Source organism: Flavobacterium sp. CF108, from assembly GCF_900129795.1.
GTDB lineage: Bacteria > Bacteroidota > Bacteroidia > Flavobacteriales > Flavobacteriaceae > Flavobacterium.
In genome coordinates, this window is the sequence record NZ_FQWW01000001.1 from 634,385 (window position 1) to 692,055 (window position 57,671).

A 57,671-nucleotide genomic window follows, 5' to 3' on the forward strand; every position below is an offset into this window, starting at 1 on the left:
ATTCTTTAGCAGCGGAATATTCTGAAATTCACTTTTATGAAAAACTTCATGATCTACTCTTGAAGCATGTGTTTCATTCATTCCGAATTTTGTATTGTCTTTTAAAATTGCTTCTAACTGATGTTCTTTTCCTTTGAAATGCGACGCAGGCAAATCAAAAATTGAAAGACTCATTCGGCATCCAATATCAACTCCAACTCCGTATGGAATCACAGCATTATCTGTTGCTAAAACTCCACCAATTGGCAATCCATATCCTGAATGTGCGTCCGGCATTAAAGCTCCGGCTACTGAAATTGGGAGTTTCAACGAATCATACAATTGAAATTTTGCCTGCTGGTCAATTTCATTTTCACCAAAAATTGTAAAAGGAGCTCTTGTTGCTTTAAGCTGATGCATTCTTACCTGAACCGGTTTTATCAAACCTTCGGCAACTTTTCCCCAAGTTCCGTGACCTTCAAATTTTTCAGGATTCAGCAGAACGTCTTTTGCCTCTGTTAGAATAGATTCCTTTTTTTCTCTTTTTCTATATCTGTTTATCTGCCCTAAGGCAATGTTTATTGAATTATTCTTTGGAAAGCCCAATTTAATCAGGTCTTTTCCAGTTAATTTATTTCCCATGATTTATATCATTTTCATCTAAATATTGCTGATACAATACATTTAGACTTTTATTTTTAATACGGTTTTCTTCTCTTGGATCTTTATAATCGTAATAACCCGAATAACGAGAGTAACCATCTACTAATTTGTTTATTTTATTTCTTAAATTAAGATTAGTAATGTAATTATCCAGAAGCTGAATTTCACTTTCCAAATCTGAATCGACCATTTTAGTATGCGTTATCATATAAGGACTGATACGAAGTACGTATCTCCAAGACTCATTAAACATATAATGAATTCTATGTCGCTTGAAATTGCTGCACCAACGTTCTCGTTTATAAAAATGCGCTTTTTCTTTTTCTGTCAATTCTAATTTTGAGCTTCTCCACTCCCATTCTGAAAATTCCTTTACAGTTTGAATCTTTTCAACATAAACATTTCTTCTTTTTCTCTTTTTCTTTCTTTTAAAAGATTTTTCAGAAGAAAACTGCCATGTGTTTATTTTTTCCAATAGCCCTCTGTAAAATGACGATTCATTTGATCTTGCAATATCTTCTCTCAGTACAAAACTGCGCTGCCACCCTTTTTGATAAGGGCTTTCAAGCGGAATCAATGGTAAATTATTTTGTTTTTGCCAAAGTTCTTTTTCTTGCTTTCTTAACTGGATTAAATGTTTTTCAAAATCCTTTTTTACTAATCTTTTTTTTCTTCTTTTACTTTTAAAACGAGTACACAAAGCATACTCATCTACCGTATAATTTTCCATTAAAAAATTATAGTGTATTAAATTAACAGCCAAATAGGCTTAAACATTTTATCCTTGACGGATAAATAAATAAAATCGATTTTCGGGAAAATTTTAAAGTGTCTAGAATAAAAAAAGCCCGAAACTAAATGTCTTCGGGCTTTTTTATATATCTAAAAATGTATTTCTAAGATTGAAATAAGCCACGAAGAAGTGCTGCACCAAATCCGTTTGGTGTGAAGCTTTGTGATGTCAATGTAAGTACAAACATTTTTCTTCGTTTTTAAAGGGTTATTATTTTTTTCGTCTGCAAATATTCAGAATTGTTTTTTGATTTTCCAAATTTATTTTTCAGAAAAGTCATGTGAAAATATTTTTAGCTTTAAATTCTTCAACAAACAAGAAGTTATTGTTTTGAAAATGAAAGAAATAAATCATGTAGGAATAAAATTAAAAATTCTAGTATTTTATGTCTTTTTTGTCATTTCAACTGAAAGGAGATTTGATCGATATCTAACAAACGAAGGAAATCAAACAATTATAATTCGATAAAGATTGGCGATTCTCTTTGCGTAGACGCACTGCTGTGCGTCTCTACGATATACGTTATCTATAAATCAATCACAATTTTAATATAGAGATGTACACTGCAGTACGTCTACACGATTTACATTATCTATAAATCAATGACAATTTTTAATATAAATCAATCATAATTTTTAATATAAATCAATCATAATTTTAATGTAGAGATGCACTGCAGTGCATCTAACCAAAGATTGGCGACATTTAATTTCCTTTGTAAACATAAAAAAAGCCCTGATTTCTCAGAGCTTTTATATTGTTTTTAGGTGAATTTGTTATTATTCAGAAACTTTGCTTTTTACAACTAATCTGAAACCTTCTCCGTGAATGTTAAGAATCTCAACATCTTCATCAGATTTAAGGTATTTTCTAAGTTTAGCGATGTAAACGTCCATACTTCTTGAAGTAAAGTAGTTGTCATCTCTCCAGATTTTAGTCAAAGCTAATTCTCTTGGCATTAAGTCATTTTCATGAAGAATTAACATTTTAAGCAATTCATTCTCTTTTGGAGATAATTTAATTGGCTCTTCATCCTGGAAAGTCAAGAATCTAAGTTTTGAGTTTAAGTGGAATTTACCAATATTAAATTCAAATTGTACTTGTTCTGCTTTTGTATCAGCTGATTTTCTTTGAATAATCGCTTTGATTTTCATCAATAAAACTTCTGAGTCAAAAGGCTTGTTTAAATAATCGTCAGCACCAGCTTTGTATCCTTTTAACACATCTTCTTTCATAGATTTTGCTGTTAAGAAGATAATTGGCACTTCGCTATTTTTTTCTCTAATTTCTTTTGCTAAAGTATAACCATCTTTATAAGGCATCATTACATCGAGAATGCATAAATCATAAACATCTTTCTTGAATTTCTCGAAACCTTCCATACCGTTTTTAGCTAAAGTAACTTCAAAGTCATTTAACATTAGATAATCTTTAAGAACCGCCCCAAAATTTAGGTCATCTTCTACTAAAAGTATTCTTTTGTTAGTATTTTCCATATTTTAATTTATTAATGGTATTTTTATTATAAAGGTGCTACCTTTTCCTTTTTCGCTTTCAACATATACTTGACCATTATGGTCCTCTACAATTCTTTTTACGTATGCAAGACCTAAGCCATGCCCTTTTACATTATGAAGGTCTCCAGTATGTTCTCTATAGAACTTCTCAAACACTCGTTTTTGAGCTATCTTACTCATTCCCAAACCATGATCTCTTACTTTTATCAAAATCATGTCTTTTACATTTTCTGTAAAAATTTCAATTTCAGGAATGTCAGGTGAATATTTTATGGCATTCTCTAAAATATTAACCAGAACGTTTGTAAAATGAACTTCATTGATCAAACAAGTTGTTCTTGCTGCATTATAATGTTTTACTACTGTACCTTTTCTATCTTCTAAAATAAGGTTTACATGCTCAATTGCATCGTCAATTACATCAGTCACCACTGTTGGTTCTTTAGTAATATCAAGTTCTCGTTTTTCTAATTTAGAAATACGTAAAACGTTCTCAACCTGCGCATGCATTCTTTTATTTTCATCCCTTATCATTTGAAGATACCTAAAGACTTTATCTTTATCTTCAATAATTTTAGGATTTCTAATCGCATCAAGTGCTAAATTTATTGTCGCAATTGGAGTTTTAAACTCGTGCGTCATATTATTTATAAAATCTGTTTTGATTTCAGAAATATGTTTCTGACGCAACAATTGGTTTAAGGCACTTGTGTATGCAACTATTATAATTAATGTAAAAACTATTGATAAAATAGTAATACTTAACAATTCTGATAGTAAAAATTTCTTCTTATGAGGAAATGTAACTGACAATTCATATCTGCTATTCCCTTCATTATCAGTATATATCGGAATATTATATGTTGCTTCTTTATCGTAGTGAAATCCATCCGATTTAATTTTGGTTGGAACACCGCTGCTATAAATTCCAAATTCAAATTTGGTTTTAACTCCGTACTCTTGTAATTCTTTCTTTAAAAGCTTAGAAAGTTTATCTTTAGTAATTCTTCCTTCAATTGGAGTTAAGGACGCAATATCTTTATACTGAATTTGCTGCTGAACTTTATTTAAAATATCTAAACTTCCTGATTTTTCAATTGTAAGGTCCGGTATTATACTTTGCCCTAAATTGTTATTATCAATTCCGTTATTGTTATTATAAACTTCGGTTACTCTTTTAGAGCTGAAATTCTTAAATCTCTCACTGCTGAATTTTTTATTAAAAAACGATCCGCTTATATCGTAATCTTCAGAAGTCAGCGTATTAGAATAAACAATTGTTTTATTTGTTTTTGCATTTCTCTGCACATAAAACACTTGAAGCAAATCCTCTTTTTTGGGAATTTTACCAGTACTGTCTTTTATGCGGTTGTATTTATCGTAAAAACTGTATTCTTCCTGCTGTTCAAGCTTGTCTGCTACATTTCCGATAACTTGGGTAACGTGGTATTTAAACTGCTCTTCGTTATTTTTAAATGAAGAGTTAAACCAAAATACCTGCACTAGAATTATCCCTATTAAGGACAAACTCATCAGTAAAACAAGTATTCTAAAAAATAATTTATTCATCGAAACAAAATTAATATTTTAACAATATACTAAATAATACATTAACCAAATATTAACATTTAAGACTGTTTTTGTTTTATTTTCAAAATTTTAAGAATTTCAACTACTTCTTCTTTAGCAATTTTAAGATTACTGTTATTAATAACAAAATTGCTTAAAGAAATTCGTTTTTTATCATTCCACTGCATTTTCATTCTGCTTAAAACGTGTTCGCGTGTTGTATTATCACGTTTCATCACTCTTTCAATTCTTAACTCTTCTGGCGCAGTAACTGTAACTATATAATCGAATTCTTTGTATTTTCCACTTTCAAATAAAATGGCAGCTTCGTAAACTACAAATGCTTCATTTTTATTTTGAGACAGCCAATGTTGAAAATCCTTTTTTACTGCCGGATGTACAATCGAATTTAAAACTGTTAATTTATCTGCATTATTAAAAACAATATCAGCTAATTTTGCCCGGTTTAAAACATTATTTTCAAAGAGCGATTTTCCAAAAGCATTTTTTATTGCAGCAATAATTTCTGCTGACTGCATTATCTTTTTAGCTTCGTCATCTGCGATGTAAACAGGAATTCCCATTTCCTTAAAAAAAGCAGTGATTGTTGTTTTACCGCTTCCTATTCCGCCGGTCAAGCCGATAATTTTTGTCATATTATATCTTAAAAAACATACGAGGAAAAGCTTCTTGTGGTTTCTTCTTTAGTAAAATAACTTTTACAAAAGATTCCAAAAATCCTGTTCCGTAACCGTAAAATTGTTTCCAAACAGCAATAACCGATAAATACCCAATTTTGATACTTTTATTTTGAATACTTGCTGTAAGAAAAATAATAACGAAATATACAAAATATAATTGTAATAAAATATCAATATTAAAAATTAATAGTAAAAAAGCTATCAATAAACCTATAATAAATGCGCTTGGAAAGAAAAAAGTAAGCTTATTATGTTCTGGATACCAACTGTTTAATATTGGTCTTGCGATGCCGAATTTTTTTACCTGAATGGAGAATTTTTCCCAGTCAATCCTACGTTTGTGGTACACAAAAGCCTCAGAAAACAGTCTGGTTTCAAATCCTAAGTTCCATAAACGGATCGATAAATCGGGATCTTCGCCAGGATGGATGTTACCAAAGCCTTTTGAAGCTTCAAAAGCTTTCTTAGAAATTCCCATATTAAAGCTTCTTGGCTGAAACTTATTAATTTTTTCAGAACCGCCGCGAATCCCGCCTGTAGTAAGAAAAGATGTCATTGCAAAATTAATTGCTTTTTGAATATTCGAAAAGCTTTTCAAGGCTTTATCCGGCCCGCCAAAACAATCGACATATTTTTCATCTAAAGCCTTACGAACTTCAGTTAAATAATTAGACGGAATAATACAGTCTGAATCAAAAATGATAAAATAATCCCCTCTCGCCTTCTGCATTCCAAAATTTCTGGAATCGCCGGGACCAGAATTTGGTTTAAAATAATATGAGATATTCAATTTCCCTTCATAGTTCATTACAACATCTTTACAAGGAATCGATGATCCATCTTCAACCAGAACAATTTCAAAAGGTTCGTTGTAATCAGATTTTGTAAGACTTTCTAAAAGTTCATCAACTTCGTCCGGGCGATTATACACGGGTATAATTAAAGAAAAAATCATAACGGGAATGCGGTTTTAAGTGGAATATTCTAAACTTTAAAAATTTGAGCAAAGATAGGTTATATTCATAAAAAAACCACCAACTTTTGGTTGATGGTTTTTACTGTAAGATTTATGTTTTTATTTGATACTGTCAATATTAACTACTTCATTAGCTTCTGCTTTGTAGTCAACTCCGTCAAATTCAAATCCAAATAAGTTTAAGAAATCATTTCTATAACCTGCTAAGTCTCCAATAGCCGGTAATGTTTCTGTTGTAGCTTCTTTCCAAAGTTCAGCCACTTTTGCCTGAACATCGTCACGCATTTCCCAGTCGTCAATTCTAATTCTTCCTTTTTCATCTACAGGAACTTCAGAACCGTTGTATAATCTATCCTGAAATAAACGCTGAATCTGCTCGATACATCCTTCGTGAATACCTTCTTCTTTCATGATTTTGTATAAAAGAGAAATATATAACGGAATAACCGGAATTGCAGAACTTGCTTGTGTAACTAATGCTTTATTTACAGAAACATAAGCTTTTCCGCCAATAGATTTTAAGTTATCTGTGATAGTGAATGCTGTAGCTTCTAAATGGTCTTTTGCACGACCAATTGTTCCTTTACGGTAAACTGCTTCTGTTAATGCCGGCCCAATATAAGAATAAGCTACTGTTGCAGCACCTTCTGCCAATAAATTTTCATTTTTTAAAGCATCGATCCACATTGCCCAGTCTTCACCTCCCATTACAGCAACTGTGTTTTCAATATCTTCCTCGTTTGCTGGAGCGATTGAAACCTCAGTTACATTTCCTGTATGAAAATCAACTGTTTTGTTTGTAAATGTCTGTCCAATTGGTTTTAAAACCGAACGGTGCAAAACTCCTGTATTAGGGTTTGTACGTACTGGAGAAGCTAAACTGTAAATTACAAGATCCACTTGTCCTAAATCAGCTTTTATTAAATCTAATGTTTCTCTTTTTATTTCGTTTGAAAAAGCATCTCCATTGATACTTTTTGCATATAGACCTGCTTTGTGAGCTTCTGCTTCAAAAGCTGCAGAATTGTACCATCCTGGTGAAGCTGTTTTTCCTTCAACCGGCGGTTTTTCGAAAAATACTCCAATTGTAGCAGCATCAGATCCAAAAGCACTTGTGATTCTTGAAGCTAATCCGAAACCTGTTGAAGCACCAATAACTAATACTTTTTTTGCTCCGGCAATTGCACCTTTTGATTTGATATATTCAATTTGATTTTTAACGTTTTGCTCAGCTCCCTTTGGGTGGGCAGTCAAACAAATAAATCCTCTCATTCTAGGTTCTATAATCATACTCTTTTTATTTACTCATAAATTAATCATTATCAAGATAAATGACAACTTATGCCTGTTTTGTTTAATTATTTTTCGATGACAAATATAAAGTATTTCTTTAGTTCAACAAGGCTTTAGCGTGATTTAAAGCCGAATCTGAAACGACTGCTCCTGATAACATTTGAGCAATTTCTATAACTCTTTCGTCCTGAGACAGTAACTTTAATTCTGACTGTGTATGATCGCCTACTGTTGCTTTCGAAACTTTAAAGTGCGAATCGCCTTTTGCTGCAATCTGCGGTAAATGTGTGATGGCAAAAATCTGCATTTTGGCACTCATTTCTTTCATAATCTCTCCCATTCTAATGGCAATTTCTCCTGAAACTCCAGTGTCAATTTCATCAAAAATTAAGGTTGGTAATTTTGAATACTGCGCTAAAATTGCTTTAACTGCCAGCATAATACGAGACATTTCCCCGCCTGAAGCTACTTTTTTCAATAAACCAAAATCAGTTCCTTTATTGGCTGAAAATAAGAACTGTAATTCGTCTTTTCCGTTTTGGAAATAGGTTTCAGATGGTAAAAGTTCCATATTAAAACGAACATTTGGCATTCCTAATGTTTCTAAAATCGATATTAACTGATTGGATAAAACCGGAATTGCATTTATTCTATTTTGATGAATTGTTGCCGCAAAAGCATCTAATTCTGTTGCTTTTTCTTCGATTGATTTAGATAAATTTTCGATTTCTTCCTCAATATTATCTAATTCTAAAAGTGTATTTCCTAAATCTGCCTGAATCTGCAGTAATTCGTCTACAGAATTAACATGGTGTTTCTTTTGCAGATTAAAAATTAACTGCAGTTTTTGACTTACTAATTCTAATTGCTCCGGATCATTTAATAATTTTTCAGAAGCGCTTTGTAATTCTTTTGAAACATCATCAAATTCAATTGAAATACTGGTGATTCGTTCAAAAAAGTTTTGATATTCTACTGAAAACGGTGCAATTTTTTGCAGTGCGTTTTTAATTTCATTAAGATTATGAAAAACACCAAACTGTTCTTCGTTTGCAATTACAAGCGATTTATCAATTGATTCTTTTATAATTTCGACGTTATTCAGCTTTTCAAAATCAGCTTCTAATTCTGCCTGTTCTCCAGATTTTAATTTAGCCGAAACCAATTCATTCAATAAAAAAGTATTGTACTCCTGCTCTTTTCCTGAATCGCTTTGCTTTTTTAATAAAGCATTTAATTTTGATTTCTCTGATTTATAAAGTTTTAATAGATTTTGATAGGTTAGAATTGTATCAAAATTATCAGCAATAGCGTCAATTATTTTGAATTGAACCGTTTCATCAGACAATTCCTGAGTTTGCTGCTGCGAATGTATATCTATTAAAAAGAGACTCAAATCCTGCAATTCCTGAAGATTTACGGGACTGTCGTTTATAAAAGCTCTTGATTTTCCCGAAGGTAAAATTTCACGTCTAATTATGGTTTCATCTTCATAATCTAGATCATTTTCTGCAAAAAAATCTTTTAAGTTGTATTTAGAAATTTCAAAATGTGCTTCAATAACACATTTTTCTTCTTTGTTTTTTAATGAAGTTAAATCTGCTCTTTTTCCTAAAACGAGTCCAACCGCTCCTAATATAATCGATTTTCCTGCTCCTGTTTCACCAGTAATTATAGAAAAACCTTTTGAAAAATCAATAGAAAGCTTTTCAATCAGAGCATAATTTTTAATCGATAGTGAAGTTATCATAAAGGGGAATTATAAAAATAAAGTGCTACGAAGAAAGGAAAAAAAATTAAGTTATTAAAACTTAATTTGTGACCATTTTGAATTATTTAAAGGCGAAACTCTATTCAAAATATCGGTTAAGTCCGTAACAGGAATACTTGGTCCTCCAGAAAAAATAGAAACTATTTCATCTGATTTTGCATCAAAAAATACGCGGGTTAAAAATGCATTTGGTCTAACTGAATTTACTTTTCCAATAAGCAATAAAGAAGATTTCACCTTTTCTTTTGCTCCTTTTAAATCATTGCTCATGGTGTCTAAACCTGTGTGATATAAAAAGGTTGTCTGACGCAAATCAGTATACATTGGAGAAAGCATATCTGTTATTAAATAATAACGATTTTGAAGTCCGTCTGACTGACTCCATCCTCTAAACCCGCCTTGCTGTGCAACGCTTGCAATGTTTTGAGCTGTTTCAAAATATTGATTTCCGGCACCGCTTTGAAAAGTATCAGCATCCATACCCAGAATTACATAGCTGTAAAAAGATACTACAGATACTAAATTTGATTCGAAAACAGATGGATTGAACAATAATGGCTCATATTCTGTGTATCTAAAATTAAAGTCTTTGTCGTTAAAATTTAGAACAGGTGAAGAATAAGTCGAATTGTAAACTAATCTTGAAGACTGCACCTGAATAGTTCCTGTAAACTGGTCAGAACTATAAGATGACAATGTAATATACATTGAACAGTTAATTCTTTCATGTTGTTTTAAGGAAGATCCAGATCCTGTCCAGTCTGTTTTATTTACAAATTCAGATAAAGAGGTCTGCAGTGTTTTAAAAACCTGTTGATTTGGTGTAGGAAGCCTTTCAGTATTGATAGTTACTGTACAATTTAGCTGCTGCGCCTGAGTAAAGCCAAAAATAAAAAATACGAAAAGTGTAACTATTTTGTTCATACAAATAAAATTTTATTAGCAGCAAAAATAGAACAACTATTCTTACTTTTTATAAAATATTTTAAATCTTTATGATTTTGAAAAATGCGAAATCACTTTGTTTAAAATATCGACTGCTACAAATTCTTTCGATTTCAATTCCATTGGCTCGATATTAAAGTTTTTATCAATAAATGTTACTTTATTGGTTTCTTTTTTAAAACCGGCACCTTCATCCTGCAAAGAATTTAGAACTATCAAATCTAAGTTTTTTTTCTGGATTTTCAGCTTCGCATTTTCAATTTCATTTTCTGTTTCAAGGGCAAAGCCTATTAAAAACTGATTTTTTTTAATAGCTCCTAAAGAGGATAAAATATCTTTTGTTTTCTCTAATTCAATCGAAAACTCACTTGCATTTTTCTTAATCTTTTGTAACGCAACCTCTTTGGGTTTGTAATCTGCAACGGCCGCTGCTGCTATTGCTGCATCAGAATCATCAAAATGTTTGTGACAGGCATCGTACATTTCCTGCGCCGACATTATATTTATAACTTCAATCGAAGGATTTTTAACTTTATAATGTGTTGGCCCTGAAACTAAAATAACCTGAGCTCCAAGATTTGCGGCTGCATTTGCAATATCAAATCCCATTTTTCCAGAAGAATGATTTCCTATAAAACGTACGGGATCTATTGCTTCGTATGTTGGACCTGCAGTTATTAGTATTTTTTTTCCTTTAAGGGGTAATTTGCTTTCTAAATCTGCTTCAAGAAAAGCTATAATGTTTTCTGGTTCAGCCATTCGGCCTTCTCCAGATAAACCACTTGCTAATTCTCCTTTTTCAGCGGGAATAATAATATTTCCGAATTGCTTTAAGGCATTGAAACTAGAAATTGTAGAGGGGTGTTTGTACATATCCAAGTCCATTGCGGGAGCAAAATAAACTGGACATTTAGCCGATAAGTATGTTGCAATTAAAAGATTATCGCAATTTCCTGTTGCCATTTTAGACATTGTATTTGCTGTTGCAGGAGCTATCAGCATCAAATCTGCCCAAAGACCTAATTCAACGTGATTATTCCATACAGCATCTTCATTGTCGTCATTAAAGAAACTGGAATGTACAGGATTTTTTGATAAGGTAGATAACGTAAGTGGCGTTACAAAATCCTTAGAAGCAGGTGTCATTATCACTTGGACATGTGCACCTGCTTTTATAAAAAGTCGTACTAATGAGGCTGTTTTATACGCTGCAATTCCACCGGAAACTCCCAGTAAAATCTTTTTTCCGTTTAAAACTGACATTATACTATATTATTTGTTTGAACCTCTGTGGTAAGTTTTTCCGTCTAACCATTCCTGAACAGCTAAAGCGTGTGGTTTTGGTAATTTTTCGTAAAATTTAGAAACTTCGATTTGTTCTTTATTTTCAAAAACTTCTTCAAGACTGTCATTGTAAGTAGCAAACTCTTCTAATTTCTCAGTTAACTCTTTTTTAATTTCAGAATTAATTTGGTTTGCTCTTTTAGCCATAATGGTAATTGCTTCATACACATTTCCTGTTGGCTCTTCAATAACTGTTTTATTGTAAGTTATTGTGTTAACAGGAGCATTCGTCTTTTTTAAATCCATGACTTATTTTTATTTAGTATATTTTTGTAAATCTGTTTCAACTCTGGCATTCATTTCGTCTGCCTCTTTTTTGTATTTTGTATCGCTTTTGTACTTGATTAAGTTTGCGTAAGCTGTTTTTGCGATATTTAAACGTTCTTCCATTTTTGAAGGAACACTGTTTATTGCTAACTTATATGCTGAATCATATTTGTAAAACAAAGCATCTTCTTTAAAAGGAGTTCCCGGAAAATCAGCTATAAAATTATCAAAAGCTACTAAAGCTGATTTATAATCTGAAATTGTGTTGTATCCTTTAGCATTTTCGTATGCTTTTTTCTCTAATTTTCCATTTAAAACCTGTACGGTTTTATTTGCCTCAGGTATGTATTCTGAATTTGGATAATTATCAATAAATGCTTGTAATTTCTCTAAAGCTTTTACCGTATCAGCCTGATCTAAACTATAAACCGGCGATAATTTTGAATAACTGTAAGCTCCTAAATAAGCACATTCCTGTACTTTTTCGCTTCGCGGATATCCTGAAACAAAACTTTCAAACTGATACCCAGCCAGATAATATTGTTTTGTTTTGTAATAAGACTGTGAAAACATATAAAAAAGTTTTTCAGCCTGAGGTTTACCTCTATATGTTGGCGCTAATTGTTCAAAAAGACGAATGGCTTTATTATACTTGCCAGCTTCGTACATTTTTGTCGCCACTTCGAACTTTGCTGCAACATCTTCATTTTTTAACGCCTTTTGGTAATCACTACAAGAACAAAAAAGGGCTACAACAATTAATAGAGATACTATTTTTTTCATTTATTTACTTTTATTATGATTTTCTTAGACATTATGCCAAAGTAAAAATCACACCGAAGCTTTCGGGTGCAAATTTAGTCATTAATTTAGCGACTGCAAAATAATTTTTTAGTATCTTATAATACTAACACTTTAACAATTATTTAATGCTATTTTTTACAAACTCATTTAATCTTGCTGCTAAAGCGTCATCTACAGAAACCAGAGGTAAACGTACCACATTTTCAGCAATACCAAGGGCTTGAAAGACTTGTTTTATTCCGGCAGGGTTTCCTTGTTCGAAAATCATATCAATACAATCTGCTAAAAAGTATTGTGTTTTAAACGCTTCAACGGCTTTTTTATTCAATCCTAAGCGAATCATTTCTGAAAATTCTTTTGGAAAACCTTGTCCAATTACTGAAATTACACCTGCACCGCCCGCTAAAACGATAGGTAAAGCAATCATATCATCTCCGGAAATTACCAGAAAATCTTTTGGTGTATCTTTTATAAGTTTTAATGCCTGAGCCATGTCTCCTGCCGCTTCTTTTATAGCTACGATATTTTTAAAATCATTTGCTAAACGAACAACTGTCGACGGAAGCATATTACTTGATGTTCTTGCCGGAACGTTATATAATATTACAGGAAGCGGAGATGCTTCTGCAATTGCTTTAAAGTGCTGATAAATTCCTTCCTGAGTTGGTTTATTATAATATGGTGAAACTGAAAGTATGGCTTCGAAAGCAGAAAAATCTCTTGTTTTTAATTCTTCAACAATCTGCATGGTGTTATTTCCTCCAACTCCAAGAACTAATGGCAGTCTTCCTTTATTAACATCAATTACGGTGCTGATAACTAACTCTTTTTCTTCTTGTGTTAAGGTAGCATTTTCTGCTGTAGTTCCCATAATGACAAGATATTCAACTCCTCCGTCAATCGAAAAGTTAACGACACGCTGCAACGCTTCGATATCTACTGAAAAGTCTTTTTTAAATGGGGTTACAAGCGCAACACCAGTTCCTATTAATGATTGCATATTTTGATTTATAATTTTATTTTATACTTTTTAAATACTTAAACAATTCTGTAATGAAAAGTTTATACTCTTTCATTGTAGTGCTAATCATCCAGCGATTTAATTTTTCATCGACCGAAGAAAACCCTACTTTAAATTTTGCTTTTGACTTGCTTGTGATCATCATTAAAATCGAAGTTTCCTCTTCATAATAACTAATCAAAAGATCAAATTCTGTATCTATAAATTCATTTAAAAAAACTTCTGTAACCTGCCCTTTCCAATCGATATGTTTTTTACCGAAAGTAGGTCTTGAATACGTTTTTTTCTTATCGAACTTACGTCTGTACGCTGCAATTTTTATGTTTTCGGGAGCAATTCCATTCGACACAAGTTCTTTTATTAACTCTTTTGAATGGCGAAATTCACTCTCATCAACCAGCAAACCAATGGTTTGTATATTGCTTGTAAAAACTTCGTTTTTGATAGTTTTTAAGTTATTTTTTAATGATTTTTTTACAAAAAATTCTCTTATATAATCTAAAAACATAGTACTTTTACGAATTACAAAATTAATTATTTAAGCCGCATTTAAAATGGTAAAACTAAAAAAGTATAACCGATTTTTAAAACTTTTTGTTATATTCTTAACACTATTTTCAATATTTTCCTGCAGTCCTAAGAATTATAATTTAACGAAGATAGAAGGAAAACAGATTCCAGTTGCAGAAAATAGTGCACAAACTCCAGAAATTGAGAATTTTATTAAACCTTATCGCGATAGAATTAATAAGGATTTAGACAGCGTTTTGGCGTATTGTCCTGAAACTCTTGATAAAAGTACAGGAAAATGGCAGACTTCTATTGGAAATTTATTGGCCGATGTCTGCTTAGAAAGAGGAAATAAAGTTTTTAAAATGCGTGAAAATAAAAGTATTGATATCTGCTTTTTAAATCATGGCGGTATTAGAGCGATTTTACCTAAAGGAAATGTTACGACGAGATCTGCTTTTGAAATTATGCCTTTTGAAAATAATATGGTTGTTCTGGCTTTAAAAGGTGAACAGATTTTAGAAATAACGTCTTATATAATAAGAGAGAAAAAACCGCATCCTTTGTCTGGAATGACTTTTACTATTGCAAAAGATAATACGGCAAAAAATATCCTGGTTCAGGGAAAACCGCTTGACGTAAATAAAACGTATTATGTTGCTACAAATGATTATTTGGCAAATGGCGGTGATAACATGAGTTTCTTTGCAAAAAATATTCAGAAATATGATTTGAATTACAAACTTCGAAATGTTTTAATTGATTATTTTAAGGAAGTTGATACAATTCCGGTTCCTAGAGATATTCGTATTACAGAAGAGTAAAAAAATATTTTGCCACGAATTGCACAAATTTTCACAAATTTAAATTGTCAAAAAATAATTCGTGTTAATTCGTGCAATTCGTGGCAAAAAAATCACCAAAATATAAAGTTCCCTGCAAAAAATATAGAAAATGAAAAGAAGAGAATTTATCGAAAAAACAGCTGCAAGTACTGCCTTATTAAGTTTAGGATTGTCGTTGAGCAGTTTTGGAAATAATGACATAAAACACTTAACTGTTCTGCATACAAACGATGTTCACAGTCATATAGATCCGTTTCCGGCTGATGATCCGCGTAACCCAAATAAAGGCGGCGTGTCTCGTCGTGCGGCGCTTATTGAAACGATTCGTAAGGAAAATCCAAATGTTCTTTTGTTAGATGCGGGTGATATTTTTCAGGGAACTCCGTATTTTAATTATTATGGTGGTGAATTGGAATTTAAGTTAATGAGTATGATGAAATATGACGCATCAACTATTGGAAATCATGATTTCGACAATGGTCTTGATGGTTTGTATGCTCAAATGCCTCATGCAACTTTTGAATTTATAAATTCTAATTACGATTTTAAAAATACCGTAATGAACGGTTTGGTGAAACCGTATAAAATTTTCAATAAAAACGGAATCAAGGTTGGTGTTTTTGGTGTAGGTATTGAACTTCAGGGTTTAGTTGACAAACAATTATACAAGGAAACTGTTTATAATGATCCTGTAGAAGCTGCTCAGGATATGACACGTTTATTAAAACAGGAAGAAAAATGCGATTTGGTAATTTGCCTTTCACATCTTGGTTATAAATATAAAGATGAACCTTCGAAAATTTCTGATTTAAAATTTGCGGAACTTACGCAGGATATTGATTTAATTATTGGCGGACATACGCACACTTTTCTTGACAAACCTACTATTGTAAAAAACAAAGCCGGAAAAGAGGTATTGGTTAATCAGGTTGGGTGTTACGGAATAAATTTAGGCCGTATCGATTTTTATTTTGATAAGGATAAAGCTCACAGCAATCAAGCTAGATCAATTATTGTATAAGGCTCTTTTATGCATTTTTATTTTTTCGAGGAAATATTCGACCATAAAGTAGTAGGCTAAAATTTGTGTTATATCACGAATCAGTACTAAAACTACGGAGTGCGAAAAGTATTCATTGAAGATGTAGAATATATCTGAAAATATATAACTTACTGCCATTAATGACATTAATAGAGTTATAAATGTACCTTTTGTAATGTAACTTACAAAAGAGAAATAACTTATATAACTGAGGATTATTCCGTAAATGATATAGATATAATCAAACTTTTTAGTGTTGTCAAATTTCATACTGAGTACTGAAATAAGCAGATAAACGATAAAAATTATTACTAAGGATATTGGCAAAATATCCTTTTTCTGTAATCTTATTTTTTCGTGTTCTACTATAAAAAGTTTCATGATTAAAGCGTATACAATAAGAAAACTTATTACGGCTCCCATTTCGGAAACCTCAACGTCCATAAGGTCAAAAACCTGACCTATAAAGCAGAATAGAAAAATAAAACTTTCGGTTTTCTTGATTTTGAATTCACTGCTTATTAAAAAATAAATAAAAATGGCAGGCAGCACTATCGCCTTTGCATAAATGGCAAGGAAATCTTGTTCTGTCCAATCAAAAATAATTGTAAACAGTAACGCCAGGAAGAATAAAATTAACGATGGTTTATTAGCCTTCATTCAGTTTAGTTATAAAATCATCTTCAGATAGTATAGGAATATTCAATTTATTTGCTTTTTCTAATTTAGCCGGTCCCATGTTATCTCCCGCCACGACAAAGTCGGTTTTTGCAGAAATCGAACTTCCTACTTTCCCACCGTTATCTTCAATCGTCTTTTTTAAATCGTCTCTCGAAAATTGGCTGAAAACTCCTGAAACTACAAAAGTTTTTCCAATAAATTTCTCGGTAGCATTTGGGTTTATTCTTTCTACGGTTTCAAATTGAACTCCATAACTTTTAAGACGTTCAATTATGATTTTATTTTCTTCGTTTTCAAAAAATTCTATTACGCTTTTGGCAATTCTTTCTCCAATTTCATCAACCAAAATTAAATCCATTAAAGAGGCCTGACTTAAAGCGTCGATATTTTTATAATGTTTAGCCAGTTTTTTGGCTACGGTTTCTCCAACAAAACGAATTCCGAGTGCAAACAGTACGCTTTCAAATGGAATTTCTTTTGATTTTTCTACTCCTTTTACCAAATTTTCAGCTGATTTTTGCGCCATTCTTTCCAGATGCAAAATATCCTCCACTTTTAATTCATATAAATCGGCATAATTGTGAACTAAATTATTTTTGAAGAGCAGCGCCACTGTTTCGCCGCCAAGTCCTTCGATATCCATTGCTTTTCTCGAAATATAATGCTGCACTCTTCCGATAATCTGCGGAGGACAGCCGTAAAAATTCGGGCAGTAATGGTTTGCTTCTCCGACATTTCGAACCAATTCGGTTTGACATTCCGGACAATGTGTAATGTAGTGCGTTATTTCTGAATTTTCTGGGCGTTTTTCTAAATCTACAGCGATAATTTTAGGGATAATCTCTCCTCCTTTTTCAACAAAAACGGTATCATTTATTCTGATATCTAATTTTTCAATTTGGTCTGCATTATGAAGAGAAGCTCTTTTTACAATGGTTCCGGCCAATTGAACTGGTTCCAAATTTGCCACGGGAGTAATCGCTCCTGTACGCCCAACTTGATAAGATATTGATTTTAATTTGGTTGAAACTTGCTCTGATTTGAATTTGTATGCGATTGCCCAGCGTGGTGATTTTGCTGTATATCCTAATTCTTCCTGAGAATGTATGCTGTTTACTTTGATTACAACACCGTCTGTTTCATAAGGTAATTGATGACGGTGTACATCCCAATAGTCAATAAAATCAAAAACTTCCTGCATGTTATTGACTAACTTGGCTTCGTTTGGAACTTTGAACCCCCATTTTCTGGCTGATTCTAATCCTTCATATTGGGTTTTAAACGGAAGGTTATTTCCTGTTACAAAATACAGTAAACATTCCAGCGGACGTTTTGCTACCTCAGCACTGTCTTGCAGTTTTAAACTTCCCGAAGCTGTGTTCCTTGGGTTTGAATAGGGAGTTTCGCCAATCTCAATCAATTCTTGGTTCATTTTTTCGAAACCTGCATGCGGCAGAATAATTTCTCCTCGAATGTCAAATTTTTCAGGGTAATCTCCTTTTAATTTTATTGGAATTGATTTGATTGTTTTAATGTTATTGGTCACCTCATCTCCCTGAAAACCATCACCGCGCGTTAACGCCTGAACTAATTTTCCGTTTTCATAAGAGATACTGATTGAAGCTCCGTCGTATTTTAATTCGCAGGTATATTGCAGATCTATATTTCCCAGAACGCGCTGAATTCTGTTTTCCCAATCGATTAAATCTTCTTTCGAATAGGAATTATCAAGAGAATACATTCTGTATTGGTGCGCAATGGTCTTGAAATTTTTAGTTACGGCTCCGCCTACTCTTTGGGTTGGAGAATCTTCATCAAAAAATTCCGGGTGTTTATTTTCTAAATCCTGAAGTTGTTTTAGTTTAATATCGAAATCATAATCAGAAATTGTGGCGTTATCCAACACGTAGTAATTGTAATTGTGTTGATTAAGTTCGTCTCTTAATGTTTGGATGGTTTCCTGAATATTCATAAACTGGTAAAATAATGCTGATTTTGACTTAAAAATAAATGAATATCAAAATTAGGATTATTTTTGTTTAAATAACATTAAACACAAAAGTTTTATAAAATCAAAAATCAGGCAGCAAAAACTTGCGGCCTGATTTTCTCCTTGTCCATTATTCTTAAAAAAGAATTTAAAAAAAACCAACTTCCAAATGGTTTCTATGTTCTACATCTTAAAATCTAATTATCAATAAATTAGATCGAAAATATAGTACTATTTTTGAATAATGATGAAATCGGAGCGTCTGTTTAATAAATGTTCTTCTTCAGTACATTTCACTCCATTTTTGCATTTATTGATTAATCGGCTTTCACCGTAACCAATGGCACTTTCGATTCTTGAAGCGTCAATTCCCTGCGAGATAATATAATCTCTTGTTGATTTTGCCCTGTTATCTGAAAGCTTTAAGTTATAAGCATCTTTTCCTCTTGAATCTGTATGTGATTCAATTTTGATTCTGATGTTTGGAAATTTTTGCATGATGAAAACTACTTTCGTCAATTCTTCGACTGCCAAAGGTGTAATGTCGTATTTGTCGTAGTCAAAATAAATTGGTTTAACATCTACTTTTTCAACACCTTTCTTTTTTACCACTAAATCGTCATAATTGCTAAGTTCAAAATTGATATTTGGAATTTCACCTTCATTTTCTTTTGTAGTTGTTACCGTTTTTTCGTCACTGCTGTAATTTGGTTTGGCAGCAATCATATTAACCACTTTATCACAAGGAACGACAATGGCGTATTTTCCTTCGTAGTTGGTTTTGGTTTCGCCTAAAACTTCTTTAAAAGAATTGTAAGCCATTACGGTTACATCTGATAATGGAAGTTTAGATTTTCTGTCAACGGCAATTCCCGAAATACTTTGGTTACAAACCGGTTTTCCTTTTACAAAAGAATAAATATCATCGTCTCCTTTTCCTCCTGCTCTGTTGGATGAAACGTAACCGTAACTATCTGACTTATCAACGATATAAGCAAAATCGTCTTTGTTACTGTTTATTGGAGCGCCAAGATTTCTTGGGGTTGTAAAAGTTCCGTCTGATAAAAATTTACTTTCGTAAACATCTAAATCTCCTAAACCATAATGCCCGTCTGAAGAAAAATAAAGCATTCCGTTTCTGTAATAAGGAAAAAGGTCATTACCAATTGTATTGATTTTTGGTCCAAGATTGAGCGGTGTACTCATTGTTCCGTCATCTGAAATTTTTACCACATACAAATCTGTTTCCCCAAATCCGCCCGGCATATCTGATGCGAAGAAAAGCCATTTTCCGTCATCGCTTAAAGAAGGATGCCCAACTGAATAATCATCGCTGCTAAAGAATACGTTTTGCGGATTTTCTAATTTATTATCTACAACATCACCTTTAACAATTTGAAAATTATTGACTTTATCACCATCAACAACTAATTTGTTTTTCTTTAAAATATTAGTTGTGTAATAAATCGTTTTTCCACTTGCATCAAATGTGGCTGTTGCTTCGTGATATTTGCTCATTACATTTGGAATAAACAAACTTTCATTAAATAAGCCTCCGTCTGCAGGGTTTCTTTCGGAAACATACAAATTCAGGAATGGCTGATTGTTCCAAGTGTATAGTTTTTCGCTAAACTTGGTTGTATCTCTTGCCGAAGTAAAGACAATTTTTTCCTGAAAAAAAGTGGTTCCAAAATCAGATTTACTGGTATTGATATCCAGGTTTTTAATTTGATACAATGGCTTTGCTTTCGCTAAACTATCTAATTGCTTTTTCTGAGCAACATAGCGGTTAATTTCCTTTTGATCTCCTTTTTTATCCAGATATTCCTTGGTTATTCTATCTGCTTCATCATAATCCATAACAGCTTTCATGCTTTGAATGTATCTCAGATAGTAAATATCAGTTAGATTATTGCCCTGCGCTTCGTATAATTTTTTATACCATTTAAGGGCATTTCGTGCATCAGAAATAAAATAATACGAGTCTGCGGCATTTTTTAATGTTTGTGTCGACGGACTGCTGATATTCTGTAAAATTTCTTCATAAGCCTTTGATGCATCTGTATACGAATAATTTCTAAACAAAGCATCGGCTTTCTTTAAATTAGTCTTTTGAGCAAAACTAAACGTAATGCTCAAGACTAAACTTAGGATATATAATTTTTTCATATGTTTTGTTTTTAGAAGAATCGTGGAGATTTAATTTTGCTTTGTCCTTTGTTGAATGAATAACGCAGGATAAATTCGTGCGTCCCATCGTTGTATTTATTCAATTGACTTGTGGTGTAATCAAAAGCATATCCTAAATAAAAACTAGGAGATACTTGAAAACCTGCCAGAATACTTACTGAATCATCTGTTCGATATGATCCTCCAATAACAAATTTTTCATAAAGCATAAAATTCGCCGATACATCAGCAGTTATCGGTGCTCCGCTTACTGCTTTTACTAAAAATGCTGGTTTGAACTTCAAATTTGGGTTCAAATCAAAAACATATCCTCCCATTAAATAATAATGCAAACGATCGTAATCTATCGATTCCTGCACATCATCATAATAGTTGTTTGAAATAAAACTTGGAATAGAGAATCCTAAATACCATTTTTCTGTGTAATAGTAAATTCCGGCTCCTACTGCTAGTTTCATTTGATTGTCTATATTTTGGTTTAGGAGAACATCATTATTATCATAATATCTTCCTTTTGACCAATCTATATTTAGCATTCTCATACCTGCTTTTATACCAAATGCTAATCTTTTTTCGTACCCAAGAGGTAATGAATAAGAAAAGTTTCCGTCAAGGTATAATTCATTTGAAGGACCAATTTTGTCATTAACTACACTCAATCCTAAACCGATTTTTTCATTTGAAAGCGGTGAGTGAATGGAAAACGATTGTGTTTCTGGTGCCCCTGAAATTCCTACCCATTGTGAACGGTGTAAAAGTGTGGCTTCGAGAGTGCCGGTAGATCCGGCATAAGCCGGATTTACCGCCATTGTATTATACATATACTGCGTATATTGAGGATCTTGTTGTGCACTGACACAAACTGTAATAAGAGAACATATTAAAATGAAATACGTTTCTAATGGTTTTATATATAGTTTCATAACGATACTTATTTAGTTTAATTAATTAGATGATTAATAGAATGTTATCTCATTATTGATAACCATCCTTTTTTAACCGTTCCATCTCCAATGGTAATCACATAAAAATAAGTACCTGTTGGCAGCATATCTCCTCTATTAACTACTCCGGATACATTTGCAGTTCCGTCCCAATCGTTCTCATAGTGTGCTTTGCTGTACACTAATGCACCATATCTATTAAAAACTTTTAACTCATTGTTAGGATGTGTTTCGATACAATCAATTCTAAACAAGTCATTAGCTCCGTCATTATTTGGTGTAAACTCATTGTAAACTGTTAAACAAATTGGCTCAACCGAAGCTGAAGCTGAATTGTTTGCTGCATCGACATCTAAAGGAGTTGAGTTTTCGATAGCAGCAACATTTAAGTAATTTCCGCTTGAAAGTACTTCTGCAACTATTGTTAACGTTACACTTTGTCCTGCAGGCAGTGCTGGGATTGTCCAAAGTCCTGTTGCCGGATTATAAGTTCCTGTTGATGTATTAGAGCTAACTAAATTATATCCTGTTGGTAATAAATCACTAACAAGTGTATTGATGAAACCTCCTTCGCCAACATTGTTTACCGTAATTGTAAATGTTACGTTATCACCAAAATTTGGCGTTGGATTATCAACCACATTCGTAATTGTTAAATCAGAACATGTTGCCACTGTTACGTTTAAGAATTTAGTTGTGGTTTCATCACAAGTATTTGTGTAAGTAACCTCAACTCTTCCCGGTCCAATATCTGACCAAGAGATTGTTGCAGATCCGTCTGCAGTTCCTCCGCCAGAAGTGATTGTTCCGTTTGTAACTGACCAAACATAATTTGATTTTCCATTTGCAATTGAATAGGTTACTCCTTGGAAAACACATGGTGTGTCGTCTGTAGTTGTAAGCTGTACTAAAGCATCATTTTCAAAGGCTATTGTAATACCCAGTCTTGCTGCGCTTTCGCATCCGTTTGTTGTGTTACTAAGTGCAGCGGCATAATACGTACCGGCTGTTAGTAATGTTCCTGCTGGCAGCGGTGTTCCGCCTGTTGCGGTGGCGTAGAATACAACGTTTGGTTCATTAACCAAGATGTTTGCTATTGTTGGCAGTTTAGATAAACAGAACGTTTGTGTTGCATTTGGCGTTGTAATGACACCCGGGGTATTTACATTTACTGCAACTGCTAATCTCACTGGATTTTCACAATTTATAGCACTTGACACAGCTCCATAATAAGTTCCTGTTGCTAAAGCTGTTGTGGCTGGAATTGCTGTTCCGCCTGTAGCAGAAGTATACCAAATCACATTTGCTTCATTTACCTGAATATTAGCAACTGTTGGTGCATTTATTGAACAGAAATCCTGTGTAGCATCTGCTGTCGTTGGCGTTGGACTCGGATCTGTTACTGTTACAGTAACTTGTAAACGAGTTGAGCTTTCACAACCTGTTGCCGGATCTACAATATTTCCATAGTAAATACCTGATGTTAATGCTGTAGCTGCCGGAATCGCTGTTCCGCCTGTGGCTGTGCTAAACCAAGTTACATTGCTTTCATTTACCTGAATACTTGCAATTGTTGGTGAAGCTGTTGAACAGAAGCTTTGCACAGCATTGTTTGTTGTTGGATTAATTGTGTTTCCAACTGTAACTGCAACTAATAACCTCACGCTGCTTTCGCATCCTGTTACCGGATCCTGAATTGCTCCATAATAATTACCTGTTGCCAAAGCTGTTGTAGCTGGAATTGCTGTTCCGCCTGTAGCAGCTGTATACCAAACTACATTTATTTCATTTACCTGAATGTTAGCAACCGTTGGTGCATTTCCAGAACAGAAAGTCTGTGTAGCATCTGTAGTTGTTGGTGTAACAGGATCTGTTACCGTAACTGCAATTGCTAATCTTACTGCACTTTGACAATTTGTTGCCGGATCTAAAATGGCTGCATAATAAGTTCCATTTGTCAAAGCAGTTGTAGCTGGAATTGCTGTTCCACCTGTTGCTGTACTGTACCAAACAACATTTGATTCATTTACCTGAATATTGGCAAAAGTTGGTGCATTAACTAAACAAAAGTCTTGTGTTGCATCTGTTGTAGTTGGTGTTCCCGGATCGGTTACGCTTACGGCAACTGCTAATCTAACATTGCTTTCGCAATTAGTTGTCGGATCTAGAATTGAAGCGTAATAGGTTCGTGTTGCTAAAGCTGTTGTAGTTGGAACTGCTGTTCCGCCTGTGGCAGCTGTGTACCAAACTATTGTTCCAACAGCTGGTGTATTTATCTGAATGTCGGCAACTGTTGGCGCATCAACTAAACAGAAATCTTGTGTTGCATCTGTAGTTGTTGGTGTTCCTGGATCGGTAACACTTACTGCAATTGCTAATCTAACATTGCTTTCGCAATTAGTTGTCGGATCTAGAATTGAAGCGTAATAGGTTCCTGTTGCTAAAGCTGTTGTTGCAGGAACTGCTGTTCCGCCTGTGGCAGCTGTGTACCAAACTATTGTTCCAACAGCTGGTGTGTTTACCTGAATATCAGCAACTGTCGGAGCATCAACTAAACAGAAATCTTGTGTTACATCTGTTGTAGTTGGAGTTCCAGGATCTGTTACGCTTACTGCAATCGCTAATCTAACATTGCTTTCGCAGTTTGTTGTTGGATCTAGAATTGAAGCGTAATATGTTCCAGTTGCTAATGCTGTTGTTGCTGGAACCGCTGTTCCGCCTGTAGCAGCTGTGTACCAAACTATTGTGCCTACCGCTGGTATGTTTACCTGAATGTCGGCAACGGTTGGCGCATCAACTAAACAGAAATCTTGTGTTGCATCTGTTGTAGTTGGTGTTCCAGGATCAGTTACGCTTACTGCAACTGCTAATCTAACATTGCTTTCGCAGTTGGTTGTTGGATTTAGAATTGAAGCGTAATATGTTCCAGTTGCTAATGCTGTTGTTGCTGGAACCGCTGTTCCGCCTGTAGCAGCTGTGTACCAAACTATTGTTCCTACCGCTGGTGTGTTTACCTGAATGTCGGCAACAGTTGGCGCATCAACTAAACAGAAATCTTGTGTTGCATCTGTAGTAGTTGGTGTCCCAGGATCTGTTACGCTTACTGCAATCGCTAATCTTACCGCACTTTCACAATTTGTTGTTCCGTTCAAAATTGATGCATAATAAGTACCTGTAGTCAAAGCTGTCGTAGAAGCGATTGGAGTTCCGCCTGTCACAGCAGTATACCAAACTATTGTTCCAACGGCTGGTGTGTTTACCTGAATATCGGCAACTGTCGGCGCATCAATTAAACAGAAATCTTGTGTCGTATCTGTAGTAGTTGGTGTTCCCGGATCGGTTACACTTACTGCAACTGCTAATCTAACATTGCTCTCGCAGTTTGTTGCTGGATTTAGAATTGAAGCATAATATGTTCCTGTTGCTAAAGCTGTTGTAGTAGGAACTGCTGTCCCGCCTGTAGCAGCTGTATACCAAACTATTGTGCCTACTGCTGGTGTATTTATCTGAATATCGGCAACGGTTGGCGCGTCAACTAAACAGAAATCTTGTGTCGTATCTGTAGTAGTTGGTGTTCCTGGATCGGTTACGCTTACTGCAATTGCTAATCTAACATTGCTCTCGCAGTTTGTTGTTCCATTTAAAATTGAAGCGTAGTAGTTTCCTGTTACTAAAGCTGTTGTGGTTGAAATCGCTGTTCCGCCTGTGGCAGCTGTGTACCAAACTATGGTACCTGCTGCTGGTGTGTTTACCTGAATATCGGCAACGGTTGGTGCATCAACTAAACAGAAATCTTGTGTTGCATCTGTAGTTGTTGGTGTTCCTGGATCGGTTACGCTTACTGCAATCGCTAATCTAACATTGCTCTCGCAGTTTGTTGTTCCATTTAAAATTGAAGCGTAGTAGTTTCCTGTTACTAAAGCTGTTGTGGTTGGAATCGCTGTTCCGCCTGTAGCAGCTGTGTACCAAACTATTGTGCCTACCGCTGGTGTGTTTACCTGAATGTCGGCAACGGTTGGCGCATCAACTAAACAGAAATCTTGTGTTGCATCTGTTGTAGTTGGTGTTCCAGGATCAGTTACGCTTACTGCAACTGCTAATCTAACATTGCTTTCGCAGTTTGTTGCTGGATTTAGAATTGAAGCGTAATATGTTCCAGTTGCTAATGCTGTTGTTGCTGGAACCACTGTTCCGCCTGTAGCAGCTGTGTACCAAACTATTGTTCCTACCGCTGGTGTGTTTACCTGAATGTCGGCAACAGTTGGCGCATCAACTAAACAGAAATCTTGTGTTGCATCTGTAGTAGTTGGTGTCCCAGGGTCTGTTACGCTTACTGCAACAGCTAATCTTACCGCACTTTCACAATTTGTTGTTCCGTTCAAAATTGATGCATAATAAGTACCTGTAGTCAAAGCTGTCGTAGAAGCGATTGGAGTTCCGCCTGTCACAGCAGTATACCAAACTATTGTTCCAACGGCTGGTGTGTTTACCTGAATATCGGCAACTGTCGGCGCATCAATTAAACAGAAATCTTGTGTCGTATCTGTAGTAGTTGGTGTTCCCGGATCGGTTACACTTACTGCAACTGCTAATCTAACATTGCTCTCGCAGTTTGTTGCTGGATTTAGAATTGAAGCATAATATGTTCCTGTTGCTAAAGCTGTTGTAGTAGGAACTGCTGTCCCGCCTGTAGCAGCTGTATACCAAACTATTGTGCCTACTGCTGGTGTATTTATCTGAATATCGGCAACGGTTGGCGCGTCAACTAAACAGAAATCTTGTGTCGTATCTGTAGTAGTTGGTGTTCCTGGATCGGTTACGCTTACTGCAATTGCTAATCTAACATTGCTCTCGCAGTTTGTTGTTCCATTTAAAATTGAAGCGTAGTAGTTTCCTGTTACTAAAGCTGTTGTGGTTGAAATCGCTGTTCCGCCTGTGGCAGCTGTGTACCAAACTATGGTACCTGCTGCTGGTGTGTTTACCTGAATATCGGCAACGGTTGGTGCATCAACTAAACAGAAATCTTGTGTTGCATCTGTAGTTGTTGGTGTTCCCGGATCAGTTACACTTACTGCAACTGCTAATCTTACGCTGCTTTCACAGCCTGTAATAGCGTCTGTTGCAGCTCCATAATAAGTTCCAGTTGTTAATGCTGTTGCAGATGGAATCGCTGTTCCGCCTGTTGAAACATTATACCAAACTACATTTGATTCATTTACCTGAATACTTGCAATTGTTGGGGCATCAACTAAACAGAAATCTTGTGTAGTATCTGTAGTTGTCGGCGTATTTGGATCACTTATGATAATTACAGCATCTTGTAATGTTCCTGCAAGATTTTCACAAGTATTATCGCTGGCAACAGCCACATGATAAGTAATTGGACTCATTGCTTTTGTCAATCCTACAGCTGTTAAAACACCTGCTGCATTGATTGTATAAGTAACTCCTGCTATAACTGAACCATTTGTTATTGGCTGCGTTCTGGCTGCATCTAAATACCAGGTAAATACCGGATTTGTTAATGTTGGTGCAGTTGGAGTCAATGATGCTGGCACGCTGTGACAAACTGTTAAATCATCAACTAAAATATCATTTACAGTTGAAGGAGGCAGAATTGTAAATGTAATTTGTTTTCTGTCTGCAACTGCAGTTTCACAAAATTGATCTCCGCTAACTCCTACATAATAGGTATAAGTTCCCGGAGCTAATCCATTTACGATTAACTGTGCCGTTGTTTCTCCAGGAATCAACTGCGCTGTAGTTCCGTTAAAGCTATACCAGTAATAAACAGGATTTGTTACAACTGGTGTTCCGCTCAAACTTGTCGCTAATGTTACAGTTCCTGAAGGAGAACAAATTGAAGTTGTTGTTCCTCCATTTAAAGTAATATCTGTTAAAGCATTTACCGGAGTCGAAGCTTTAATTTCAACGGTTACTTCTCCTCTAGCAAAAGTTTCACAACCATAACGTACTGGCTGAACATAATATTTATAGATTCCTGCTGTTAAACTTGCCGGCACTGTATAAGTAATTCCTGTAGCAAGTGCAGTTCCTCCTGTTGGTGCATCATACCATATATAAGTTGAACAGGCTTCCTCGGGTATTTGAAGCGTTATATCCGCTCCCGGGCAGACCGTTATTTTATTATCCGGATCAGCTCCTATTACGGTTGTGTTTGCAACTCTTTCTACTGTGTGAACTCTTAATAAATCTAATACCCCTAAAGTTCCTCCTAAACGAATTCTTACTCTATCGTATGATTCTGCTGTTGGTGAAGAAACCAAAACCATTGCCATTGTATTTCCCGGCAATAAGTTTGAGCTAAAAAATGGACTTGAATTGTCAATTGGCGCTCCAACGGCAACACTTCCCAAGTAACGCTGAATAGTAAATCCATTTAATAAATTAACACTTAAAATTGAACCTGGTCTTGAAACGACAATTCTTAGTGTATCACTTACAACTGATGGTGTTTTGAATTCAACTGTTAAATCGGCAGCAGCCAAAACTCCTAATCCGCTGTACATTGTAGCAAAAGTTGCAATATCATTGTCTGCAACATTCCATGCATCGCTCACTCCTATTGCACCTGTAACAGTTATAGCTCCTAAATCAGTTGCGCCATAAAAAATATCACGAATATCCCCAGACGTACAAACGGCACTTGAAACTGATCTGTTATAATGTGCGTCGAATACTTTTGTGTTTTGAACAACACTTAAAAGTGAAGCTGACTGAATACGTATTCCGTCATAATTCTGCGGACCCGAAGCATCTGAAGGGACAAACGTAAACTCAAAGGTATTGTCTCCAGGAATTAAATTCAATAATGGGCCAGATATGGACTGCATTGTTCCGATATCAACTCCTCCAATTGTGCCTATTACTGATAAATTTTGACCAACCGCTAATAAGCTGGATTCAGAACCCAATTTAATAGTTACCGGTGTTCCTTTTACAATAGGTGCCGGCCAGGTTAAATCTTGCCAGGTTGTACCCACTCCTAAAAGTCCTAAACCTGTTGTAATTGTAGAGAATGTCTGCGGATCACCGTCAACTGCATTTGCTCCGTCGGTAACTGTTCCTGTAACTATTGTTCCAGATGTTTGTGCTGTTGCATAAACTCTTTCTGTTAAAGATTGACAATTGCTAAGATCAATTACATTAATTACTTTGGTTGCAGTTGCAGAACAGATTCCGTCGCTGGCAACAACTGTATAAGTATAAACTCCCGGTGTGTTTAAAACTCCGGTAGTAAATGTTGGTCCGGTTAAAGCATTTCCTTGAGGATCAAACCATGAAATTGTTCCTGTTGATGTCGCTGTTAAGGTAACATTTGAACCTATATTTACGGATTCTGATGGATTTGTTACAACTAAACTTGGCAATGCATTTATTGTCACTGTAACAGATTGCTGTACCGAAGGACAAGTAACTCCATTACCCTGAGCTAAAATTGAATAAACACCACTTAATGTAATATTAGCCGCAGCATCTGCAGTTATTACATTATTTGATGGATCATAAAAAGTATAAGTTGTATTTCCTGTTGAATCAAAATTAGTTATTGCATCTCCTAAATTGGCACTTCCACAACCTGCTAATGCTGCATTTACAGTTAAAACAGTAGTTGAAGGGAAGTTAACGGTTACTTGTTTTAATGTTCCGTTTACATTTTCACAAGTTCCGCCATTTAAAATGGATACGAAATAATTATAAGGCGTTCCTGCAGCATTTAAACCTGCTATAGTAAGTTCTCCTGTTATGGCATCTTTCGTAAATGTTACTCCAGGCTGAGTTGCTACTGTAGTTCCTGTTATAATTTCCTGAGTTTTATTTTGATCTGTATAATATTTAAACTCAGCTCCTGTAATTGTTGATGATGTTGGAGTTAATACTGCACCTCCGGCACAAGTAGCCTCAACTGGAGTTGTAATTATAACATCAGCATCTGTAGGAATTGACAATACTGTAACGGTAACTGCCTGACGTAAACTATTAATACAAGTTCCTCCACGAGTTGCTTCTAAATAATATGTTGTAGTAGATGTTAAAGAAGCCGTTGGATTAACTGCAACAATGTTTCCTCCTGTTGGTGCATCATACCATGTAAAGGTTTCTGTTCCTGTAGAAGAAGCTGTTAAAGAAGCTGTCTGTCCTGAACAAATTGGTGCCGAAGCTCCTGTTATTACTGCATTTGGAAATCTGTAAGAAGCAGCATAAATGTACAAATTAGCTAATGCTGTTGCCAAACCTCCTAATCTTACCTCAACCTGATCAAATGGTGCAGTTGCAGTAAAACTTGCTTTAAATCTATTTCCTGACAATGGTTGAAGATTCAATAAATTATCTGTAATTACAACCCTGTCATTATTATACGTTACCCCATTAAAAGTTGCCAGACTAACCGCTCCTAATAATGTACCATTGGTTAATCCGCCAGGTAATTCTAATTCAACATCAATTATATCTCCTGTCTGACCTGGCGTTGCAAAAGTCAAAAGCTGCTGAATGTAACCTCCAACACCGAGTGGTACAGTAAGTTCTGCATATGTACTTATATCACCATCTACAGAATTATTTTCATTAGCAGAAGTACACAAAACACATAAACCACCCGTACTTGTTATTTGAGAGCCGGCTTGTAAACAAGTACTAACATTATTTATTACAATAACATTAATAACTCCTCTTACTGGATTTGTACAATCTGTCAGTGCATCAACTGCTTCAACATAATATGTTTTGTTAGCTGTTAAAACAGGGCTTGGAGTATATGATGTTGTATTTAAAGCTACAGATGTACCTCCTGTTGGAACATCATACCAATTGTATGTCACTCCTACTACAGGATTAGAGACTGACAATGCAACTGTTTGCCCAGATTGTATAATAACATCTGAAGAAGCAAAAGTTGGCACTGCAGGCAGTGGATTAATGGTAAGATTTACAGCTGTACGTGTTGGCGTTGAACAACTTCCAACAACTGCTTCAACATAATAATTTGTATTTGCTGTTAAAGCCGGTGTCGTAAATGAAGTTCCTGTAAATACCAAATTTCCTCCTAATGCAGCATCGTACCAATTATAAGTCGTACCTACTACTGGTGCCTGAACCGTTAAAGTCGTTGTCCCTCCGCTGCATATTGTTGATGGAGAAACATCAACTACAGGCAGTACAGGATTATCTACTAAAACCTGAACTGGGTTTCTTTCACTGTTAACGCAGCTATTTCTTGTTATTTCAACATAATAAGTTGTTGCTGTTGTTAAAGCCGGAGTTGTAAATGCAGCTGTAGAAGCTAGTGAAGCCCCGCCAGTCGATGCGTTATACCAATTAACAGTTTCACCAACTGCAAGAGCGGCGGTTAATGTTGTCGTTTGTCCGCTGCAAATAGTTGTATTTCCTGTTATAACCGGAGCTTTATATCTATAAGCTGCCTGATAGATATCTAAATTTGCTACTAACGCAGCCAAACCTCCTAATCGAATTTCTACACGATCAAAATTTGCTCCGGCAGTTATGCTTGCTCTAAAACGGTCTCCGCTTAATGCTTGCAAAATAATTGACGGATTGTCAATTGAAATTCTGTCATTATTATACGTTGCTCCATTATACGTTGCCAGACTAATCTCTCCTAATAATGAAAGATTGGTTAATCCGCCTGGTATTTCTAATTCAACATCAACAATGTCACCCGTCTTACCCGGATTAGTAAATTGCAATGTCTGCTGAATCCATCCATTAATTAAACCAAGAGGAACCGTAAGTCTTGCTGCAGTTGCTGTATTTCCATCTACAGAATTATTTGGATCTGTGGAACTACACAATAAACACAAACCATTTTGTGTTGTCTGCTGGCTGCTGGCTTCAAGACATCCACCTAAAGCTGACAACTGAACCGTAACTGTTAAAGGAACTCTTACTGCACTAACACAGCTGCCGTTTGGGCTTTGAGCTTCAACGTAATATGTTGTTGTTGCAGTTAAAATAGGTGTAGTAAAATTTGGGGTATTTGTTGCAACCGGTGTTCCGCCTGTAGGCACATCATACCAATTTAATTGTGCTCCGGGTTCAGAAGTTTCTGCATTTAGAGTTGCACTCTGCCCTGACTGAATCGTAACACTTTGTGTTAAAACTGTTGGTGTTGCAGGAACTGCCGTAGAAACTACATTGACTGTAGTACGTGTAGGGCTTATACAACTGCCTATCGCACCTTCTACATAAAAGGTTGTAGTACCCAAAGGGACTGTAGGTGAATAGGTTGTTCCGGTTGCTAATGCTACTCCTCCACTTGCAACAGAAAACCAAGAGTATGTTGTTCCCGGAATTGGGTTTAAAAGCGTTAAAGTAGTCTGCTGCGTTGCTCCTGTAGAACAAATAGCAGTCCCAGCGTTATTAACCGCCGGCGCAACCGGGTTAGAAACATTAAGAACAACAGGTACCCGGACATTGCCTTCGCATCCAGCTGCACGGGAAATACCAATATAATAAGTAGTATTAGCATTTAAAGCAGGAGTTGTATAAGTGTTTCCTGTTGCTAATGGTGTTGTCGACGCTTCAGAACTATACCATGCAAGCGTAGTTCCTGCTGCTGGAGTGGCTGTAAGCGTTGTCGCAGATCCGGCACAAACAGTTTGTGATAAACCGCCAGTAACTGTTGGCTGTGCAAACTCTAAACGAACATCATAAAGTCGTAAACTGAGTAAAAGACTTAAAGTCCCTCCAACTTGAATTTGTACTTGATTTGCATCGCCTGTTAAGGTATATTTTGCAACCCCAACAGTGTTTCCCAATAAAAAAATCAAATTCAAACTCGGGTCATTCAAAGCTACACTTGAACCTACATTGGTACCAGACATTTTGGTTTGAAGAGATACATTAGATAATAATCCAAGATCCAGCAAACCATTCCCTGTACCAAAGTAAATTGCAATTTGATCTCCTGCTCTTGCCGTCTGGTTCAAGGTCATTGTTTCTTCAACGAAACAACTTACACCAACAGCATTTGTCAGGGTTGCAAAAGTCGTTAAGCCTGCGCTGTCATAAGCGTTGGCGGGACTATCTACATTTAATCCTAAGCACAAAAATCCGCCTTGACTATTTGTTTGAGACACTGGTCTACAAATAGTCTGCGAAAATGAATTCGTGCATAATAAGAATAAAAATAATAGTCCTAATAATCTCTTCTGAAAGTTGAGACTACAAAAAGTAAATTTTTTTTTCATAATTTGGAAGATTAGAAAATGGACAATAAAATACCTGCTGCCATAAGCACGTATGCTTAGGCAATTAAAAAAACATTAAAAATCAATTAGTTAAACTCTAAAACAAATCCTTAGTACATAAAGAACTATAATTTAAATTTTTATTAAAAAAATTACGTTGTATCTAGTACACCGAAGTATACAATTGTGGCCTTTTTATTTTCTTCAAATAAAAAAAATCTCGAAACTTTTGGGAAATATTGATCTGCACCAATCTTCCAAATGAAGTGATTTGTTTTAAAATTAATTTTCATAAAAGAAAACTTAAAGTGTAAGGGGAGAATTTTAATTCAATAATATTTAACCAATTTCAAATAGAAAGTTGATTACTCTTTCTATGATTTTGATTTATCTAAAACCAAAATCTAAATTGAATCAATTAGACATTAAAGGTTTGTCCATTAAAAATAAAATTTAACGGATGACATAATCGTCTACACAATGTAGACAACACTTTAAATATTTAGAATTGAATATTAAAAACTTTTGAAAAAAGTCTGTAATAAAAGAAGGATAATCAAAAGGATGAATAAGTTTGTTTTTCTTCAGAATAATAAAATATAAAGCTAAAATGATATGAAGACCTAATGCAAACTCGATAAAGAAAGTAAATGTCAATTCCATAAGCAGAGCGATTAAAAGTTATTATTACAAAGGCGATTCAATTATAATTATTACATAGTATATTTTTTGAACTTAAAAGTTTAACAGATAAATTTTCTTTTGATTCTTATAGAAAAACCGAAAAACATTTTGTTTAACTTTTCTATTCTAAAATTATAAAAAACAAAACAATAAAACAAGTATAAAATTCTTATTTTTTTGAAGCTTTCTAAAAATTAAAAACTAATAAAGCTTTGTTAATATAAGAAAATACAGTGTTTTTATTTTAAAAACAACCGATTTCAAAAGACATAAAAACACTAGTGTTTTTATGTTAAATTTATTTTTTGTAGGTTTTAAATTACATTAAATAAATTTCAAACGATTGAAATTTAACAATTTAGAACTTAATGCAGTCAAAATTCATTAAAAATGAGACGAAATCATAAACTTTTAGTTATTGATAAAAAACCACGTAAAAATACGGGTGTTTAAAAATACAAAACATTAAACAAAAGTTAAAAACATAAAAAAAGGATAAACAATTAACATCATTGCTTATCCTTTTATAATATTTTGAAAATGAACTTATTACAACCTAAGACTCTAAAATTGTATTAATTTGAGTAAATAATTGTCCGTCACTTAAAAAAGCACCTTGTTTGATCAATTCAAAAATAGAAGAATTTCTATCCTCAGTAAAAACCTTTTTTCCAACTTTCATTTCTATATTTTCAGTAAACATATTATCGCTAAGCCATTGCAATCCTTCTTTACTTAAAAAATCAGTTTCTGGAAGTAATGACTTCAAAACTATCGATTGTACATAAGTATCAAAACATTGAAATAAAAAGATATGATTTTTTGAAAAATGCTCTAAAAATTCAGCTCTGCCCAAAACACCTTCCCAAATTAAATCTGAAAAAACATCCAGTTCCTGCTCTGCAACTTCTGGCTTATTTACTTTAAGAGAATCCCACTCTGCTTTATCTATTGCCTGAGTTGCTAAAAAACTTGCAAATTCTGCATGCAATTCATCAAACTGCTCTTTTGTTAATCTTGCGTACTTCATCTATTTTTTTATTGTTTAAACGCATTAAAAAGAGCTTTTAATAACAAAAAAAAGCCCTCGCAAATGCGAGGGCAAATTTATAACTTTTTTGTCATTACTAAAATATGTATCTAACACCAAATTGAGCCTGCCATCTCGACGTTAAACTGGCATCATAACTAAATGTTTTGGTCTGGGTATTATTAAAGGTATATGTTGGTGTATTTCCAACAACAGTCACCCCAATAGGCTGAACACTGGTTGGTACCTGAACAACGCCCCAATCAGAATTTAATAAATTTCCAAAATTTAAAATATCGATACTAAACTGAATAGTGTTTGTTTTTTCAGATGCTGATGAATATTTAAAATTATAATCCTGCAATAATTTAATATCACATCGTCCTCTCCAAGGTGATATAGCACCATAACGTTCTGCATACTGCCCTCTACGATCTTTCATATATTTATCCTGCGAAATAAATTTATCAAAAGCTTCGCCCTGGCCAGCACCGCTAAAAGTCATTTGGCCAATCTCTGCCGTTGTTGGAATATAAATCAAATCATTAACAGTAGAACCGTCTCCGTTGATATCTCCTCCATACGTATAATTAAAACGTCCGCCCTGAGCATATTCACAAAACGCAGAAACTGTAGTTGCCCACTTATCCTTTCCGTATTTCCATTTTTTTGAAGCTACACCAATAAAACGATGATTATCGCCATATTTAGAATTCGAAAGAACATCATTATTTACATTTCCTAAAGCAGGATTAAAAGAAAAAGCATCTCCGGTAATTTCTGCTTCAATAGAGTTAACATCTTTTGATTTCATATAATTATAAGCAATACTGGCATACAATCCACTTACAAATGTTTTCTGCACTTTAACAGAAGCATTAAAAGCACCCCCTTTATCAGAATTTGTCATCACATACGCATTATTTGCGCCATGATCTGAGGCTACATAAATTGGTCTGTTGTCCACACCCGCCAAAGTTCCCGTTGGAGGTTTTAATCCCCAGTTTTGCACATGTACCGCATTAATATCTCTATTATGCGATAAATCAAGCGTTACAATATAATTATTTTCAAATCGATGATCGTAACCTAAACTTGTTCTCCATACTTGCGGCCATTTATAATCCGGATCCATAATCTGCAAAAAGCTGTCATCTGCGCCACTTACCTGATTTCCTAACCAAACAAACGGAATTCTTCCTGTAAAAATTCCAGTTCCCCCTCTAAGCTGCGAAGTTGCATTACCTTTTACATCCCAATTAAATCCAAATCTAGGCGACCACAAAATTCTATCGCTAGGTAAATCTGTAGAAATTAATTTAACCGCTTGTCCTGTTTGAGGATTATAATAATCAATACTATTATCCCTTCCTGCTCCTCCATTATCAGTATCTATATATTTCTGAATCAAATCTGCAGTATTAAAATACAACGGTTTATCAATTCTTAAACCAAAAGACAATTTAAAATCATTGCTTATACTAATATCATCCTGAGCATAAAATGCCCACTGACCTACATTTAGTTCTGCCAGTTTCCATCCACCGTCGCTGCCTACAGCAAATTGGCTTTTAGCATTATATGTATCTTGCGCATACTTAAGGTTTTGTGCAATAATGCTTGTAGCATATGGCTGCGCAGCATCATTTAAGAAATCTTGTACTGTAAAATAAGGTGTAAAGAATGTTCCTGCATACCCATTTGGGTTTCCAAAATTATCATAACCTGCTAAATTGAAAGAGTTTTTAAATTCAAATTTTTCAAAAGAAGTTCCAAAAGTAAAAGCATGATTACTAACAGCATATGTCAAATTGTTAGTAATTTGAATTACTTTTTGATCTAAAGTATTATTTATAGAAAATGGTTCATGACCTGCAATAATATAATTTGATCCTGCCCCATCCTGAATATTTATAACAGGCGCCGGAACAGAAAATGGGTCTCTGTAATCCTTAAAATGAGTGTAACCTGCCTGTAACTTGTTCGATACCGATTCGCTAAATTTAGAATTCAATTCCACTAAAAAGGAACTCAGTTTATTATTGATTTGATATCCTGAATTTTGAAACTGTAATATGGAAGCATTTGGACCTCTAAAACCTAAGGCCGTTGGGTGTGCCGGTTTGTCTTTTGAGGCATCAAGAAAATTATAAATAACCGCTAATTTATGATTATCAGTAATATTCCAATCTACTTTTATAATTCCTTTACTTGAATTTGATTCGTGTTTAAATCCCTGATAGGCTCCAGTATTATAACCTAATTTTGCTAAGGCATCAGAAACTGCTATTAAATCAGATTCTAAAACTCTTGATTCATTAATTCCGGTTACACCATCATTATTATTGGCCACAAAATTAGAACCTAAATCACTTCGTTTATCAATTTCAAAATTTCCAAAAATGAATAATTTATCTTTAATAATTGGTGCTCCTAAGCTAAATCCAGCCTGAGTCTGCTCTAATGAAGGCACAAATATTTTCTCTCCTTTAATTTTACTTCCCGTTAAATCCTGATTTCTGTAAAAAGCATAGGCCGTACCATGAAATTCATTCGTCCCTGATTTGGTAACCGCATTTACAGAAGCTCCTGTAAAACCAGACAATGTCACATCATAAGGAGCTGTAGCAACCTGAATCTGCTCAATTGCATCTAACGATATTGGCTGAGCGCCTGTCTGCCCTCCTGGAGTTGCAGCATCAAGTCCGAAAGGGTTATTAAAAACCGCTCCGTTCAAGGAGTAATTGTTATATTGATCATTTCTACCGCCAAAAGACCCGCCGCTCGCAGTTGGCTCAAGACGTGTAAAATCTTCTGCCGATCTTGAAATTGTTGGCAGCGCTGTTAGCTCTCTCCTTCCAATTGTAGTTTCGGCACCGGTTTTTCCGCTTTTAAAAACTTTATCTTTTGAGGTTACTTTAACTTCTTCAAGAGCCTGACTTTCATCAGCAAGAAGTACATCTATATTAAATGGTTTTCCTAAATCCAGATATATGTCATTATATTCCTGACTTTGATAGCCAACAAACGTTACTAAAATCTTGTAAGGTCCGCCAATTCTCATGTTCAAAATATTAAACCTTCCATTTTCATTGGAAACGGCAGAATATTTAGTTCCAGTAGGAGTATGAACTGCTAAGATACCAGCTCCCGGTAATAGTTCGTTACCTGAACTTTTTACAATACCCTTAATACTCGACGTTGTGGTTTGTCCTGTGGCCGCGGTGAGTCCCAGCACACATAACATTAATACAAATAGTTTTTTCATTTTCCTGGTTTTGAGTGAGTTAATTCACTCAAAATTAGGCAAAAAAAAATCACTCCTAAGAGTGATTTTTATATTTTATTAACAAGAAGTTAACAAAATGTTATTTTTCAGCGATAATCTCGTATGGTAATTCAACGATAACATCTCTGTGTAAACGGATGCTAGCTGTATATTTTCCTGTACGTTTTACGATACCACTAGTGATGAATTTTCTATCAATAGCGTTACCTGATTTCTCTAAAGCTTCAGCAATGTCAATGTTTGTGATAGAACCAAAAAGTTTCTCTCCACCAGCTTTTGCAGTAAGTTTAATTTCAAGAGCTTTTAAAGTTTCAGCTAATGCTTTAGCATCAGCAACCACTTTAGCTTCTTTATGTGCTCTTTGTTTTAGGTTTTCAGCTAAAACTTTTTTAGCAGAAGGAGTTGCTAATGAAGCAAAACCTTGAGGGATTAAAAAGTTACGACCGTAACCAGGTTTTACAGATACTACATCATCTTTAAATCCTAAGTTTTGTACGTCTTGTTTTAAAATAAGTTCCATGTTGTTGTCCTTATATTTTAGAAGTTAGGTTCTGATTGAACAGAAACCAGCGACTAGAGTTTTTAATTATTTTAATAAATCGGCCACGTATGGCATTAAAGCTAAGTGACGAGCTCTTTTTACAGCTACAGAAACTTTTCTTTGGTATTTTAATGAAGTTCCAGTTAAACGACGAGGAAGAATTTTTCCTTGCTCATTTACGAATTTCAATAAGAAATCAGCATCTTTATAATCGATGTATTTGATTCCTGATTTTTTGAAACGGCAATACTTTTTAGTTTTGTTAGTTTCAATGTTTAAAGGCGTTAAATATCTGATATCTCCGTCTTTTTTTCCTTTTGCAGATTGCTCTATTGTAGACATAATGATTAAGCTTTAGTAGATTTTAATTTTGCTCTTCTTCTCTCCGCCCATGAAATAGCATGCTTGTCTAAACTTACAGTTAAGAAACGCATAACTCTTTCGTCACGTCTAAATTCAGTTTCAAAAGCAATTAGAACTTCTCCAGCTACTTTGAACTCAAATAAGTGATAAAAACCACTTTTTTTGTTTTGGATTTCGTAAGCCATTTTTTTAAGACCCCAATCCTCTTTTGATACCATTTCAGCTCCTCTACTAGTAAGAAATTCTTCAAATTTCGTTACTGTTTCCTTCACCTGAACCTCAGATAAAACGGGATTTAAAATGAAAACAGTTTCATAATGATTCATAAATAAAAAATTTATTTGTTAAAATTGGGTGCAAAAGTAACCATTATTTTTAAATATACAACACATTTTTTCTTTTATTCGTCATAATGCAAAAATTATACGTCTATTTTAGTTTTTTTTCCAAAAAAACTATACATTTACTACTGCTATCCTGAATTTATTCTAAATTTAAATGTTATGAAACTAAACTGTGTTGTTGTGGATGATAGTTCTATACAAAGGACAATTATTGCAAAATTAGTTAATAATCACCCAGGTTTGCACTTAATCGGGGATTTTTCTAATGCAATAGAAGCAAAAAGTTGTATCTCATTAAATAATATCGACTTAATTTTTCTTGATATAGAAATGCCAGTCATTAATGGCTTTGATTTTCTTGATGGTTTAAAATCTAAACCACAAATTATATTTATCACTTCTAAAGCTGAATACGCATTAAAAGCTTTTGATTATGATGCCACTGATTATCTGCAAAAACCAATCGCTGTAGACCGTTTTAATGCTTCTGTAAAAAGAGCAATTGATATGCATTTGCTTAAAAAAGAAGTCAAAGAAGAAGAAGGCGAACATATTTTTATAAAAAGCAACCTCAAAAAACTTAAAATATTCACTGCTAAAATCAAATGGATTGAAGCTTTTGGAGATTACGTAAGAGTTGTTACCGAAGACGATAGCAATCTTGTCCTTTCGACAATGAAATCTTTTGAAAATGATTTATCAAAAGACAAGTTCATTCGTGTACACAAATCGTATATTATTAATATTGATAAGGTAGAGCGCTTTAATAGTAAATTTGCAGAAATCGGAATTACGAAAATTCCGCTTAGTCGAAACAAAAAGGAAGATTTAGTAAAAGCATTGTCGACATCTAATTAATAGAAATCGACATTGACAACAATTTTTATAGCTCTGTACTGAGCAACCGCTTCAAAACTATTCAACATTTTCTGAATAGTTTTTTTTGTGTTTCCTAAATGCAGGTTTTGCGGAATCTTAATTAAGATAGTCCTTATATATTCATTTCGAATTCTGCTAATGGCCGGCTCTTCCGGACCCAAAACAGGCATATTCAAGTTCTGACTTAAAACCTGATATAACCACATGGACCCTTCTTTCAATTTATCAAAATCACGATGCTTTATCGTTAGTTTAATAATCCTGAAATAGGGCGGATATTTATAAATCTGTCTGTCATACAATTGCTCCTTATACATACCTATATAATTATGGTTTGTAACCTGCTGAATTGTATTGTGACTTGGATTATAGGTTTGAATAACAACTTTACCTTGTTTTTCTGATCTTCCTGCCCTTCCTGCAACTTGTGTCATCATTTGAAAACTTCGCTCAAAAGCCCTAAAATCGGGATGATGCAGCATATTATCCGCATTCATGATTCCAACCAAGCTTACGTTATCAAAATCTAAACCTTTGGCCAGCATTTGAGTTCCTACCAAAATATCAATTTCCCGATTTTTAAAGGTATCGATAATCTTTTCAAAACCGAATTTGCCGCGAGTCGTATCCTGATCCATTCTTCCCGTTTTGGCTTTCGGAAAGAGCGATAACAACTCCTGCTCTATTTGTTCTGTCCCAAAACCTTTGGTTGTTAAATCAATGCTCGAACAGCTGTGACAATGCGTTGGTTTTGCAATCGAATACCCACAATAATGGCAGCGTAATTGATTTTTAAATTTATGAAAAGTCAAACTCACATCGCATTGCTGACAATGTGGTACGTGTCCACATGTGATACATTCTATTATAGGAGAATATCCCCTTCTGTTTTGAAACAAAATCACTTGTTCGCCTAGAGATAAAGCTTCGGCCATTTCTTCTATTAAAACATCGCTAAAATGCCCCGTCATTCGTTTTCTGAAATGCTTGTCTTTTAAGTCAACCAAAACAACTTCTGGCATTCGAACATTTTTATAACGTTCTGTAAGCGTAACTAAACCGTATTTTTCGCTTTGGGTATTAAAATAGGTTTCAATACTTGGCGTTGCCGAGCCTAAAAGCACTTTAGCATTATGAAAATTTGCCAGAACAATAGCCGCATCTCTGGCGTGATATCTCGGCGCAGGATCTGTCTGTTTAAAAGTCTGCTCATGTTCTTCATCCACAATCAACAAACCAAGATCGTTGAAAGGTAAAAACAATGCCGACCTCGCTCCTATTACAATTTGTGCTTTCACTGAATTTTCGAGTGTTTGTTTCCAAACCTCAACTCTTTCATTATTACTGTATTTAGAATGAAAAACAGCTACTTTATCTCCAAAATGAAGTCGCAATCGTGAAACTAATTGTGTTGTAAGTGCAATTTCCGGAAGGAGATATAAAACCTGTCTTCCCGTTTGCAGATATTCTTCGATTAATTTAATGTAGATTTCTGTTTTTCCGCTTGAAGTAACGCCGTGAAGTAAGCAGACTTCTTTCTCAGAAAAACTCTCTTTTATTGCGGTAAAAGCATTTTGCTGTGCTTCACTTAGCTGTAATTCTTTATCTGATTTTTCTCCGTTAAATAAAATACGATCTTGCTGTAAATAATACTCTTCAAAAATTTCATTCTTAACCAAAGTCTTCACAACGGCTGAAGTTGAGCCTGAAACTTCCACCAGTTTATTAACTGTTATTGGCTTTTTTTCTGAAGCACTTATTTGAAAATATGCTAAAACAATTTCTTTTTGCTTATCACTTCTCAAAATATCCAGCAAATTCGTCAAACCTTGATCTGTTTCGTATTGTGAATGTAATTTCACATATCGAACCAGTTTTGGTTTGTAGCTTTCTTTTATTTCTTCTTCTAAAACAATAATATCTCTTGCTATTAATTTTTGAAGAATTGGCAGGATGTTTTTTCTATTTAAGATTGAAGCAATTTCCTGAACTTTAAGTGAACTTTGATGCTGCAGTGCTTCGTAAACCAAAAATTCATCGTCAGAAAGTTCAGAATCATTGACAACAACTTCTGGTTTGTGCGAAACAATAGTTTCACTTTCTAATAATAATCCAGTTGGGAAAGCTCCGCGATACACATCGCCAATACCACACATATAATAATTAGCAACCCAAAGCCAGTGCTTAATCTGGGTTTCGGTAGCAATTGCTTTTTCATCTAAAATTTGATGGATTTCTTTAGCCTCATATAATGTGGGCGCATTTTCATGTATATCTAATACAAGTGCTGTATATATTTTACTTTTACCAAAAGGCACCGCCACACGCATTCCCTTTTTTATAAAATGGAATTCGGCCTCAGAAACACGATATGTAAAGGTTTTTGCTAAGGAAAGCGGTAAAATAACTTCGATAAAAAACATGTAGATATTTTAATAAAGATTGGAGAATATATTTGAACAAAAATATTTAATTTCTTTCAAACCAGTTCTCCATTTGAATTCCGTCTAAAAGTTTAAAATCTTTAGTGTTATCAGTAACCAAAATCAATTGATTCTCAATTGTGGTTATCTTTTTATATCAGAAACAATTTCTTCTGCAGATTTTTCAGATGCAAAAGCTCCAAAAGATTTATAGAAATTATTCTCTTTCGATTTATTACTTTTAATAGACTTAGTTAATCGTTCTATAAGTTCAATTTTATTTGAAAAACTAAGTCCTTCAAATAAGTTTGAGTAGGTTTCCAATATATTTTTATCCGTTACAGTCATATCTCCTCTTATTAATTCAAACAAAATTAAACTATTTTTTTAACTACATCAGAATTTAATAGTTATCTGTTACTTTTTCCAGAAGATTTTTGAGCCAAATACTCATCAACCAATTTCAAAGTATGATTTAAAGATTCTGTATTAGTCCAGTCTTCATGACCCGGAATAATGTATTTTGGGTTCTTAAATTTTGCCTTCACTTTACCAATTGATTTTTTCCATTCTTTTACATCAGAATCTCCTAAATAACCAAGATCTTGAGCATCGGCACTTTTTATAAAACAAGCTCCGTAAAGCACCTTTTCTTTATTAAACCAAACTACAATATTGTCAGGCGCATGACCTTTTCCCGGATAATAAACCTCAAAAGTATGCTGCCCGACTGTAAAAGTTTTATCATTTGGAATTATAAATTCTGCTCTCGGTTTATTCTCTTTTTTAAGAATATCATCTGTTAACTTAATCGAATACGTTTTGATTCCTTTTTTCTTGTAAAATTCAAATCCTCCGGCACGATCATCGTGAGAATGCGTTGCAAAAAGCATTATCACTTCTTTATTATGTTTTGCTTTTATGCTATCTAATAAAGGTTGAAACTGAGTTTCGTCCCAAGGTGCATCAAATAAAACAACACCTTTATCTGTAACAAGATACATGGCATTGGCAGAAATCAACGTTCCCTTATAATCATGAAATGTTTTATAAACATAAAAGTCACCTGTAAGATGACTTATTGGTAATGGCGAATTCTTCTTTTGTCCAAAACAGTTTAAGGTTATGACTAAGAATAAAACTATTGAAGCTAATTTTCGCATTTAATTTTGAATTAGTTTTTTATGCGTGTCCAGTATTGTGTTCTTCCCATAATAGAAATTCCAACATAGCCGCGAAGTTTTAATTTATCTGCAGAATCTAATGAGATATAACATTTGTATTTTTTACCGCTTGTTGGGTCTAAAATTGTCCCTCCGTTATATTCTGCACCGTCTTTTTTAAGACCATTTATAATGGTCATTCCTAAAATTGGTTTGTTTTTTTCGGTACCTTCACACTTTACACAAACATCTTTTTTATGATTCTCGCGAAGTATTTCTGTAATCTTCCCGTATATTTTTCCTGATTTTTCGTAAATCTCAACTACAGATTTAGCTTCTCCCGTTTCATCATCTATGGTCTTCCATTTCCCTATAACACTTTGAGCCTGAATACTCATCGCAAAGAAAAAAACACCAATCGTTAACATCCAATTTTTCATATTATTTATTTTTTTTTTGTTTTAATTTTCTGATAGAAGCGTTCAATTCGAACCCTAAAAGCAGAATCATACAGTTTATCCAAATATAAAACATTAGAATTAATAATGTTCCAATAGAACCATAAAGTTCGTTGTATTTTGAAAATTTTATAACCCAAATCCCAAAAAAGAACGAAGATATAACAATTAGTATCGTTGTAAAAACAGATCCAATGCTTATAAAAGGTACTTTATTATACTGTTTTGTACCATAACGTAATAATATTGAAGATGTTATCAAAATCATCAAGACAACGAATAAATATCGCCCTAAAATAATAAGCGGAATACGATCACTTAATACATCCTGAATGATTGTTTTTTGAATAAAAACCTCAAAAACAACAATTGTAGCCACTGTTACAAACAATATTATTGTCATTAAAAGTGAAATTGCCAGTGCTACAAGATACTGACTAAAAAATCCACGTTTGTCAAATACGTGTTTAGACGATTCAAAACCGCTTAAAATTCCGTTAATACCATTTGCCATCAAAAAAATAGAAAGCAAAAATCCTGAAGATAATAAGCCTGAGTGACTATTATTTAAGATATCGCTGATAATTTTACTAATCGCATCATAGGTATTTGGAGGAACGCCTTGCTGTACAAACTGCAAGAAATCATTTTGAAAATTATCTATAGGGATAAACGGAATTAAGTTTAAAATAAATAAAGCAAAAGGAAACAAGGCCATAAAAAAACTAAAAGAAACCGCACTTGCATGATACGAAAATGCCCCTTCAAGAATTCCTAAAGTGTACATTTCGAGTAAATCATACAAAGAAAATCCCTCTAACCAAGGGAGTTTTATTCTTTTAAAAAGTCGGGCTGCATTGCGTATTACAGGCAGTTTTTCAATGCGCTCTTCTATTTCTTTCGACATATTTTTTTGATTTTAGATTTTAGAGTTCAGATTTTAGATTTATTTATAATCAATAGTTTTTAAAACCAAACTCATAACTTATAACTCAAAACTCATAACTTCACTAAAAAGCTTTTAAGCTCAAATCCATATTGTAAACAGAATGTGTTAAAGCGCCTGATGAGATATAATTTACACCACATAAAGCATATTCACGAACAGTTTTTTCGCTAATATTCCCCGAAGATTCTGTCTGGCATTTTGTACCAATCAAATTTACTGCCGTTTTTGTATCTGCATAATTAAAGTTATCAATCAGGATTCTATGAACGCCGTCGCTCAGTAAAATTTCTCTAATTTCATCCAGATTACGGGCTTCAACAATGATTTTCAAATCCAGATTATTCTCTTTTAGATATTCTTTAGTTTTTGAAATAGCGCGTGTTATTCCGCCCGCAAAATCAATATGATTGTCTTTTAGCATAACCATATCATAAAGCGCAAAACGGTGATTTTCGCCTCCGCCTATTTTTACAGCCCATTTTTCGGCAACTCTAAAATTTGGCGTTGTTTTGCGTGTATCTAATATTTTAGCGTTTGTTCCTTCTAAAAGTTTCATTAAATGTTTGGTTTTTGTCGCAATGGCAGACATACGCTGCATGGTGTTCAAAACCACTCTTTCGGCCTTTAAAATAGACTGTGAGCTTCCTGAAACTTCAAAAACAACTTCTCCATATTCTACATGCGTTCCGTCTTCAATAAAAGTTTTTACTTTTAGTTTTGGATCAACATGTGCAAATATCATTTTGGCAGCTTCAACACCGGCAATTATTCCCTGATCTTTTACCAATAATTTTGCCTGTCCATGTGCAGTATCCGGAATACAGGCAAGTGAGCTGTAATCGCCCGGACCAACATCTTCTCTAATGGCATTGCTTATCAAAAGTTGCAATTCTGCTTGAAATTGAGCTTCGCTTATCATTTTTCTAATTTTAATAATATGCTAAATTAGAACTTATTTTATGGATTTAAAAGTTTACTTTCTGCGAAAAGTTATTTCAAACATTAAAATTTTATTTTTTAATCATTAAGATATAAAGAGAAATTAAGCATTCTTTTCTTTAAAATCACTTAATTTTCTAATTAAACCATAAACATAAGTTTTTCACTTTCAACCTTTAAAACAACAATCCTAAATATCGTTTATAAACTTAATATCTTAATGGTAAAAAAACTAAAAAACATTAAATATCTTTGAGGTTCAATCAAGCAAAATTTATGGGATTAATTAAAGATATTTACTCGGTTTCTTTTTACGAAAAATTCAGTCAGGCTGTCGCCGAAGTGCATCCAACATTCAACAAACAAAAATTTATTGAGACAATTTACGAAGGTGATTTTGCTCAAAAAGAATGGAAAGAAAGAATGAAACATACCACAGTTGTATTTCATCAATTTATGCCTCAAAATTTCCCTGAAGCCGTTTCCTTAATTGATAAAATTATTAAAAACCTAAAGAAAAATAATTTTGCAGACAGCAATCTGGCTTTCATTTTCTTTGCCGATTATATCGAAATGTACGGTTTAAACGATTTTAAAACTTCGGCGAAAGCCTTTGTTTCAATAACACAGTTTATAAGCTGTGAGTTTGCCGTTCGTCCTTTCATTTTAAAATATAAAGAACAAATGATCGAAGAGATGACAAAATGGTCTCTGCACGAAAATCACCATGTTCGAAGATTAGCCAGCGAAGGTTCCCGCCCGAGATTACCGTGGGCTATGGCAATTCCGTTTTTGAAAAAAGATCCTTCTTCTATTCTTCCAATATTAGAAAATCTAAAAAATGATCCTTCAGAATATGTCCGCAGAAGTGTTGCCAATAACTTAAATGATATTGCAAAAGATAATCCTCAAATTGTGTTAGAAATCGCCAATAAATGGAAAGGACATAGCAAGGAAACCGACGGAATTATTAAACACGGCTGCAGAACTTTATTGAAACAAGGACATCCTGAAATTTTAGGTCATTATGGTTTAGAAAGCACCAATATTGAGCTTTCTTCTTTTGAAATTAAAACGCCTATTGTAAAAATTGGAGATTATTTACAGTTTCAATTTCACTTAAATAATAAAAACGAAGAACCAAAAACAATCCGTTTAGAATATGCAGTTCATTATAAAAAAGCAAAAGGACATTTGGCGAAAAAAGTCTTCAAAATCAGTGAGAAAATTTATCAGCCGAATCAATTAACTAAAATCGAAAGAAATCAGTCTTTTAAATTAATTACGACACGAGTTTTTCATACTGGAGCACATCAGTTGTCGATTATTATTAATGGAACGGAGAGTGAGGTTTTGGAATTTGAATTAGTCGATTAATATTAAATTATAATCTAAAAAAAATTAAAATGATATTCCCTGATTATTTAAAAGAATTTGAAAGTGACTTATTAAAATACAAATTAGACTACATTAAAATTGATGCTAAACCAATAGAAAAAGAAACCATTTTAGATTTTATCCAAAGTAAATTCTTAGGAAAGCCATATTTACCAATTGGATTTGAATATCCAAAAGATAATTCTGGAAAACCAATGATTCTATTAGCACAACTAAATTTTTCTGAAATTCCGCGACTAGAGAATTACCCCGAAAAAGGAATATTACAATTTTATATTCCAAGTGAAGATTGGTACGATATGGCTGAATTCAAAGTGATATATCATGCAGAAATAAATGATAATGAAACCAACTTCGATTTTTTAACGGAAGATTTATACGAAGATTTTCCTGTTTATTGTGAGCATATTTTATCTTTCTCTAAAGAGGAAGAATATGGCGGGACTGAAGATTTTAGATTCGATTACTCTTTTAATGACCTTGATTATTGGGAATTTCAAGAAAACCTAAATAAATCTCAACAAGAAGAAATGGATAAATTCTTTTATAATACTGGACATAAAATTGGAGGTTACGCTTTCTTTACTCAAAGTGACCCTCGAGATTACAACAAAAATGCAAAAAATGATGTTTTATTATTCCAGATGGATACAGATGAAGAAATTATGTTTGGTGATAGTGGGGTTGCAAACTTTTTTATAAATGAAGACGATTTAATTAATAAAAGATTTAAAAAAGCATATTTCAACTGGGATTGCTGTTAATCAAACAAATAGCAAATAAACTTAGAGATTTTATTTATTTTTATAAATCCAAAAACAACTTTTCTTAATCTAAATTAAGTTACAGATTTCTATCACAACTGTAATTTTGTTTTCAAATCAAATAAAAATACCATGTCAAATATCAGTTTAATTATCGAAGAACGTGCTGCCAATATTGGCAACTTTATGGTCGGCCGTTTATTGCCTTTCCGTGAAAAAAGAGCTGTCGGCCCATTTGTATTTATTGATCATATGGGACCTGCACATTTAAGTGATCACGAAAATATGGATGTTCCTCCACATCCGCATATCGGACTTTCAACTCTTACTTTTTTGTTTGAAGGAAGTATCATGCACCGCGATAGTTTAGGAACAGAATTAGAAATAAAACCAGGCGCAGTAAACTGGATGACAGCCGGAAAAGGAATTGTTCACTCTGAAAGAACGCCAGAATATTTAAGACATTCAGATAAAATGCTTCACGGATTGCAGATTTGGGTGGCTCTTCCTAAAGAATTAGAGCAAATGGATCCGAATTTTGCGCATGTTGAAGCTGATGATATTCCAGCTTGGCAAGAAGACGGAGTTTCATATAAACTAATTGCGGGTGAAGCTTTTGGAAAAAAATCTCCAGTTCCTGTTTATAGTCCGCTTTATTTTATAGAAATTAAAAGCACTGAAGCTAAAAAAATCAATATTGGTAAGGATTTATTCGGCGAAAGCGGATTATATATTTTAGAAGGAAGTATCAAAAGCGGTGAACACGTTTATGATCCAAAACAAATTTTAATTACAACTGACAGTACACTTTGTGAGTTTGAAATTGCCGAAAATTCTACGGTTTATATCTTTGGCGGACAGCCATTTCCTGAGGAACATTTCATCTTTTGGAATTTTGTTTCTTCGGATAAAAACCTCATCGAAAAAGCCAAAACTGACTGGACAAACCAAACTTTCCCTAAAGTTCCGGGCGAAACTGAATTTGTTCCATTACCTGAACCAAGAATCAAATAAATATGGATACTATATCAGCACAAATTGATACGCGTTTGTATCGAACAGAAATAAAATCAGCCAGTGGAAATGTTTTAATTTCTGATGAACCGCAGGGGCTAGGAGGAAAAAATTTAGGCCTGAACCCAACAGAACTTTTGGCCGCATCATTGGCTTCCTGCACCGTAATTACTTTACGAATGTACATTAATCGGAAACAATGGGAAGTTTCAGAGATTAATGTAAAAATTGATTTTGAAAGAGATTCTGAACGAAGTGTATCTGTATTCACAAGAAAAATTGAAGTAATTGGCGAAGTCGACGAGACTCAAAGACAACGATTAGAAACGATTGCCAACAGCTGCCCTATTCACAAAACACTTACACACTCGATAGAAATTAAAACCACACTAATATAATCATGGAAATACAACAAATTAACGATGCAAGAAAAGGATATTTTGAAGCTGTAGAAGACGAAAAAGAAGCTGGAAAAATGACTTATACCTGGGCTGGAGACACAAAATTCATTATCGATCATACCGAAGTAAGTCCAGATTTTAACGGAAAAGGTGTTGGTAAGAAATTAGTGATGGCGGCTGTAGAATATGCCAGAGCTAACGATGTAAAAATTATTCCGCTTTGCCCTTTTGCAAAAAGTGTTTTTGATAAGGTCGAGGAAATTCGTGATGTACTTTCTTAAAGGGGCTAAGGTTCTGAGTTGCTAAGGAACTAAGATTTTTTTTCAGGGACAAAGTGGCAAAGAAACAAAGGTTCAAAGATTTTTTTTACCGCAAAGCACACAAAGAATTACGCAAAGTTTTTTTCGTAGAGACGCACAGCAGTGCGTCTTTCGCATTTTATGAACTTCCTGCTTTGTGAACTTAGGTAATCTAAAAAAGACTTAGCGGCTTTGCGGTTAAATAAACTTCACGCAAAATATCGATTCTGCATGCGTGAATGGATTAAAATCCATCCCTACAATATTTACCGTTCCTTCAGAATTTTTTTTAAATTCTTTACACAACAGCTTAGCGAACTTCAAAAATCTTTATACAACCTTTACAAGAAAACTTTGCGAACTTTGCGTAATTCTTTGTGTGCTTTGCGGTAAAAAACCAACACAACGAAAATCAATTTTTAAATCTCCTCTAAAACTCTTACATTTGCATGTAATTTAAACTTAGAGTATGACAAGGATAATTACGCTTTTCTGTATTTTTATAGCACAAATCGGCTTTTCTCAAACAGCTGAAAGTTATTTAGAAAAAATCAGAAATAATGAAGCTCTCTTAACAGCTTTTTTTCAACAAATGCCAAAAGGAGGCGATTTACACCACCATTTTTCAGGATCAGTTTATGCAGAACCTCTTTTAGAAAGAGCCATTGCAGAAGATTTTTATTTGAATTTAGAAACTATGGCAGTTTCGAAAACCAAACCTGAAAAAGGAAACTGGCAGACTTTTTCTTCTCTAAAAAATGATGGCAAATTAGATTATTACGAACAGCAAGTGATGCAAACCTGGTCAGTTAAAGATTATAATGGTTCTGTTCCTTCTGACGATCAGTTTTTTGATTCTTTTCAAAAATTTGAACCTACTATCAAAGGTCATTTTGCAGAAGGAATGCTTGAATTAAAAAAACGTGCCATTGCCGAAAATGTAAGTTATATCGAGACACAATTATCAACGATTCCTTGTGATATGAATGTTTTAGATTTAGCTGATTTCAATACAAAATTGCGTCAGGCAGCCAATCAAAAAGACGAAAAAGCGGTTACAAAACTTTTAGATGAATTGTATAAATCGATTCAGAAAAAAGACGCTAAAAAATATGCTGATGATTTCAACAATAATTTCATAGCAAAACTGCACAAAGATTTAAAAATGGATGATGAGCGTTTTACAATGCGTTATCAAAACTTTGTGCTGCGTTTTATGGAACCAGTTGATTTATTCAAAAATTTAATTATCGCTTTTATTTCTTCAAGTGAAAGTAAACTTACTGCGGGTGTAAACATCGTTTCTCCAGAACATGGCGAAAATTCAATGAAAGATTATTGGTTACACATGGAGATGTTTAAATACTGCCACTCTAAATATCCTGATGTAAAATATACGCTTCACGCAGGCGAATTGACTTTAGGTTTAGTGCAGCCGGAAGATTTAACGTGGCATATTAACGACGCTATTCATATCGCCGGCGCAAATAGAATTGGTCACGGAGTCGATATTGCTTACGAAGCAAACTCATACGATTTATTGAAATATATGTCTAAAAACAACATTCCAATTGAAATCAATTTAGTGAGTAATGAGTTCATTTTGAAAGTTAAAGAAAACAGACACCCCTTTACACTTTATAAAGAATTTAATGTGCCAATTGTAATCAGTACAGACGATGCGGGAATTTTAAGAAGCAATATGACAGAACAATATGTTTTATTGGCAAAAAGATATCCTGTTGTTAATTACGAAACAATAAAGAAATACGTTTACAACAGCATTAATTATAGTTTTATCCAAGATGAATCGGTAAAAAAACAATTGACCAAAGATCTTGATAATAGATTTAAAGTTTTTGAAGCGAAGTTTTCTAAAAACTAAAGCTGTATAATCTTTGCGAAATTGCACGCAGATTTTAAACAGATTTAAGCTGATGAACGCAGATTTATTTAAACCAAAATATTAAAAAATAAAATCTGCTTAAATCTGTAAAATCTGCGTGAAAAAAAATATTTACAATTATGATTCTAGAAGTCGCATTTCTTTTTGTAAAACCTGAATTAGCATCTCAATTTGAAGCTGATTTTGAAAAAGCAAGCCAATATATTTCGTCTATTGAAGGTTATTTAGGGCATCGATTAGAGAAATGCCTGGAAGTCGAAAACAAATATCTTTTATTAGTCGATTGGAATACACTTAAAGATCACACAGTAGGTTTTAGAACTTCTAGTGCCTATTTAGAATGGAAAAAGATCTTACATCATTATTACGAACCGTTTCCTGTTGTAGAACATTTCGAAACCGTTTTTGAGAATAAAAAATAGAGCCCGCAGATTTTACAGATTCAACGGATTTACACTGAATTAATTTAAAAACAAATTAAAAAATCCTTTTTAATCCTTTTAATCTGTGGCAAAAAAATAAAAAATAAAATTCGCGCCAATTAGTGTAATTAGTGGCAAAAAACTTTACCAATGAATATCAAACTTATCGCTATAGGCAAAACAGATAATAAATCGCTTCAAACTTTGATTGACGATTACACCAAACGTTTGTCGTTTTACATCAAATTTGATTTAGAGATTATTCCCGATATCAAAAACGTAAAAAACTTATCTGAAAGTCAGCAAAAGGAAAAAGAAGGCGAATTGATTCTGTCAAAACTTTCACCAACGGATCAATTGATTTTATTGGATGAAAACGGGAAAAACTTCTCAAGTGTTGGTTTCTCTGAAGAATTACAAAAGAAAATGAATTCTGGAATCAAAACTCTTGTTTTCGTAATAGGCGGCCCATACGGATTCTCTGATACGGTTTACAGTAAAGCTCAGGGAAAAGTTTCGCTTTCGCTGATGACGTTCTCACATCAAATGGTTCGTTTATTTTTTATCGAACAATTGTATCGTGGCTTTACAATTTTACGTAATGAACCTTATCATCATCAATAAAGATTTATTAAAACTTTAATTTATAAATTAGCAATTAAATTTTACATCCTTAATTAATTATTTCCAAAAATGAATTCTTTAAAAATATTCTTTCCCTTATTCATTCTTAGCATTAGTTTTAATAGTATTGCACAGAACATAAGCTATGATCCAGAACAAAATATAACGGATGAAAATTCTAGAATGAAATATGATTATGGAACAAAAACTGCCCAATTATTTCTTGAATTATTCAAAGTTGACGATGTAATCTTTAAAAATTATAATAAAATTATAATGATAAAAGATGGGAAATTTGTCGACAATTTATATCCAAAAAGAGAAGATTATAATAATGGAACAAGCAGTTTCTACTTATACTTTTATAATTTGAAAAAAGAAAATTATGACAAAATAATTTCCATTATCTCAAAAAATGCAAAAAAAATAGATCCCAAGACTTTTAATACAAAAATCAAACAATTTATCTATTTATTCAGAGCTGATTTTAATAATTTCCAATTTAGCAAAATAGAAGCAATTAACAATGAAATAGTTATGACAAATACTGATAAAAGCGAAAGTTTTTATCTTACTTTCGATAATGAGGGGAAAATTATAAATGGAAAAAAAATTATAAAAGTCAATCATGAATATGGAAGTTTTCAGTTTGGTGAAAGTTATAAATATACATATGACAAACAAAACAATATTACACAAAAAGAAACACTTGCTTATAAAGATAATATTGTGAAAGAGGGAAACTTAAATCTATCAATTACAGAAACTTATAGTAAAACAGGTAAATTGTTGCAAAAAGACAAACTAGAATACGATTATTCTAATCCGAAAGGAAGAGAAACTAATGAAATATTTAAATATGATTCTTTAGATAATTTGATCGAAAAAAACTTAAGTTTCAATAAGAACAAAAAATTTCTTACTTATGAAATAAAATACAATAATAATATTATTCAAGTTAATAAAATACCTGCTAGTAATCCTGTAAATGCTGAAATCTATGAATTTAAATTAACCAAATAAGTTTTAAATTTAGTTAATGAATTCTACCGGAAGTTTATCAAGATTGTAAGTTACATGTTTTTGCAATAAGATTTTATATTGTATATATTCTTCATAACTCATGTTCTTATCGAAGAAAAACACCAAATCTGGCACTCTTTCAAATTTTATAGTGTAGAAACGTTGTAGTATTTCTGAAACTTTTATTTCCTTATTTGCCATGAAAACCTGTTTTTTCCCTTTTCTAAAATAAACAACAAGATTTTCTCTACTTGGTTTTTCCATTTTATAATACACTTTCGTAAAAGGCACAAAGGCTAAATTCTTTCCAATTGAATCTGCATAAGAATAATAATTTTCGGCATTTTCGTTTTTATGGGCGCTGTCGGCTCTCTTTTTTTCCTGTAATTTCATTACTTCCGGAATTACTACTTTTAGAGGCAGACGTTTGTCTATATTGAAAATCCAGTTGGTTGAAATTATTGCGCTTTTTCGATTTACATCTGCAATCGTATCTTTTCCTTCGGTTTCAAAAAAGATATAAATTGGTGAAAGATCTTTTACATCTTTTACAATTGTCATATTTGATTTTGGAAGTAAAACATCTTGTTTTTTTCCGCAGGAGAAAAGTAGAAAAGCAATAATTAGAGTAAAGTATTTCATAATATGTTAATTAGCACCTTTATTGATTTTTAGATTTTTCATTTAATAATGAATAATATCTTTTTTCTAATTTTATGTAATCATTTTTCCAATCTTGAACATTTTTTGGAACATTATACTTTGAATAGTTCAAAATTAAAATCTCATCATCTAAATCATCAAAAAAATTCCATTGTTCTATATCTTCATCCTTATTTCCATTCCAAATATTCATTTCATTTTTAGTAATAGCGATAAGAAATTTTTCACCAACATATCTATGAATTTTCCAATATAAACTTACAATATCTGTATAACTCCAATTGAAATTTATCTCGAATACTTCATAAAAGTCTACAGGATCACCTATTACATACGAAAATTCATTTTTCGCCCAACTAGGAATATCTCCAAAATAAAATAGAACAGTAGTGTTTTCTCTGATTTCAACTTTTTGAAGTGTATACAGAGTATTAAGAATGTTTGGCTTTTCCATAAACTTATCATCAATAAAAATCAACTGGAACTAATTATTCAATTTACTATATAAAATCACACATTCAATCGCTTCCTTCACATCATGAACTCTTAAAATTTTCGCGCCTTTTGTCAACGCAATTGTATTTAAAAACGTTGTTCCGTTTAAAGCTTCCTGCGGCGTGATATTAAGTGTTTTATAAATCATCGATTTTCTTGAAACTCCAGCCAAAACAGGTAATTCTAAAAGATTAAAAAGCTCCATTTTTTGCATGACTTCATAATTCTGATCAGTTGTTTTAGCGAAACCAAATCCTGGATCGAGAATCAAATCGTTGATTCCTAAAGCTCTTGCTTTCTTTATTTTTTCAGAAAAATAAAAAAGTATCTCTTTTACAATATCTTCATATTCTGTCAAACTCTGCATCGTCTGCGGATTACCGCGCATGTGCATCATAATATACGGAACGTTGTATTTTGCAATAACTTCAAACATTTTATCGTCTAACTCTCCCGCTGCAATATCATTTATAATCGCTGCGCCACTTTCTATGCTCGCTTTTGCAACTTCGGCTCTGAATGTATCGATCGACAATAAAGCTTCCGGAAAATGCTTTAAAATCAATTCTATAACAGGAACAATACGGTCGATTTCTTCTTGTTCCGAAACGAATTCGGCGCTGGGTTTGCTTGAATACGCACCAATATCAATAAATGAAGCTCCTTCAGACAGCATTTTATCAACCTGCGAAATAATTTCGTCTTCGTTTTTATATTTTCCTCCATCAAAGAAAGAATTCGGCGTAACATTCAAAATTCCCATAACTTTAGGAATCGATAAATCTATAAGCTCGCCTTTGCAGTTAATTGTCATTTGTTTTGTTTTTTTTTGTTTCAGGTTTCAAGTTTCAAGTTGACGCAGATTGCATAACTTCTAGAACTTGAAACTTCAAACCTGAAACTTGAAACATTATTTTTAAGTTTCAAGTTATCGGCATTAACAATTTGTTTAGAAAAAACTTGAAACAAAGAAAACCTTAAACTTGAAACTCTTAAAAAATTATCCTTATTTTTGGAGAAATTTTAGCAAATATACAGCAATAAATGAAGAATACTTCCCTTGAATTTGATAATGTAATTACGGTTTGCCGAACCTTATTTATCAATAAAATGAAAGATTACGGCAGTGCGTGGAGAATTTTAAGGCTTCCATCATTGACGGATCAAATTTTCATAAAAGCACAACGAATCAGAAGTTTACAAGAAAATGATGTACGTAAAGTTGATGAAGATGAAAAAGGAGAATTTATCGGAATCATCAATTATTCTATCATGGCTTTAATTCAGTTAGAATTAGGCGTTGTTGATCAGCCGGATTTGGATGTTGAAAAAGCAACCGAATTATATGATGCTAAAGTGAAGTTAACCAAAGAATTAATGGAAGCTAAAAATCACGATTACGGCGAAGCGTGGCGTGATATGCGTGTGAGTTCTTTAACTGATTTAATTTTGCAAAAGTTACTTCGCGTAAAGCAAATTGAAGATAATAAAGGTCTGACTTTAGTTTCTGAAGGAATCGATGCGAATTATCAGGATATGATTAATTACTCTGTTTTTGCCTTGATTTTAAATCCTATAAACAAATAAATTCCAATTTTTAAAATTCCAAAATCCAAGTAAAAAATTGGAATTTGGGATTTCTTTATTGAGATTTTAAATTTAATATTTACCCTATGAAAAACATCATTACTCAATTCTCCCGACTATTTGTTGGTGTATTATTTATCATTTCCGGATTAATAAAGCTGAATGACCCGGTTGGTTTCTCTTATAAATTGGCAGAATATTTTAGTGAACCAGTTTTCAATATGCCTTTTTTAGAGCCATTGGCTTTAGGTTTAGCTATTTTTCTGGTAATCTTAGAAGTAGTTTTGGGTGTAATGTTATTAGTGGGTTATAAAGCTAAAACGACAATTTGGGCATTATTGCTTTTAATCGTTTTCTTTACGTTCCTTACCTTCTACTCTGCTTATTTTGATGTGGTAAAAGATTGCGGATGTTTTGGCGACGCTTTGCATTTAACACCTTGGCAGTCCTTCACAAAAGATGTTGTTTTATTATTCTTTATTTTGATTTTATTCATCAATCAAAAATTAGTAAAACCTTTATTTTCAAATACGGTAACAAATGCAATTACTATAATAAGCGTTACTTTGAGTGCAATTATGGCGTATTGGGTTTTAAATCATAATCCTATAAAAGATTTCCGTCCTTACAAAGTTGGAACTAACATCGAAAAAGGAATGGAAATTCCGGAAGGCGCTCCAAAATCTGTAGTTGAAATGGTGTTTATTTATAAAGTAAACGGTGTTGATAAAGAATTTACAGAGAAAGATTTAATGAATATTCCTGAAGGTGCCACTTTTGTTGACAGAAAGGACAAAGTGATTACAGAAGGTTACGTACCGCCAATTCACGATTTTACAATGACAAAAGACGATTCTGACTACAAAGCAGAATTATTAAAACTGCCTAAACTTTTAATTTTTGTAACCTATGATCTGGCTTTATCAAATCCTGACGG

47 protein-coding genes (2 of these 47 running past the window's edge) are annotated in these 57,671 nt (G+C 33.5%); 14 read left to right on the plus strand and 33 right to left on the minus strand.

All coding sequences use genetic code 11. The features are described from left to right. The 14 genes from BUE10_RS02830 to BUE10_RS02895 all read right to left on the minus strand — a co-directional run. Positions 1-621, minus strand: partial view of an RtcB family protein gene (locus BUE10_RS02830; protein WP_073482164.1) — the beginning only. Its footprint begins 771 nt before the window's first position; only the first 621 of its 1,392 coding nucleotides appear in the window; it begins with the start codon at positions 619-621; the stop codon falls past the left edge of the window. Then, on the minus strand, positions 611-1,372 hold the full coding sequence (locus tag BUE10_RS02835) for a hypothetical protein (protein ID WP_073482166.1): 762 nt from the start codon (positions 1,370-1,372) through the stop codon (positions 611-613). The genes BUE10_RS02830 and BUE10_RS02835 overlap by 11 nt, the downstream gene beginning before the upstream one ends. Before the next feature lie 842 nt (positions 1,373-2,214). Then, positions 2,215-2,931, minus strand: a complete 717-nt coding sequence (locus BUE10_RS02840) for a response regulator transcription factor (RefSeq protein ID WP_012025443.1) — start codon at positions 2,929-2,931, stop codon at positions 2,215-2,217. Positions 2,932-2,934: 3 nt separating this feature from the next. Further along, the gene (locus BUE10_RS02845; protein ID WP_073482168.1) at positions 2,935-4,521 is read right to left on the minus strand and encodes a sensor histidine kinase; all 1,587 of its coding nucleotides are present in this window, start codon (positions 4,519-4,521) and stop codon (positions 2,935-2,937) included. Positions 4,522-4,580: 59 nt separating this feature from the next. Further along, complete coding sequence (gene coaE / locus BUE10_RS02850; protein ID WP_073482170.1) at positions 4,581-5,177, minus strand: dephospho-CoA kinase; 597 nt, start codon at positions 5,175-5,177, stop codon at positions 4,581-4,583. Between the two features lies 1 nt (position 5,178). Beyond that, positions 5,179-6,177 carry a glycosyltransferase family 2 protein gene (locus BUE10_RS02855; RefSeq protein WP_073482172.1) on the minus strand — a complete coding sequence of 333 codons (999 nt, stop codon included), beginning with the start codon at positions 6,175-6,177 and terminating at the stop codon, positions 5,179-5,181. A 120-nt stretch (positions 6,178-6,297) separates the two neighbouring features. Then, on the minus strand, positions 6,298-7,488 hold the full coding sequence (gene fabV / locus BUE10_RS02860) for an enoyl-ACP reductase FabV (RefSeq protein ID WP_073482174.1): 1,191 nt from the start codon (positions 7,486-7,488) through the stop codon (positions 6,298-6,300). A gap of 100 nt (positions 7,489-7,588) precedes the next feature. Then, entirely contained in the window at positions 7,589-9,241 is a 1,653-nt protein-coding gene (recN, locus tag BUE10_RS02865) for a DNA repair protein RecN (RefSeq protein WP_073482176.1), read from the minus strand. Positions 9,242-9,295: 54 nt separating this feature from the next. Beyond that, complete coding sequence (locus tag BUE10_RS02870; RefSeq protein WP_073482178.1) at positions 9,296-10,186, minus strand: type IX secretion system protein PorD; 891 nt, start codon at positions 10,184-10,186, stop codon at positions 9,296-9,298. Positions 10,187-10,255: 69 nt separating this feature from the next. Continuing rightward, positions 10,256-11,470, minus strand: coding sequence for a bifunctional phosphopantothenoylcysteine decarboxylase/phosphopantothenate--cysteine ligase CoaBC (gene coaBC, locus BUE10_RS02875; RefSeq protein WP_073482180.1), 1,215 nt, complete (start codon positions 11,468-11,470; stop codon positions 10,256-10,258). Between the two features lie 9 nt (positions 11,471-11,479). After that, complete coding sequence (locus BUE10_RS02880) at positions 11,480-11,797, minus strand: DNA-directed RNA polymerase subunit omega (RefSeq protein ID WP_007807938.1); 318 nt, start codon at positions 11,795-11,797, stop codon at positions 11,480-11,482. A 9-nt stretch (positions 11,798-11,806) separates the two neighbouring features. Then, a complete protein-coding gene (locus BUE10_RS02885; protein WP_073482182.1) occupies positions 11,807-12,601 on the minus strand; it encodes an outer membrane protein assembly factor BamD in 795 nt (264 codons plus the stop codon). A 139-nt stretch (positions 12,602-12,740) separates the two neighbouring features. After that, positions 12,741-13,622, minus strand: coding sequence for a 4-hydroxy-tetrahydrodipicolinate synthase (gene dapA / locus BUE10_RS02890; RefSeq protein ID WP_073482184.1), 882 nt, complete (start codon positions 13,620-13,622; stop codon positions 12,741-12,743). 16 nt (positions 13,623-13,638) lie between these two features. After that, entirely contained in the window at positions 13,639-14,151 is a 513-nt protein-coding gene (locus BUE10_RS02895) for a DUF6913 domain-containing protein (protein ID WP_073482186.1), read from the minus strand. A gap of 46 nt (positions 14,152-14,197) precedes the next feature. Here BUE10_RS02895 and BUE10_RS02900 point away from each other — a divergent pair, with 46 nt between their 5' ends. Next, positions 14,198-14,977: a 5'-nucleotidase C-terminal domain-containing protein gene (locus BUE10_RS02900; RefSeq protein ID WP_073482188.1), complete on the plus strand. Its 780-nt coding sequence runs from the start codon at positions 14,198-14,200 to the stop codon at positions 14,975-14,977. Between the two features lie 130 nt (positions 14,978-15,107). After that, a complete protein-coding gene (locus tag BUE10_RS02905) occupies positions 15,108-16,019 on the plus strand; it encodes a bifunctional metallophosphatase/5'-nucleotidase (protein ID WP_073482190.1) in 912 nt (303 codons plus the stop codon). Here the strand turns inward: BUE10_RS02905 and BUE10_RS02910 are convergent. From BUE10_RS02910 to rpsF, 10 genes are all read right to left on the minus strand, one after another. Then, a complete protein-coding gene (locus BUE10_RS02910; protein WP_073482192.1) occupies positions 16,005-16,700 on the minus strand; it encodes a hypothetical protein in 696 nt (231 codons plus the stop codon). The genes BUE10_RS02905 and BUE10_RS02910 overlap by 15 nt on opposite strands. After that, the gene (gene ligA / locus BUE10_RS02915) at positions 16,690-18,693 is read right to left on the minus strand and encodes an NAD-dependent DNA ligase LigA (RefSeq protein WP_073482194.1); all 2,004 of its coding nucleotides are present in this window, start codon (positions 18,691-18,693) and stop codon (positions 16,690-16,692) included. Before ligA ends, BUE10_RS02910 begins: the two co-directional genes overlap by 11 nt. 249 nt (positions 18,694-18,942) lie before the next feature. After that, a complete protein-coding gene (locus BUE10_RS02920) occupies positions 18,943-20,880 on the minus strand; it encodes an OmpA family protein (RefSeq protein WP_073482196.1) in 1,938 nt (645 codons plus the stop codon). A gap of 11 nt (positions 20,881-20,891) precedes the next feature. Then, on the minus strand, positions 20,892-21,824 hold the full coding sequence (locus BUE10_RS02925) for a PorP/SprF family type IX secretion system membrane protein (RefSeq protein ID WP_073482197.1): 933 nt from the start codon (positions 21,822-21,824) through the stop codon (positions 20,892-20,894). Positions 21,825-21,868: 44 nt separating this feature from the next. Further along, the gene (locus BUE10_RS02930) at positions 21,869-32,965 is read right to left on the minus strand and encodes an Ig-like domain-containing protein (protein ID WP_073482199.1); all 11,097 of its coding nucleotides are present in this window, start codon (positions 32,963-32,965) and stop codon (positions 21,869-21,871) included. A gap of 1,351 nt (positions 32,966-34,316) precedes the next feature. Further along, positions 34,317-34,790: a DUF6495 family protein gene (locus tag BUE10_RS02935; protein WP_073482202.1), complete on the minus strand. Its 474-nt coding sequence runs from the start codon at positions 34,788-34,790 to the stop codon at positions 34,317-34,319. 97 nt (positions 34,791-34,887) lie between these two features. Next, a complete protein-coding gene (locus BUE10_RS02940; protein ID WP_073482204.1) occupies positions 34,888-38,058 on the minus strand; it encodes a TonB-dependent receptor in 3,171 nt (1,056 codons plus the stop codon). 100 nt (positions 38,059-38,158) lie between these two features. Further along, the gene (gene rplI, locus BUE10_RS02945) at positions 38,159-38,599 is read right to left on the minus strand and encodes a 50S ribosomal protein L9 (protein WP_056205957.1); all 441 of its coding nucleotides are present in this window, start codon (positions 38,597-38,599) and stop codon (positions 38,159-38,161) included. 66 nt (positions 38,600-38,665) lie between these two features. Then, the gene (gene rpsR / locus BUE10_RS02950; protein ID WP_002987043.1) at positions 38,666-38,962 is read right to left on the minus strand and encodes a 30S ribosomal protein S18; all 297 of its coding nucleotides are present in this window, start codon (positions 38,960-38,962) and stop codon (positions 38,666-38,668) included. Between the two features lie 5 nt (positions 38,963-38,967). Then, complete coding sequence (gene rpsF / locus BUE10_RS02955; RefSeq protein WP_007810575.1) at positions 38,968-39,309, minus strand: 30S ribosomal protein S6; 342 nt, start codon at positions 39,307-39,309, stop codon at positions 38,968-38,970. Between the two features lie 177 nt (positions 39,310-39,486). On the opposite strand from rpsF, the gene BUE10_RS02960 reads away from it, so the two are divergent. Next, complete coding sequence (locus BUE10_RS02960; protein WP_053473460.1) at positions 39,487-40,185, plus strand: LytR/AlgR family response regulator transcription factor; 699 nt, start codon at positions 39,487-39,489, stop codon at positions 40,183-40,185. Here the strand turns inward: BUE10_RS02960 and priA are convergent. The 6 genes from priA to nadC all read right to left on the minus strand — a co-directional run bounded on the left by priA (position 40,182) and on the right by nadC (position 46,118). Continuing rightward, positions 40,182-42,629, minus strand: coding sequence for a replication restart helicase PriA (priA, locus tag BUE10_RS02965; protein ID WP_073482206.1), 2,448 nt, complete (start codon positions 42,627-42,629; stop codon positions 40,182-40,184). The genes BUE10_RS02960 and priA overlap by 4 nt on opposite strands. A 144-nt stretch (positions 42,630-42,773) precedes the next feature. Further along, positions 42,774-43,001 carry a hypothetical protein gene (locus BUE10_RS02975; protein ID WP_234984701.1) on the minus strand — a complete coding sequence of 76 codons (228 nt, stop codon included), beginning with the start codon at positions 42,999-43,001 and terminating at the stop codon, positions 42,774-42,776. 38 nt (positions 43,002-43,039) lie between these two features. Then, positions 43,040-43,792 (minus strand): subclass B1 metallo-beta-lactamase, encoded by a 753-nt coding sequence (gene bla-B1-FLAV / locus BUE10_RS02980; RefSeq protein ID WP_073482208.1) that lies wholly within the window; start codon positions 43,790-43,792, stop codon positions 43,040-43,042. An 11-nt stretch (positions 43,793-43,803) separates the two neighbouring features. Next, positions 43,804-44,232: a DUF2147 domain-containing protein gene (locus tag BUE10_RS02985; RefSeq protein ID WP_073482209.1), complete on the minus strand. Its 429-nt coding sequence runs from the start codon at positions 44,230-44,232 to the stop codon at positions 43,804-43,806. Between the two features lies 1 nt (position 44,233). After that, on the minus strand, positions 44,234-45,157 hold the full coding sequence (locus BUE10_RS02990) for a YihY/virulence factor BrkB family protein (protein WP_073482211.1): 924 nt from the start codon (positions 45,155-45,157) through the stop codon (positions 44,234-44,236). A gap of 103 nt (positions 45,158-45,260) precedes the next feature. After that, on the minus strand, positions 45,261-46,118 hold the full coding sequence (gene nadC / locus BUE10_RS02995) for a carboxylating nicotinate-nucleotide diphosphorylase (RefSeq protein WP_073482213.1): 858 nt from the start codon (positions 46,116-46,118) through the stop codon (positions 45,261-45,263). A gap of 296 nt (positions 46,119-46,414) precedes the next feature. Here nadC and BUE10_RS03000 point away from each other — a divergent pair, with 296 nt between their 5' ends. The 9 genes from BUE10_RS03000 to BUE10_RS03040 all read left to right on the plus strand — a co-directional run bounded on the left by BUE10_RS03000 (position 46,415) and on the right by BUE10_RS03040 (position 53,989). Beyond that, positions 46,415-47,515 carry a DNA alkylation repair protein gene (locus BUE10_RS03000; protein WP_073482215.1) on the plus strand — a complete coding sequence of 367 codons (1,101 nt, stop codon included), beginning with the start codon at positions 46,415-46,417 and terminating at the stop codon, positions 47,513-47,515. Positions 47,516-47,544: 29 nt separating this feature from the next. Then, positions 47,545-48,300, plus strand: coding sequence for a YwqG family protein (locus tag BUE10_RS03005; RefSeq protein ID WP_073482217.1), 756 nt, complete (start codon positions 47,545-47,547; stop codon positions 48,298-48,300). A 132-nt stretch (positions 48,301-48,432) separates the two neighbouring features. Next, on the plus strand, positions 48,433-49,314 hold the full coding sequence (locus BUE10_RS03010) for a pirin family protein (protein WP_073482219.1): 882 nt from the start codon (positions 48,433-48,435) through the stop codon (positions 49,312-49,314). Between the two features lie 2 nt (positions 49,315-49,316). Then, positions 49,317-49,712 (plus strand): OsmC family protein, encoded by a 396-nt coding sequence (locus BUE10_RS03015; RefSeq protein WP_073482220.1) that lies wholly within the window; start codon positions 49,317-49,319, stop codon positions 49,710-49,712. A 2-nt stretch (positions 49,713-49,714) separates the two neighbouring features. Next, the gene (locus BUE10_RS03020) at positions 49,715-49,996 is read left to right on the plus strand and encodes a GNAT family N-acetyltransferase (protein WP_073482222.1); all 282 of its coding nucleotides are present in this window, start codon (positions 49,715-49,717) and stop codon (positions 49,994-49,996) included. Positions 49,997-50,483: 487 nt separating this feature from the next. Next, on the plus strand, positions 50,484-51,899 hold the full coding sequence (locus BUE10_RS03025) for an amidohydrolase family protein (protein ID WP_073482224.1): 1,416 nt from the start codon (positions 50,484-50,486) through the stop codon (positions 51,897-51,899). 140 nt (positions 51,900-52,039) lie between these two features. Then, positions 52,040-52,342 carry an antibiotic biosynthesis monooxygenase family protein gene (locus tag BUE10_RS03030; RefSeq protein WP_073482226.1) on the plus strand — a complete coding sequence of 101 codons (303 nt, stop codon included), beginning with the start codon at positions 52,040-52,042 and terminating at the stop codon, positions 52,340-52,342. 150 nt (positions 52,343-52,492) lie between these two features. Then, a complete protein-coding gene (gene rlmH / locus BUE10_RS03035) occupies positions 52,493-52,966 on the plus strand; it encodes a 23S rRNA (pseudouridine(1915)-N(3))-methyltransferase RlmH (RefSeq protein WP_053473473.1) in 474 nt (157 codons plus the stop codon). Positions 52,967-53,035: 69 nt separating this feature from the next. Further along, a complete protein-coding gene (locus BUE10_RS03040) occupies positions 53,036-53,989 on the plus strand; it encodes a hypothetical protein (protein ID WP_073482228.1) in 954 nt (317 codons plus the stop codon). Positions 53,990-53,998: 9 nt separating this feature from the next. Here BUE10_RS03040 and BUE10_RS03045 read toward each other — a convergent pair whose 3' ends face one another. From BUE10_RS03045 to folP, 3 genes are read right to left on the minus strand one after another with little or no spacing between them, the layout of a single operon-like run. Then, entirely contained in the window at positions 53,999-54,631 is a 633-nt protein-coding gene (locus tag BUE10_RS03045; RefSeq protein ID WP_073482230.1) for a hypothetical protein, read from the minus strand. Between the two features lie 19 nt (positions 54,632-54,650). Then, on the minus strand, positions 54,651-55,106 hold the full coding sequence (locus BUE10_RS03050) for a hypothetical protein (RefSeq protein WP_073482232.1): 456 nt from the start codon (positions 55,104-55,106) through the stop codon (positions 54,651-54,653). Between the two features lie 30 nt (positions 55,107-55,136). Beyond that, a complete protein-coding gene (gene folP / locus BUE10_RS03055) occupies positions 55,137-55,961 on the minus strand; it encodes a dihydropteroate synthase (RefSeq protein ID WP_073482234.1) in 825 nt (274 codons plus the stop codon). Positions 55,962-56,191: 230 nt separating this feature from the next. Here folP and BUE10_RS03060 point away from each other — a divergent pair, with 230 nt between their 5' ends. Beyond that, positions 56,192-56,734: a DUF1599 domain-containing protein gene (locus BUE10_RS03060; RefSeq protein WP_056205972.1), complete on the plus strand. Its 543-nt coding sequence runs from the start codon at positions 56,192-56,194 to the stop codon at positions 56,732-56,734. Positions 56,735-56,820: 86 nt separating this feature from the next. After that, positions 56,821-57,671: the 5' portion of a BT_3928 family protein gene (locus BUE10_RS03065; protein WP_073482235.1), read on the plus strand. It continues 271 nt past the right edge of the window; only the first 851 of its 1,122 coding nucleotides appear in the window; its start codon is at positions 56,821-56,823; the stop codon falls past the right edge of the window.

Coding starts and splice junctions, on each gene's coding strand:
- BUE10_RS02835 (WP_073482166.1), bottom strand. CDS start 1,372: ATGGAAAATTATACGGTAGATGAGTATGCTTTGTGTACTCGTTTTAAA.
- BUE10_RS02840 (WP_012025443.1), bottom strand. CDS start 2,931: ATGGAAAATACTAACAAAAGAATACTTTTAGTAGAAGATGACCTAAAT.
- BUE10_RS02845 (WP_073482168.1), bottom strand. CDS start 4,521: ATGAATAAATTATTTTTTAGAATACTTGTTTTACTGATGAGTTTGTCC.
- coaE (WP_073482170.1), bottom strand. CDS start 5,177: ATGACAAAAATTATCGGCTTGACCGGCGGAATAGGAAGCGGTAAAACA.
- BUE10_RS02855 (WP_073482172.1), bottom strand. CDS start 6,177: ATGATTTTTTCTTTAATTATACCCGTGTATAATCGCCCGGACGAAGTT.
- fabV (WP_073482174.1), bottom strand. CDS start 7,488: ATGATTATAGAACCTAGAATGAGAGGATTTATTTGTTTGACTGCCCAC.
- recN (WP_073482176.1), bottom strand. CDS start 9,241: ATGATAACTTCACTATCGATTAAAAATTATGCTCTGATTGAAAAGCTT.
- BUE10_RS02870 (WP_073482178.1), bottom strand. CDS start 10,186: ATGAACAAAATAGTTACACTTTTCGTATTTTTTATTTTTGGCTTTACT.
- coaBC (WP_073482180.1), bottom strand. CDS start 11,470: ATGTCAGTTTTAAACGGAAAAAAGATTTTACTGGGAGTTTCCGGTGGA.
- BUE10_RS02880 (WP_007807938.1), bottom strand. CDS start 11,797: ATGGATTTAAAAAAGACGAATGCTCCTGTTAACACAATAACTTACAAT.
- BUE10_RS02885 (WP_073482182.1), bottom strand. CDS start 12,601: ATGAAAAAAATAGTATCTCTATTAATTGTTGTAGCCCTTTTTTGTTCT.
- dapA (WP_073482184.1), bottom strand. CDS start 13,622: ATGCAATCATTAATAGGAACTGGTGTTGCGCTTGTAACCCCATTTAAA.
- BUE10_RS02895 (WP_073482186.1), bottom strand. CDS start 14,151: ATGTTTTTAGATTATATAAGAGAATTTTTTGTAAAAAAATCATTAAAA.
- BUE10_RS02900 (WP_073482188.1), top strand. CDS start 14,198: ATGGTAAAACTAAAAAAGTATAACCGATTTTTAAAACTTTTTGTTATA.
- BUE10_RS02905 (WP_073482190.1), top strand. CDS start 15,108: ATGAAAAGAAGAGAATTTATCGAAAAAACAGCTGCAAGTACTGCCTTA.
- BUE10_RS02910 (WP_073482192.1), bottom strand. CDS start 16,700: ATGAAGGCTAATAAACCATCGTTAATTTTATTCTTCCTGGCGTTACTG.
- ligA (WP_073482194.1), bottom strand. CDS start 18,693: ATGAATATTCAGGAAACCATCCAAACATTAAGAGACGAACTTAATCAA.
- BUE10_RS02920 (WP_073482196.1), bottom strand. CDS start 20,880: ATGAAAAAATTATATATCCTAAGTTTAGTCTTGAGCATTACGTTTAGT.
- BUE10_RS02925 (WP_073482197.1), bottom strand. CDS start 21,824: ATGAAACTATATATAAAACCATTAGAAACGTATTTCATTTTAATATGT.
- BUE10_RS02935 (WP_073482202.1), bottom strand. CDS start 34,790: ATGAAGTACGCAAGATTAACAAAAGAGCAGTTTGATGAATTGCATGCA.
- BUE10_RS02940 (WP_073482204.1), bottom strand. CDS start 38,058: ATGAAAAAACTATTTGTATTAATGTTATGTGTGCTGGGACTCACCGCG.
- rplI (WP_056205957.1), bottom strand. CDS start 38,599: ATGGAACTTATTTTAAAACAAGACGTACAAAACTTAGGATTTAAAGAT.
- rpsR (WP_002987043.1), bottom strand. CDS start 38,962: ATGTCTACAATAGAGCAATCTGCAAAAGGAAAAAAAGACGGAGATATC.
- rpsF (WP_007810575.1), bottom strand. CDS start 39,309: ATGAATCATTATGAAACTGTTTTCATTTTAAATCCCGTTTTATCTGAG.
- BUE10_RS02960 (WP_053473460.1), top strand. CDS start 39,487: ATGAAACTAAACTGTGTTGTTGTGGATGATAGTTCTATACAAAGGACA.
- priA (WP_073482206.1), bottom strand. CDS start 42,629: ATGTTTTTTATCGAAGTTATTTTACCGCTTTCCTTAGCAAAAACCTTT.
- bla-B1-FLAV (WP_073482208.1), bottom strand. CDS start 43,792: ATGCGAAAATTAGCTTCAATAGTTTTATTCTTAGTCATAACCTTAAAC.
- BUE10_RS02985 (WP_073482209.1), bottom strand. CDS start 44,232: ATGAAAAATTGGATGTTAACGATTGGTGTTTTTTTCTTTGCGATGAGT.
- BUE10_RS02990 (WP_073482211.1), bottom strand. CDS start 45,157: ATGTCGAAAGAAATAGAAGAGCGCATTGAAAAACTGCCTGTAATACGC.
- nadC (WP_073482213.1), bottom strand. CDS start 46,118: ATGATAAGCGAAGCTCAATTTCAAGCAGAATTGCAACTTTTGATAAGC.
- BUE10_RS03000 (WP_073482215.1), top strand. CDS start 46,415: ATGGGATTAATTAAAGATATTTACTCGGTTTCTTTTTACGAAAAATTC.
- BUE10_RS03005 (WP_073482217.1), top strand. CDS start 47,545: ATGATATTCCCTGATTATTTAAAAGAATTTGAAAGTGACTTATTAAAA.
- BUE10_RS03010 (WP_073482219.1), top strand. CDS start 48,433: ATGTCAAATATCAGTTTAATTATCGAAGAACGTGCTGCCAATATTGGC.
- BUE10_RS03015 (WP_073482220.1), top strand. CDS start 49,317: ATGGATACTATATCAGCACAAATTGATACGCGTTTGTATCGAACAGAA.
- BUE10_RS03020 (WP_073482222.1), top strand. CDS start 49,715: ATGGAAATACAACAAATTAACGATGCAAGAAAAGGATATTTTGAAGCT.
- BUE10_RS03025 (WP_073482224.1), top strand. CDS start 50,484: ATGACAAGGATAATTACGCTTTTCTGTATTTTTATAGCACAAATCGGC.
- BUE10_RS03030 (WP_073482226.1), top strand. CDS start 52,040: ATGATTCTAGAAGTCGCATTTCTTTTTGTAAAACCTGAATTAGCATCT.
- rlmH (WP_053473473.1), top strand. CDS start 52,493: ATGAATATCAAACTTATCGCTATAGGCAAAACAGATAATAAATCGCTT.
- BUE10_RS03040 (WP_073482228.1), top strand. CDS start 53,036: ATGAATTCTTTAAAAATATTCTTTCCCTTATTCATTCTTAGCATTAGT.
- BUE10_RS03045 (WP_073482230.1), bottom strand. CDS start 54,631: ATGAAATACTTTACTCTAATTATTGCTTTTCTACTTTTCTCCTGCGGA.
- BUE10_RS03050 (WP_073482232.1), bottom strand. CDS start 55,106: ATGGAAAAGCCAAACATTCTTAATACTCTGTATACACTTCAAAAAGTT.
- folP (WP_073482234.1), bottom strand. CDS start 55,961: ATGACAATTAACTGCAAAGGCGAGCTTATAGATTTATCGATTCCTAAA.
- BUE10_RS03060 (WP_056205972.1), top strand. CDS start 56,192: ATGAAGAATACTTCCCTTGAATTTGATAATGTAATTACGGTTTGCCGA.